Annotated in this window: 54 protein-coding genes (2 of these 54 cut by a window edge); 24 read left to right on the top strand and 30 right to left on the bottom strand. The window is 41.4% G+C overall.

Features of this window, described 5'->3' with window-relative positions; genetic code table 11:
- Positions 1 to 261: the 3' portion of a transcriptional regulator gene (locus OQX61_RS05345; RefSeq protein ID WP_265840639.1), read on the top strand. The gene continues 42 nt to the left of window position 1, outside the view; 261 of the gene's 303 nt are visible here — the last part of the coding sequence; the start codon falls outside the window, past its left edge; it ends in the stop codon at positions 259 to 261.
- 51 nt (positions 262 to 312) lie between these two features.
- Entirely contained in the window at positions 313 to 1,686 is a 1,374-nt protein-coding gene (gene creD, locus OQX61_RS05340; RefSeq protein WP_265840638.1) for a cell envelope integrity protein CreD, read from the top strand.
- Positions 1,687 to 1,772: 86 nt separating this feature from the next.
- On the opposite strand, the gene OQX61_RS05335 is transcribed toward creD, so the two are convergent.
- Together OQX61_RS05335 and OQX61_RS05330 are read right to left on the bottom strand one after the other, a co-directional pair.
- Complete coding sequence (locus OQX61_RS05335) at positions 1,773 to 3,260, bottom strand: M28 family peptidase (protein ID WP_265840637.1); 1,488 nt, start codon at positions 3,258 to 3,260, stop codon at positions 1,773 to 1,775.
- 88 nt (positions 3,261 to 3,348) lie between these two features.
- Positions 3,349 to 4,320, bottom strand: a complete 972-nt coding sequence (locus OQX61_RS05330) for a polyprenyl synthetase family protein (RefSeq protein WP_265840636.1) — start codon at positions 4,318 to 4,320, stop codon at positions 3,349 to 3,351.
- A gap of 72 nt (positions 4,321 to 4,392) precedes the next feature.
- On the opposite strand from OQX61_RS05330, the gene OQX61_RS05325 reads away from it, so the two are divergent.
- On the top strand, positions 4,393 to 5,412 hold the full coding sequence (locus tag OQX61_RS05325) for an alpha/beta hydrolase (protein ID WP_265840635.1): 1,020 nt from the start codon (positions 4,393 to 4,395) through the stop codon (positions 5,410 to 5,412).
- Positions 5,413 to 5,450: 38 nt separating this feature from the next.
- Here the strand turns inward: OQX61_RS05325 and OQX61_RS05320 are convergent, their stop codons facing one another.
- The 6 genes from OQX61_RS05320 to OQX61_RS05295 form a co-directional block, all read right to left on the bottom strand.
- On the bottom strand, positions 5,451 to 6,413 hold the full coding sequence (locus tag OQX61_RS05320) for a YpdA family putative bacillithiol disulfide reductase (protein ID WP_265840634.1): 963 nt from the start codon (positions 6,411 to 6,413) through the stop codon (positions 5,451 to 5,453).
- A 21-nt stretch (positions 6,414 to 6,434) separates the two neighbouring features.
- Positions 6,435 to 7,850 (bottom strand): MBL fold metallo-hydrolase, encoded by a 1,416-nt coding sequence (locus tag OQX61_RS05315; protein WP_265840633.1) that lies wholly within the window; start codon positions 7,848 to 7,850, stop codon positions 6,435 to 6,437.
- 87 nt (positions 7,851 to 7,937) lie between these two features.
- Positions 7,938 to 8,954 (bottom strand): type I asparaginase, encoded by a 1,017-nt coding sequence (locus OQX61_RS05310; RefSeq protein ID WP_265840632.1) that lies wholly within the window; start codon positions 8,952 to 8,954, stop codon positions 7,938 to 7,940.
- 3 nt (positions 8,955 to 8,957) lie between these two features.
- Positions 8,958 to 9,725, bottom strand: coding sequence for a TatD family hydrolase (locus OQX61_RS05305; protein WP_265840631.1), 768 nt, complete (start codon positions 9,723 to 9,725; stop codon positions 8,958 to 8,960).
- A 70-nt stretch (positions 9,726 to 9,795) separates the two neighbouring features.
- Positions 9,796 to 10,791 (bottom strand): FKBP-type peptidyl-prolyl cis-trans isomerase, encoded by a 996-nt coding sequence (locus OQX61_RS05300; RefSeq protein ID WP_265840630.1) that lies wholly within the window; start codon positions 10,789 to 10,791, stop codon positions 9,796 to 9,798.
- Positions 10,792 to 10,848: 57 nt separating this feature from the next.
- The gene (locus tag OQX61_RS05295; protein ID WP_265840959.1) at positions 10,849 to 11,859 is read right to left on the bottom strand and encodes a DHH family phosphoesterase; all 1,011 of its coding nucleotides are present in this window, start codon (positions 11,857 to 11,859) and stop codon (positions 10,849 to 10,851) included.
- A gap of 107 nt (positions 11,860 to 11,966) precedes the next feature.
- Here OQX61_RS05295 and OQX61_RS05290 point away from each other — a divergent pair, with 107 nt between their 5' ends.
- The 3 genes from OQX61_RS05290 (at position 11,967) to OQX61_RS05280 (ending at position 13,879) form a co-directional block, all read left to right on the top strand.
- Positions 11,967 to 12,386, top strand: coding sequence for a nucleoside-diphosphate kinase (locus tag OQX61_RS05290; protein WP_265840629.1), 420 nt, complete (start codon positions 11,967 to 11,969; stop codon positions 12,384 to 12,386).
- Positions 12,387 to 12,907: 521 nt separating this feature from the next.
- Positions 12,908 to 13,645 (top strand): FKBP-type peptidyl-prolyl cis-trans isomerase, encoded by a 738-nt coding sequence (locus tag OQX61_RS05285; protein WP_265840628.1) that lies wholly within the window; start codon positions 12,908 to 12,910, stop codon positions 13,643 to 13,645.
- 54 nt (positions 13,646 to 13,699) lie between these two features.
- Positions 13,700 to 13,879, top strand: coding sequence for a hypothetical protein (locus OQX61_RS05280; RefSeq protein WP_265840627.1), 180 nt, complete (start codon positions 13,700 to 13,702; stop codon positions 13,877 to 13,879).
- Between the two features lie 3 nt (positions 13,880 to 13,882).
- Here OQX61_RS05280 and OQX61_RS05275 read toward each other — a convergent pair whose 3' ends face one another.
- On the bottom strand, positions 13,883 to 14,173 hold the full coding sequence (locus OQX61_RS05275) for a DUF721 domain-containing protein (RefSeq protein WP_182957453.1): 291 nt from the start codon (positions 14,171 to 14,173) through the stop codon (positions 13,883 to 13,885).
- Positions 14,166 to 15,269, bottom strand: coding sequence for a DNA replication and repair protein RecF (recF, locus tag OQX61_RS05270; protein ID WP_265840958.1), 1,104 nt, complete (start codon positions 15,267 to 15,269; stop codon positions 14,166 to 14,168). The genes OQX61_RS05275 and recF overlap by 8 nt, the downstream gene beginning before the upstream one ends.
- Before the next feature lie 247 nt (positions 15,270 to 15,516).
- On the opposite strand from recF, the gene OQX61_RS05265 reads away from it, so the two are divergent.
- From OQX61_RS05265 to ytxJ, 3 genes are all read left to right on the top strand, one after another.
- Entirely contained in the window at positions 15,517 to 16,185 is a 669-nt protein-coding gene (locus OQX61_RS05265) for a tetratricopeptide repeat protein (protein ID WP_265840626.1), read from the top strand.
- A 76-nt stretch (positions 16,186 to 16,261) separates the two neighbouring features.
- On the top strand, positions 16,262 to 16,753 hold the full coding sequence (gene ribH, locus OQX61_RS05260; protein WP_265840625.1) for a 6,7-dimethyl-8-ribityllumazine synthase: 492 nt from the start codon (positions 16,262 to 16,264) through the stop codon (positions 16,751 to 16,753).
- Between the two features lie 209 nt (positions 16,754 to 16,962).
- On the top strand, positions 16,963 to 17,295 hold the full coding sequence (gene ytxJ, locus OQX61_RS05255; RefSeq protein ID WP_265840624.1) for a bacillithiol system redox-active protein YtxJ: 333 nt from the start codon (positions 16,963 to 16,965) through the stop codon (positions 17,293 to 17,295).
- Here ytxJ and OQX61_RS05250 read toward each other — a convergent pair.
- Complete coding sequence (locus OQX61_RS05250; RefSeq protein WP_265840623.1) at positions 17,285 to 17,689, bottom strand: OsmC family protein; 405 nt, start codon at positions 17,687 to 17,689, stop codon at positions 17,285 to 17,287. The two genes, ytxJ and OQX61_RS05250, sit on opposite strands and share 11 nt — an antisense overlap.
- A gap of 110 nt (positions 17,690 to 17,799) precedes the next feature.
- Between OQX61_RS05250 and lipA the strand changes: the two genes are divergently transcribed.
- From lipA to OQX61_RS05235, 3 genes are all read left to right on the top strand, one after another.
- On the top strand, positions 17,800 to 18,678 hold the full coding sequence (gene lipA / locus OQX61_RS05245) for a lipoyl synthase (protein WP_265840622.1): 879 nt from the start codon (positions 17,800 to 17,802) through the stop codon (positions 18,676 to 18,678).
- A 69-nt stretch (positions 18,679 to 18,747) separates the two neighbouring features.
- Positions 18,748 to 19,299, top strand: a complete 552-nt coding sequence (locus OQX61_RS05240; RefSeq protein WP_265840621.1) for a sigma-70 family RNA polymerase sigma factor — start codon at positions 18,748 to 18,750, stop codon at positions 19,297 to 19,299.
- A 1-nt stretch (position 19,300) separates the two neighbouring features.
- Entirely contained in the window at positions 19,301 to 20,152 is an 852-nt protein-coding gene (locus tag OQX61_RS05235) for an anti-sigma factor (RefSeq protein WP_265840620.1), read from the top strand.
- 2 nt (positions 20,153 to 20,154) lie between these two features.
- On the opposite strand, the gene OQX61_RS05230 is transcribed toward OQX61_RS05235, so the two are convergent.
- From OQX61_RS05230 to OQX61_RS05215, 4 genes are all read right to left on the bottom strand, one after another.
- Complete coding sequence (locus tag OQX61_RS05230; protein ID WP_265840619.1) at positions 20,155 to 21,096, bottom strand: NAD(P)H-hydrate dehydratase; 942 nt, start codon at positions 21,094 to 21,096, stop codon at positions 20,155 to 20,157.
- Positions 21,097 to 21,107: 11 nt separating this feature from the next.
- Positions 21,108 to 23,951 (bottom strand): excinuclease ABC subunit UvrA, encoded by a 2,844-nt coding sequence (gene uvrA, locus OQX61_RS05225; RefSeq protein WP_265840618.1) that lies wholly within the window; start codon positions 23,949 to 23,951, stop codon positions 21,108 to 21,110.
- A gap of 114 nt (positions 23,952 to 24,065) precedes the next feature.
- Positions 24,066 to 25,118 (bottom strand): 2Fe-2S iron-sulfur cluster-binding protein, encoded by a 1,053-nt coding sequence (locus OQX61_RS05220; RefSeq protein ID WP_265840617.1) that lies wholly within the window; start codon positions 25,116 to 25,118, stop codon positions 24,066 to 24,068.
- 86 nt (positions 25,119 to 25,204) lie between these two features.
- Positions 25,205 to 26,062: a lytic transglycosylase domain-containing protein gene (locus OQX61_RS05215; RefSeq protein ID WP_265840957.1), complete on the bottom strand. Its 858-nt coding sequence runs from the start codon at positions 26,060 to 26,062 to the stop codon at positions 25,205 to 25,207.
- Positions 26,063 to 26,238: 176 nt separating this feature from the next.
- On the opposite strand from OQX61_RS05215, the gene OQX61_RS05210 reads away from it, so the two are divergent.
- Together OQX61_RS05210 and OQX61_RS05205 are read left to right on the top strand one after the other, a co-directional pair.
- Positions 26,239 to 27,885 (top strand): pseudouridine synthase, encoded by a 1,647-nt coding sequence (locus OQX61_RS05210; RefSeq protein WP_265840616.1) that lies wholly within the window; start codon positions 26,239 to 26,241, stop codon positions 27,883 to 27,885.
- A gap of 102 nt (positions 27,886 to 27,987) precedes the next feature.
- On the top strand, positions 27,988 to 29,100 hold the full coding sequence (locus tag OQX61_RS05205) for a lactonase family protein (protein WP_265840615.1): 1,113 nt from the start codon (positions 27,988 to 27,990) through the stop codon (positions 29,098 to 29,100).
- A 126-nt stretch (positions 29,101 to 29,226) separates the two neighbouring features.
- Here the strand turns inward: OQX61_RS05205 and bshA are convergent, their stop codons facing one another.
- The 3 genes from bshA to tilS form a co-directional block, all read right to left on the bottom strand.
- Positions 29,227 to 30,399, bottom strand: a complete 1,173-nt coding sequence (bshA, locus tag OQX61_RS05200; protein ID WP_265840614.1) for an N-acetyl-alpha-D-glucosaminyl L-malate synthase BshA — start codon at positions 30,397 to 30,399, stop codon at positions 29,227 to 29,229.
- A gap of 197 nt (positions 30,400 to 30,596) precedes the next feature.
- Complete coding sequence (locus OQX61_RS05195) at positions 30,597 to 31,079, bottom strand: hypothetical protein (RefSeq protein WP_182957471.1); 483 nt, start codon at positions 31,077 to 31,079, stop codon at positions 30,597 to 30,599.
- A 57-nt stretch (positions 31,080 to 31,136) separates the two neighbouring features.
- Complete coding sequence (gene tilS, locus OQX61_RS05190; RefSeq protein WP_265840613.1) at positions 31,137 to 32,513, bottom strand: tRNA lysidine(34) synthetase TilS; 1,377 nt, start codon at positions 32,511 to 32,513, stop codon at positions 31,137 to 31,139.
- Positions 32,514 to 32,815: 302 nt separating this feature from the next.
- Here tilS and OQX61_RS05185 point away from each other — a divergent pair, with 302 nt between their 5' ends.
- Positions 32,816 to 35,350 carry an OstA-like protein gene (locus tag OQX61_RS05185; protein WP_265840612.1) on the top strand — a complete coding sequence of 845 codons (2,535 nt, stop codon included), beginning with the start codon at positions 32,816 to 32,818 and terminating at the stop codon, positions 35,348 to 35,350.
- 14 nt (positions 35,351 to 35,364) lie between these two features.
- On the opposite strand, the gene OQX61_RS05180 is transcribed toward OQX61_RS05185, so the two are convergent.
- Positions 35,365 to 35,946, bottom strand: a complete 582-nt coding sequence (locus OQX61_RS05180) for a non-canonical purine NTP diphosphatase (RefSeq protein WP_265840956.1) — start codon at positions 35,944 to 35,946, stop codon at positions 35,365 to 35,367.
- Positions 35,946 to 36,632: a hypothetical protein gene (locus OQX61_RS05175; protein ID WP_265840611.1), complete on the bottom strand. Its 687-nt coding sequence runs from the start codon at positions 36,630 to 36,632 to the stop codon at positions 35,946 to 35,948. The genes OQX61_RS05180 and OQX61_RS05175 overlap by 1 nt, the downstream gene beginning before the upstream one ends.
- 145 nt (positions 36,633 to 36,777) lie before the next feature.
- On the opposite strand from OQX61_RS05175, the gene OQX61_RS05170 reads away from it, so the two are divergent.
- The 3 genes from OQX61_RS05170 (at position 36,778) to OQX61_RS05160 (ending at position 39,723) form a co-directional block, all read left to right on the top strand.
- Positions 36,778 to 37,335: a hypothetical protein gene (locus OQX61_RS05170; protein WP_265840610.1), complete on the top strand. Its 558-nt coding sequence runs from the start codon at positions 36,778 to 36,780 to the stop codon at positions 37,333 to 37,335.
- Positions 37,336 to 37,397: 62 nt separating this feature from the next.
- Entirely contained in the window at positions 37,398 to 38,756 is a 1,359-nt protein-coding gene (locus OQX61_RS05165; RefSeq protein ID WP_265840609.1) for a peptidylprolyl isomerase, read from the top strand.
- Between the two features lie 4 nt (positions 38,757 to 38,760).
- The gene (locus OQX61_RS05160; protein WP_265840608.1) at positions 38,761 to 39,723 is read left to right on the top strand and encodes a MoxR family ATPase; all 963 of its coding nucleotides are present in this window, start codon (positions 38,761 to 38,763) and stop codon (positions 39,721 to 39,723) included.
- A 133-nt stretch (positions 39,724 to 39,856) separates the two neighbouring features.
- Here OQX61_RS05160 and OQX61_RS05155 read toward each other — a convergent pair whose 3' ends face one another.
- From OQX61_RS05155 to mutL, 7 genes are all read right to left on the bottom strand, one after another.
- Complete coding sequence (locus OQX61_RS05155) at positions 39,857 to 40,744, bottom strand: glycerophosphodiester phosphodiesterase family protein (RefSeq protein ID WP_265840607.1); 888 nt, start codon at positions 40,742 to 40,744, stop codon at positions 39,857 to 39,859.
- A gap of 200 nt (positions 40,745 to 40,944) precedes the next feature.
- A complete protein-coding gene (locus OQX61_RS05150; protein WP_265840606.1) occupies positions 40,945 to 41,802 on the bottom strand; it encodes a nuclear transport factor 2 family protein in 858 nt (285 codons plus the stop codon).
- 154 nt (positions 41,803 to 41,956) lie between these two features.
- Positions 41,957 to 43,417 (bottom strand): cysteine--tRNA ligase, encoded by a 1,461-nt coding sequence (gene cysS, locus OQX61_RS05145; RefSeq protein ID WP_265840605.1) that lies wholly within the window; start codon positions 43,415 to 43,417, stop codon positions 41,957 to 41,959.
- Positions 43,418 to 43,435: 18 nt separating this feature from the next.
- On the bottom strand, positions 43,436 to 44,548 hold the full coding sequence (locus OQX61_RS05140; protein ID WP_265840604.1) for an endonuclease/exonuclease/phosphatase family protein: 1,113 nt from the start codon (positions 44,546 to 44,548) through the stop codon (positions 43,436 to 43,438).
- Positions 44,548 to 45,411, bottom strand: a complete 864-nt coding sequence (locus tag OQX61_RS05135) for a rhomboid family intramembrane serine protease (RefSeq protein ID WP_265840603.1) — start codon at positions 45,409 to 45,411, stop codon at positions 44,548 to 44,550. Before OQX61_RS05135 ends, OQX61_RS05140 begins: the two co-directional genes overlap by 1 nt.
- Positions 45,404 to 46,144, bottom strand: a complete 741-nt coding sequence (locus tag OQX61_RS05130) for a rhomboid family intramembrane serine protease (protein WP_265840602.1) — start codon at positions 46,142 to 46,144, stop codon at positions 45,404 to 45,406. The genes OQX61_RS05135 and OQX61_RS05130 overlap by 8 nt, the downstream gene beginning before the upstream one ends.
- A gap of 6 nt (positions 46,145 to 46,150) precedes the next feature.
- Positions 46,151 to 48,037, bottom strand: coding sequence for a DNA mismatch repair endonuclease MutL (gene mutL, locus OQX61_RS05125; RefSeq protein WP_265840601.1), 1,887 nt, complete (start codon positions 48,035 to 48,037; stop codon positions 46,151 to 46,153).
- 305 nt (positions 48,038 to 48,342) lie between these two features.
- Between mutL and OQX61_RS05120 the strand changes: the two genes are divergently transcribed.
- Complete coding sequence (locus OQX61_RS05120; RefSeq protein WP_265840600.1) at positions 48,343 to 50,175, top strand: serine hydrolase; 1,833 nt, start codon at positions 48,343 to 48,345, stop codon at positions 50,173 to 50,175.
- 48 nt (positions 50,176 to 50,223) lie between these two features.
- Complete coding sequence (locus OQX61_RS05115; protein WP_265840599.1) at positions 50,224 to 50,796, top strand: DUF1579 domain-containing protein; 573 nt, start codon at positions 50,224 to 50,226, stop codon at positions 50,794 to 50,796.
- A 90-nt stretch (positions 50,797 to 50,886) separates the two neighbouring features.
- Here the strand turns inward: OQX61_RS05115 and OQX61_RS05110 are convergent, their stop codons facing one another.
- Positions 50,887 to 51,849 (bottom strand): 2-oxoglutarate and iron-dependent oxygenase domain-containing protein, encoded by a 963-nt coding sequence (locus tag OQX61_RS05110; protein WP_265840598.1) that lies wholly within the window; start codon positions 51,847 to 51,849, stop codon positions 50,887 to 50,889.
- A gap of 265 nt (positions 51,850 to 52,114) precedes the next feature.
- Here OQX61_RS05110 and msrA point away from each other — a divergent pair, with 265 nt between their 5' ends.
- Together msrA and OQX61_RS05100 are read left to right on the top strand one after the other, a co-directional pair.
- Entirely contained in the window at positions 52,115 to 52,699 is a 585-nt protein-coding gene (gene msrA / locus OQX61_RS05105; protein WP_265840597.1) for a peptide-methionine (S)-S-oxide reductase MsrA, read from the top strand.
- 66 nt (positions 52,700 to 52,765) lie between these two features.
- Positions 52,766 to 53,215 carry a copper resistance protein NlpE gene (locus OQX61_RS05100; protein ID WP_265840596.1) on the top strand — a complete coding sequence of 150 codons (450 nt, stop codon included), beginning with the start codon at positions 52,766 to 52,768 and terminating at the stop codon, positions 53,213 to 53,215.
- Between the two features lie 56 nt (positions 53,216 to 53,271).
- Here OQX61_RS05100 and OQX61_RS05095 read toward each other — a convergent pair whose 3' ends face one another.
- Both OQX61_RS05095 and OQX61_RS05090 read right to left on the bottom strand, forming a co-directional pair.
- On the bottom strand, positions 53,272 to 54,555 hold the full coding sequence (locus tag OQX61_RS05095; protein WP_265840595.1) for an SGNH/GDSL hydrolase family protein: 1,284 nt from the start codon (positions 54,553 to 54,555) through the stop codon (positions 53,272 to 53,274).
- A gap of 23 nt (positions 54,556 to 54,578) precedes the next feature.
- Positions 54,579 to 55,787, bottom strand: coding sequence for an outer membrane protein transport protein (locus OQX61_RS05090; protein WP_265840594.1), 1,209 nt, complete (start codon positions 55,785 to 55,787; stop codon positions 54,579 to 54,581).
- Between the two features lie 310 nt (positions 55,788 to 56,097).
- On the opposite strand from OQX61_RS05090, the gene OQX61_RS05085 reads away from it, so the two are divergent.
- Together OQX61_RS05085 and OQX61_RS05080 are read left to right on the top strand one after the other, a co-directional pair.
- Positions 56,098 to 56,739, top strand: a complete 642-nt coding sequence (locus OQX61_RS05085; protein WP_265840593.1) for an NAD(P)H-dependent oxidoreductase — start codon at positions 56,098 to 56,100, stop codon at positions 56,737 to 56,739.
- A 591-nt stretch (positions 56,740 to 57,330) separates the two neighbouring features.
- A protein-coding gene (locus OQX61_RS05080) for a carboxypeptidase-like regulatory domain-containing protein (protein ID WP_265840592.1) crosses the window boundary here: on the top strand, positions 57,331 to 57,671 show its 5' end (the start). 2,377 nt of this gene lie beyond the right edge of the window; 341 of the gene's 2,718 nt are visible here — the first part of the coding sequence; the start codon lies at positions 57,331 to 57,333; the stop codon falls past the right edge of the window.

Below are 57,671 nucleotides of genomic sequence, written 5' to 3'. Positions count from 1 at the left end.
CGGGTTCGCTTACAGATCATGAGCATTCTGGTGGCCAATGATAGTTACGACTTCAATTCCCTGAAAGAATTGCTGGAGGTGACTGATGGCAACCTGGCCTCCCACCTTAAAGCCCTGGAAAAAGAAGCCTATATAAACGTCTATAAATCTTTCCTCGGGAGGAAACCAAACACCAGTTACGCCGCTTCGGAACAAGGAAGAACCGCATTCCTGAAACACCTGGAATCCCTCGAAAATTTAATCAAACTACAGAAAGCTTAATTTTTTTTACCTATCTACTTTGGAACACAAAGTACTTTTAAATACAAAACCATGGAAACAATTCAATCCCCAAAAGAAAAACCACTGTTCCAACAACTTCAGGAATCCGTGGGCGCTAAATTATTTCTAATCGCGGTGCTGACACTGCTCCTGCTCATCCCCTCCACCTGGATACAATTCCTGATAGAGGAACGCCAGGGCCGGCAAGATGATGCCATCAAGGAAATCTCCGAGAAATGGTCAGGTCCGCAGCTGATAGAGAGTCCGATTCTGCAACTTCCTTACAAAACATGGATCAAGGCCACAGATGTTAACGGCAAACAAATGATGAAAGAAAGTCTTTCTACCATATACCTGCTTCCTGAAACCCTGGACATACAAAGTGAAGTGAAACCCGAAATTCTACACCGTGGAATATTTGATGCCGTAGTGTATCATGCAAAAATTCGTTTAAACGGTAAATTCAGTGCCTTGGAATTGAAAAAATCGGGTATTAATCCAGCGCTTATCCTTTGGGACAAAGCAAAAATAGTGGCCGGAATCAGTGATTTTAAAGGCTTAAAAAATACCCCTATCATTAAAATTGAAGGACAACCGTATACTGCAGAGCCGGATTTTGCAGCAGAAAACCTATTCGCCAATAACCTGGGCGTACAAGTCGATCTTGCAGTGCTAAAAAATTCCGCCATCCAATTCAATTATGAGTTAGAACTAAGGGGCAGTGAGGCCTTGAATTTCCTTCATCTCGGTAAGAACAGCACCATCAAAGTAAACGGCGACTGGAACAATCCAAGTTTCACGGGTGCCTTTCTTCCGGAAAACAGAACCATTACCGAAAAAAAATTCGGAAGTACCTGGAAGATGTCTAATTTCAACAGACCCTTTCCACAGCAATGGATAAGCGGACAGCAAGTACTGACGCCACAAAATAAAGTCAAAGCTACATTTGGAGTTAAATTTCTGCTACCGGTAGATCAGTATCAGAAAACGATGCGCTCAGCAAAATATGCCATCCTCATCATTTTACTGAGCTTTATCTCTCTTTTCTTTATCGAGTTACTGAATAAAGTAAAAGTAAACCTGCTTCAATATGTGCTGATTGGCGCAGCCATGATCATTTACTATACCCTGCTGCTGTCCTTTACCGAGCAGGTTGGATTTGCCATTGCCTATTTTATAGCCTCTGTCGCTACAGTGATCCTGGTGAGTACCTTTATCGGTGCCTTTCTACGGAATAAAAAAGCGGCAATGGTTTTCGCCATTATCCTGAGTATATTTTATAGTTTCATTTATGTGATTATCCAGCTGCAAGACCTTGCATTACTGTTCGGCAGCATTGGCCTGTTCATTACTGTGGCCTGTCTGATGTATTTCTCTGTAAAAATCAACTGGAATAAACCAGCAGAACCGATCTCTACACCATAAAAACAGGAAAACAACCTGTTTTCAAAATCAAGCTAATCACATCAAAGCGCTGGACTCCCAATTCAAGGAATTCAGCGCTTTGAATTTTACCACCTCCATTCGCCGGCAAGCTTCAAAGGTAATTCCAGATCATTGTCTTGCAGGAACTTTTTCAATACCTCGTCCGATTGCTTACTGACCGGAATAATTGGAGTATTCGCTAAAGCATAGGCCAGCATGGCGCTAAACCTTACTGTATTTCTCAATTCCTGATCATCAACTAGTGCAAATACATCCCCGTCAGAATGGTAAAAAGGACCAGAATTATTTGGTAATTCCTCCCCTGCGCCCCCACCTGTTGGAATCCCTTCCAATAAGAAAGGCTGGTGATCACTGTGCAAGCCAGCTCCTGAAGAAAATATATTTTTGAAACCGGTATCCAGCTGATTGATCTGACCACCCCAGGCGGTAAATAAATCTTTCATTTCCTTCCTGCTGCTAGAAAAACCCTTAGGATTATTGGCCATATCATAGTTCAGCATAAAGCGGACTCTATCCAGTGTACTTCTCATTTGTTCTACAGCAACATAAGCTTTTGAACCCAGTAGACCCTGTTCTTCGCCCATAAACAAGACAAATTCCAGGGTACGCGCTGTTTTTAAGTTTAGCTTTTTGAACGTACGCGCCATATCGATGATGGCAAAAGAACCGATCCCATTGTCGATGGCACCCGTTGCCAGATCCCAGCTATCCAGGTGGCCACCCACAACAATTTTCTCTTCCGGTAAGGTTGTGCCCTTAAGCGTTGCAATCACATTTCTCGCTTTAATCGGTCCCGAGAAATTGGTCATATTTAAACTTGCGTATTGTTTTTTATCTTTAAGGCGCTCCTTCAAGGCCATTCCATCCTCCAGACCGATACAAAGTGCCGGGATGCTAATCAGTTTTCCCGTTACCGAGGCAGTTCCGGTGAGCAGTACGCCGCCTTTTACCCCATTGATAAGGATTATCCCACTGGCACCATGCTGAATCGCAATTGCTGCCTTTTCTGAACGGTGTAAATAAGGTGTTTTGTCCGGAGAACCCGGAAGGATGCCCAGATAGACCAATGCGATTTTCCCTTTCACCTTTCCTCCGTCCTTTATGTAATCTGCTTCTAAACCGTTCCCTAAATCTACCAGCTCAGCCATTACACTTGCTTTTACCGGCGAATGCGCCAGGGTAACCGAGTTTACCTTTTTCAATTGACTTTCCGAATCCCCGATTTTAGTCTCATTAGTCAGCCGGCTCCAGCTTTCCACCTCAAAAGGCAGATACTTTACGTCATAACCGTAAGACTTCAGCAATTGATAGGCATAAGCTTCTGCCTTCGCTCCATTTTCAGAACCTGTTAACCGGTGACCAATATTTTCGGTTGCAAATTTCAGGTTATCATAGGCTTTGGAATTGGCTTGCACTTCCGCATTGATTTTCTTAAAAACAGGAGCAAAATCATCCTGAACCGGTCTTTGCGACTGTATCTGCGTTTGTACGGTGGTCTGTGCTACCGCAGAAAGGGAGATACCACAAATCAATAAACTAAAAAAAGCTTTCATAAAAGGGAATTTTTATTGAAAATAAGGATTTTGCCCCTACAGTTCTACCTGTGGGCCATTTTATTGTGCAACAAATCTATGATGGTAATTATTTCTTACGTTCTGTTGTATAGCGTACCAATTGTTCCAGGCCTGTTCTGGCTTCACCAGGTTCGAAAGTATAGAGAATATCGAAAGCTTCCTGCTGATACTGCACCATCTTTTCATGCGCATAGCGAACCCCTTCTTTGGCATTCACAAAATCGATGATTTGCTGGATTTTAGCGGGATCATCCTGATGATTTTTCACCAGACTGATCATTTTCTTTTTCTCTGCTTTCTCGGAACGGTTCAGGGCATAGATCAAAGGAAGGGTCACTTTTTTCTCTTTAATATCGATGCCTAATGGTTTCCCAACGTCATCAGTACCAAAGTCAAAAGTATCATCTTTAATCTGGAAGGCGATGCCTACCTTTTCGCCGAATAACCTCATTTTCTCAACGGTTTCTTCATCGGCACCTGCCGAAGCAGCACCGCAGGCGCAGCAGGAAGCAATTAAAGAAGCAGTTTTCTGACGGATCACATCGAAGTATAGTTCTTCAGAGATATCCATCTTACGTACCTTTTCAATTTGCAGCAACTCTCCTTCACTCATTTGCTTTACCGCTTCAGAAACGATTTGCAACAAGCGGAATTCGCCGTTATTGACAGAAAGCAACAATCCTTTGGCCAGCAGGTAATCCCCTACTAAAACCGCAATCTTGTTTTTCCATAACGCATTGATAGAAAAGAAACCTCTGCGTTCGTAAGCATTGTCTACCACATCATCATGAACCAGGGTTGCAGTATGTAGCAGTTCCACTAAAGCGGCACCTCTATGTGTAGATTCAATGATTCCACCGCAAAGTTTTGCAGCAAAGAAGACGAACATCGGACGGATTTGTTTACCCTTTCTTTTAACAATATAATGGGTAATCCTATCGAGTAATGGTGCGTCACTGTGCATTGAGGCCTTGAACTTCTCTTCAAAGGCAGCAATATCGGCGGCTATGGGTAGTTTTATCTGATTTATTCCCGGCATTCAGGTGAAAAAATATGTGTGCAAACATAAATTAAATATCTTTAAAAGCGTACTTTTAGTAAAAAGTTTAAAGTGAAAAATACATTCAAAGTACTTATCGCCGTTATTTTAGTCGCTCTCGTGGTATATTTTATGGGTCCCAGACCTACACAGCCACAATATAGTGCTCAGCTTCCCGTTGTTCCGCAACTACCTCAGCTTGAAAATTATGTGAAATCTATTGAGGCGAAACACAAGATTAAGCCCGGTAACGAGGCCGAAATTGTATGGGCAGACTCTGCTTTAAAGCAGCAATCGGAATATTCAGTCGTATATCTTCATGGTTATACCGCTTCTAAAGAAGAAGGAAACCCTATTCATACGCATCTGGCGAAAGAGATTCATGCGAATTTATACCTGGCCAGACTTGCTGATCATGGTATAGACACGGTTTCTGCAATGGAGTATTATACGCCGGACAGAGCCTGGGAAAGCGCCAAACAAGCTTTAGAAATCGGAAAAAGATTAGGGAAGAAAGTGATTCTGGTAGGTACCTCTACCGGTGGTACTTTAGCTTTAAAACTGGCTGCTACCTATCCTAAAGATGTATATAGCCTGATGCTGATCTCGCCGAATATAAAGATCAAGGATAAATTCGCCTTTTTGCTGAACAACCCCTGGGGCTTACAGATTGCGCGTTTAACCTTTGGTGGTAAAGAAAGAGTCGTTTCCGGTGATGGTCCAAAATATGATAAATTCTGGTACACGAAATACCGTCTGGAATCTGCAGTGGAGCTACAGGAACTGGTAGAAACCACGATGACCAAACAGACTTTTGAAAAAGTAACGCAGCCAACCTTGCTGTTATACTATTATAAAAATGAAAAGGAGCAGGATCAGACCGTAAGAGTCTCTGCTGAATTGAAAATGTTTGACGAGTTAGGAACTCCGGCTGCTATGAAAGTTAAAAAGGCGATTCCTAATGGTGGAGACCATGTTTTAGGTTCTTACATCACCTCTAAAGATATCCCCTCTGTATTAGGGGCGATCGATGATTTTGTAAAACAGGTCTTAAAGATTCCGGTACAGGAAAAAGCCGCTGTACAACCTTAAAGGGTTGGGCAGCGGAATCCTAAAAAGCTGTACCTGCCTTAACCTGTTAGGGCAATGTGTGCAAAGATTTGTTCGGCATGCACCCTGCTGTTTTCGATATACCATTTATGGGTGTCCATCCCACCACATACTACTCCTGCCAGGTATAAGCCTGGCAGATTGCTTTCCATGGTTTCTTCATTATAGAAAGGCTGTGTGCCATCCCCCATTTCAACGCCTAAGTTTTTCAGCATGGTAAAATCAGGATGGTAACCGGTCATGGCAATCACAAAATCATTGTCTATGGTGTGCTCCCCTTCAGGGGTTTTTATTTTCACTTTTCCTTCGCTAATCGCTGTCACTTCAGAATGGAAATGAGCGGTGATTGCTCCTTCTTTGATCCTGTTTTCAATATCCGGGCGTACCCAGTATTTCACATAAGAACCAATTTCTCCACTACGGATTACCAGCGTTACATTTGCCCCTTTACGGTAAGTTTCCAATGCCGCATCGATGCCCGAATTATTTGCTCCGATCACCACCACATTTTGAAAAGCATACAAATGCGGATCTTTATAGTAATGGGTTACTTTTGGCAGCGCTTCTCCCGGGATATCCATCATTAGTGGAATGTCATAGAATCCCGTAGCGACGATCACTTTTCTCGCTTGATAATTTGTTTTAGAAGTGCCGACCTGAAAAATACCATCTGCTCCTTTCTCTACCTTCTGTACCTCTTCAAAAAGACGGATATTTAAAGAAAACTTTTCTTTGACTCTCCTGTAATATTCTACGGCTTCATTACGGTTGGGTTTAGGATTAATGCTCACAAAAGGAACATCCCCTATTTCTAATCGCTGGGAAGTAGAAAAGAAAGTCATGAACACCGGATAATTGAACAGGCTATTCACCAATGCCCCTTTTTCTACGATGACATAAGTCAGTCCGGCTTTTTTAGCTTCAATCGCACAGGCCATCCCAATCGGGCCGGCACCAATAATCAGTACATCGTAATTGTTCATTTTATCCTTTTAGGTTAATGATTAAGCTTTCATCCCTTTGGAAGGACAGGCAAAATCAGTACGCTTCAATCCAGTATTTTTGATGGCTCCATAACCACCGGCAATGTCAATCACATTTTCTACCCCACGGGCTTTAAGAATGGATGCGGCCACCATAGAGCGGTAACCACCGGCACAATGAATATAATAAGTTTCTTTGTGGTCGATCTCATTGGTCCATTCGTTGATATAATCCAAAGGACGTGTTAAGGTTTGTTCCAGGTGTTCGGCTTCATACTCTCCCGGTTTTCTGACATCCAGGGCAAGCACATTTTCATTGTTATTCAATACTGTTTCAAATTCCGCAGCAGAAATGGAAGTAATGGTATCCAGTTCTTTTCCGGCGGCTGCCCAGAGGCTGATGCCATCCATTAAGAAACCGATGGTATTGTCGTAACCCACTCTGGAAAGACGGGTAATGGCTTCTTCTTCTTTTCCCTGTTCACATACCAATAGCAAAGGTTGTTTCAGATCGGTGATTAAAGCGCCGACCCAAGGGGCAAACTGACCATTTAACCCGATGTTCACGGAAGAAGGAATAAAGCCTTTAGCGAAGACCTGAGGATCTCTGGTATCCAGGATCAAAGCGCCGGTGCTGTTTGCCATCGCTTCAAATTCGTCAGGAGATAAAGGTGTCAATCCTTTCTCACAAACTTCTTCAAAACTTTCATAACCATGTTTGTTCATGGCGGCATTTTTAGCAAAATATTGAGGTGGAGGTAAAATACCCTCCGTTACTTCTTTTACAAATTGTTCTTTTGACTTCGCCTTAAGCGCATAGTTTACTTCTTTCTGATGCCCTAAAGTATCGAAAGTCTCCTTGCTCATGTTCTTTCCGCAGGCAGAACCGGCACCATGTGCAGGGTAAACCAACACGTCATCAGGAAGTGTTAAAATTTTATGATGGAGAGAATCGTAAAGTGTGGCTGCCATATCTTCCATGGTCAGGTCTCCTTTTTGCGCCAGATCCGGGCGACCTACATCACCAATGAATAAAGTATCACCGGAAAAAATGCAATGTGCTTTCCCCTGCTCATCTGTTAAGAGATAAGTGGTAGATTCCGGTGTATGACCGGGCGTATGCAAGGTAGTGATGGTTAATGCGCCAATTTTGAATTGCTGACCATCTTCAGCAATCAGCGATTTGAAAGTCGTCTGAGCCGTTGGCCCGTAAACGATTTCCGCGCCTGATTTCTCTGCCAGGTCTACGTGACCTGATACAAAATCCGCATGGAAATGAGTTTCAAAAATATATTTTATGGTTGCATTGTCTTTCTCCGCACGTTTAAGATAGGGATCTATCTCGCGTAGGGGATCAATAATTGCCGCTTCACCATTACTTTCTATGTAATAGGCTGCCTCTGCTAAACAACCTGTATATATCTGCTCTATCTTCATTCCAATTTGCTATTGAGCTGCAAAATTAAGGTTATAATTGAATAGACCAAGATTTTGGTTTTTAATTACATTGGCAGGATAACCTATTTACGCAGTCAGCTCTCCGCGAAGGGATTGCTCCATCAAAGCGCCGATTTCTGCCTGACTATAATCCTGTCCCATTAAATACATCAGTTTGGTGATGGTGGCTTCAAAAGTCGTGTCATAACCACATATAACGCCCATTTGCTGCAATTTCTTACTGGTTTCATATTTCCCCAATTCTACTGATCCTCTTTTACACTGGGTAATGTCGATGATTAGCTTGCCGCTATGGATGGCTTCCTGTAAACTGGAGATGAACCATTCGGCAGTGTTGGTATTTCCGGAGCCGAAGGTTTCCAGCACGATAGCATCCACACCTGATTTGGTGATGGCATGTACGGCCTGGGGAGAAATTCCCGGGTATAATTTAAGCACACCAATATTGGAATTGAACTTGGTATGCACCTTTAAAGGTTCTGTAGGCTGTTTAGCGATGTAGTTTTTATAGAAAGAAAGGTGTACTCCTGCCTCTGCCAGAATCGGATAATTTGGCGAGCGGAAGGCTTCAAACTTTTCTGAATTGTATTTTATGGAGCGGTTGCCGCGAAACAGCTGATAATCGAAATAAACACAGACTTCAGGTACCATTGCCTTGCCTTGTTTTTTGGTGGCGGCAATTTCCAATGCGGTAATCAGATTTTCCTTCGCATCTGTCCTGATCTCTCCTATCGGCAGCTGCGATCCTGTTAAGATCACTGGTTTAGACAGGTTTTCTAACATAAAGCTCAATGCGGAGGCTGTAAAAGACATCGTATCGGAGCCATGAAGAATCACAAAACCATCAAACTCCTCATATTTATCCCGTATTAAGTTGGCTAATTCTTCCCAGATCAAGGGGTCCATATTGGAGGAATCGATGATGGGATCAAAGGAATGTACGGAAAGGTCATAATTTAACCTGGCCAGTTCCGGAACATTTTGTTGAATTTGCTCAAAGTTAAACGGAATGAGGACACCGGTTTTGGGATCGTTTACCATCCCTATGGTTCCACCGGTGTAGATGATCAGTATTTTAGTCATTGCTTAGATGTTGAAGATTTTTTTAGAATTGGCAGTGGTTACCGCAGCGATTTCTTCGACATCCGTATGGTAGATTTCTGCTAATTTCTCTGCAATATGAATCAGGTAACTGCTTTCGTTTGGTTTGCCGCGGAAAGGAACGGGAGCAAGATAAGGAGAATCCGTTTCCAGCACCAGATTTGCTAATGGAATTTCTTTCAACACCTCATCCAGTCCGGCTTTTTTATAGGTGACTACCCCGCCGATACCCAGGTAAAAACCAAGGTCGATGGCTTGTTTTGCCTGTTCCACATTACCGGTAAAGCAATGTAAAATCCCTCTTAGCTTCTCGTCTCTTTCCTTTTCAAGAATTTCGAAGATCTCATCGAAAGCTTCCCTGCAATGGATCACGATAGGCAGATTCAGGTCTTTAGCCCATTTGATTTGTTCAGAGAACGCGATTTTCTGGATGTCTAAAGTAGTTTTATCCCAATGAAGGTCGATACCGATCTCTCCGATAGCGTAGATCTCTCTACCTACAATACTTTCGCAGATTTCGTCCAGCACCAGTTCATAATCCTCTTTCACATCGCATGGATGTAAGCCGGCCATGGCAAAACAATGGTCAGGATATTTCTGCACCATCGCATCAATTTTGGCAATAGAGGCAACATCTACATTAGGCAGGAACAATCGTTCTACGTTATTATCGAGGGATCTTTGTATCAGTATATCTAATTTCTCAGGGTCTGTCTCGTAATAAAGGTGGGTATGGGTATCCGTCAAAAGCATAGACAAAGTTAATAAAAAAACCCCGTCCGCTATATGCGGACGGGGTTTTCTATTTTATGCTTTTTCAGTATTATTTTACTTTCGGTGCAGGTGTTGCAGGAGTTAAAGTTGCAGCAGGCTGAGATTTTGGTTTTTTGATGTCTACTAATTCTACATCAAATACTAAAGGAGAGAAAGGGCTGATACCGCCTTGTTGCATTCCACCTTCGCCATAAGCTAAAGCTGAAGGAATGATCATGGTGATTTTTCCGCCTTTACCGATCAATTGTAAACCTTCGTCAAATCCTGGAATTGCTCTGCCTAAAGTGATCGCACGTGGACCATAAGTAGCCATAGGATTATGTTTACCTGATTCCTTAGCGATTTTAGCATCACTGGTATCGAAGATATTATCTTTACCGTCAGATTTTTTAGTCGTTAATTTACCAGTATAGTTTACCATCATGGTATCACCTAAAACTGGTTTCTCATTGCTACCTGGTTTAACGATTACATATTGTAATCCTGAAGCCGAAGTGGTAGTTTTAAGGTTGTTATCAGCAACATATTTTTTGATTTTACCAGCTTCCGAAGTTTTCATTTTTTCGATGCTTGCTTTGTAATCATTTTCAAAAAACTCTCTTGCTTTTTTCTGGAAAGTTGAGTCAGCCTCATCTTTACCTTTTTGCAATACTTTCTCTACTTTAATCGTAAAGATCATGTATTTATCTTTTTGACCAGCTGGTTTAGGTTGACCAGAATATTTAGCAACTGTATCTAAGTCTAATTTGAAGGTTGCACTATCGCCTTCTCCAAACATCGTCAATACGTCATTCATATCACCTGCGAATACTTTTTTCTGAACAGGGAACACTTGTGGTGCTTCCATATCCCATGTATTTGCGGTTACTGAGTCTTTTTCAGTTTTTTGAATAAAGTTCAATTTTACAATATCACCTTCTTTAATTTTATCTTTTCCACCATCTTTGTGAATAGTGTACATCAGGCCACCCGGACCTTTTTTGTATTGGTTACAAGCAGCTAATCCAAGTGTTGCTGCGAAAAGAATTACGATACCTTTCTTCATGTGGTTTATTAAGTTTTTGTTTTCTATTTATTTTTATACCTCGATCAGCAATAGCCTTTACTGTATCAATTGTGCTTTATAGTCTGCTAATAACGCTTTAAACGTCGTTACGGTATCTGCCAGATTCTCATCTGAATAGCCACCTGCTGCATTTCTATGCCCGCCACCGTTGAAATACTTCTTACAAATTTCATTTGCAGGAAAATCTCCGGTTGAGCGCAAAGATAATTTAACTTTATCAGTTCTTTCAATAATAAATGCAGCTAATTTTATCCCGTTTACGGAAAGTGCGTAGTTCACAATACCTTCTGTATCACCCGTCTGAATATTAAAAGACTTCAGTTCTTCTTTGGTCACCGTAATGATGGCCGTATGAAAATCAGGAAGAATTTCCAGCTTGTTACTCAGGCAATGCCCAAGGAAACGCAGGCGGTTTTCCGTCGCATTGTCATACACCAACTGGTGGATTTTCCAATGTTCTGCACCCAGATCAATTAATTCTGCTCCGATGCGGTAAACCGTAGAATTGGCGGAAGGAAAGCGGAAAGAACCAGAATCAGTCATGATTCCTGTATATAAACAGGTTGCAATGTCTTTATTCATGAATTCGCCGTCTTCCAGTTCATTTACAATAAAATCATAAACCAGTTGTGCTGCTGCACAGGCATTGATACTCCAATGACGGTAATCATCAAAATCCTCCGGGTCCAAATGGTGGTCGATCATCAGTTTAAGCGCATTTGATGCCCTTACCAGTTCTCCCAACTCATTGATCCTGCTCAGGTTGTTAAAATCCAGGCAAAAGATCATGGCAGCATCTGCTACTAACTGCGCAGATTTCTCCTGTTGTTCGGTGTAAATGATCACCTCGCCATTGTTTGGAAGCCAGTGTAAAAAGTAGGGATAATCCGTAGGGGTAATCACGGTTACGTGATGTCCTTTCTGGATCAGATAAGCGTATAAGCCTAAAGATGAGCCCATCGCATCGCCATCAGGCTTATGGTGGGTAGTGATTACAATTTTTTGCGGCGTTGCCAGCAATGATTTTAATTCGGGAACAGATAGCATAATTTTCACTGCAAAGCTAGTGATTAAATGATTAATTGGAGCCTATTATATTTGATGCTATAATATTAACAGTATAAAACGTAATTTTGCAAAAAAATTGAAATAAGATGACTACAAACAGAACATTTACCATGATTAAGCCTGATGCTGTTGCAAACGGACATATCGGCGCAATCATCAATGACATTACTGCAGCAGGCTTTAAAATCGTTGCTTTAAAATATACTAAACTGACTGAAGAAACTGCTGGTCAGTTCTATGCTGTTCATGCTGCACGTCCTTTCTACAAGGATTTAGTGTCTTTCATGTCTTCAGGTCCTATCGTTGCAATGATCTTAGAAAAAGACAATGCAATTGAAGATTTCAGAACTTTAATCGGTGCTACTAACCCGGCTGATGCAGCTGAAGGTACTATCCGTAACAAATATGCAGTATCTATTGATGCTAATGCTGTTCACGGTTCTGACTCAGACGAAAATGCACAAATCGAAGGAGATTTCTTCTTTACAGCTGCTGAACGTTTCTAGTCTTCCCTAACCGGAAAACACATTCCGGTCATTTTTAGGGCCAGCATTTATCGCGATCCCCGGAATGACCTTTAAAAATAAGCATCCTCAACAGGGTGCTTATTTTTTTGCCCGGTTTTTAAAAGGGTCCTTACCACAACCCCGGGATCAAGGTCATTTTTACCGGATAAAAACTGACAAAATCGAGTTGAAACTGCTTTGATACTGGTCGGAAAGAGCCCTTACCTGCCGTACCTTTGGTAAACCTAAGGGAAAGGGTTCAGTTACACTTGACTTAGGTAAACCTACGGCAACCGTTTCTATACCCATACCAATACCTTATCCAACCCAAACGTCTTCCCGACTACAACCCGACCAGTTCCTGAACACAACATTTCGGGATCTGTTAATCTCTTTTGAGGGGGCTTAACCGGATAAAAAACCAGATGGAAAATTTAAGGATACTTTGTACCTTTCCCCGGCAAATAAACCAACAGCACCTGCATGAGGATGCAGCAGCATTTACAAAAATTATAGAATTGATGAAAAAAATTTTGATCACCTTATTACTTCCATGTTGCAGTTTAGTAGCTTTGGCACAGACAGGAAAGAAGGCGGGTACCGTTAAAAAAGCTACGGTGACAAAAACACAAGCTAAAGCCCCGGTAAAGCCGGTTTTCAAGAACAACCTGGATTCCGCCAGTTATGCATTAGGCGCTAATATGGCCGGCAGCATGAAAAAAGACGGACTGAGTACCTTAAACTACGATCTGATGATCAGAGGAATGAAGGATGCACTGGAAGGAAAAACATTACTAATCAGCAAAGAACAATCACAAACACCCATCAGCAACCTATTTAACGGCCTGAGCAAAAAGAAATTTTTACCTATGATCAACGAAGGACAAGCATTTTTAGAAAAGAATAAAAACCAACCGGGCGTACATGTTACCCCTAGTGGATTACAGTACATCGTGCTTCAGGAAGGAACCGGCATTAAGCCAACCGCTACGGATACGGTTTTAGCACATTACAAAGGAACTTTGTTAAACGGAAAACAGTTTGACAGCTCTTACGACAGAAATGAGCCACTTTCATTGCCTTTAAACAGGGTGATTCAAGGATGGACAGAAGGTATTCAACTGATGTCTACGGGTTCAAAATACAGGTTCTTCATCCCTTATAACCTGGCTTATGGTGAACGTGGTGCAGGAGCGGATATCCCACCTTACAGCACTTTAATTTTCGAAGTAGAACTTTTGAAAGTTAACGGTAAATAAAACAATACAAAAACCATTGGGAAATAGCTTTGTTGTAGGAGTAAACACAAGCTTATGATCGCAAAAAGATATTTCCCACTGGCGCTTGTTGCGCTACTTTCCAGCACGCTCATGAGCTGCGAGCTGATTACCGGTATTTTCAAAGCTGGCGTATGGACCGGCATCATCGCTATTGTAGTGGTACTTGCATTGGTCATCTGGCTGATTAGCCGGATATTTGGCAGTAAAGATTAAGCCTTACAGAAATACGATTTCGGTGATTACTTCAGAACCGGCACGTTCATTTAATTTATCAATGATTCCGGTTCTGACCATCATCAGTTCATTTTTAATCACTGAAGATTCTATTCTCACAAAAAGTTTCTTTTGAAAAATATAAATCTGCGTGGTTCGGTTTCCAATGGCTACGCCCATCAGCTCCGGCCATAGTGCAATGATGGTGGTCTCATCGAACTTGCCTTTCAGCTTATAGACATTGAGCAATTTGCCAATCCCTTCTTTTAACGTGATGTCATTAGGTTTACGCATTTTCTACTGCTCCATTGTTTACTTCGAACATGGTCACTGCCACATCGATCTTATTGAATACTGCCAGCACCCGTTCTTTACCGGTGTCTGTAATAAATATCTGTCCGAAATCCTGATGTGATACCATTTCCATCAGTTTGTGCATCCTGCTGTCGTCCAGTTTATCAAAAATATCATCGAGTAAAAGCAAAGGCTTAAACCCTTTAAACTTCTGAAGATAAGCATATTGAGCCAACTTCAACGCAATTAAAAAAGATTTTTGCTGCCCCTGTGAGCCAAACTTCTTTAAAGGCATGGCCGTGATGGTAAAGATCAGGTCGTCTTTGTGAATTCCGGTCGTGGTGCGCTCCAGAATTTTATCTTTTTCTATAGACTGGCTCAGTAGTTTCAGAAAAGGAGTCTCTTTCAGCTGACTTAAATAAGTGAGACTGACCTCCTCTTTATCATCCGTCAGGTACTGATAATACTTATTAAACAGCGGAATAAAATCGGTCATAAACTGCTCGCGTTTCGCAAAAATTTTATCGCCCGAATGTACCAGCTGTTCATTGTAAATTTCCAGTAAGGTAGGATCATAACTTCTGGTCACCGCAATCTGTTTCAACAGCGCATTCCGGTTTAGCATATGCTTGTTGTACAGGATCAGTTCATCCAGGTAATGTGCATCCGTTTGGGAAATCACATTGTCCATGAATCTTCTCCGCTCCTCGCTACCTTCCATAATGATCGTGGTATCATAAGGAGAGATCATCACGAGCGGAAATAAACCAATGTGACTGGCCAGTTTATCGTATTCTTTTTTGTTGCGCTTGAATTGTTTCTTTTGATTTCTTTTTACGCCACAGGTAATCTTTTCATTCTTCTGTTCGCGTTCAAAATCCCCCTGGATCAGGAATAGATCTTCGGAAGTTTTAATCTGCTGACTGTCGATTGGATTGAAATATCCCTTACACAGGCATAGATAATGAATTGCATCTAATAAATTGGTCTTTCCTGCACCATTATTCCCTACAAACGCATTTACAGTTTTAGAAAAACTAAGGCTTGCGTCAGCATAATTTTTAAAGTTGAGGAGTGTAATGTTTTTTAACCACATAGTTGTATGGAGCAAAGTTACCTTTTAGCTTTGTTATATAGTAAAATGCCCGTATCATTTATTTATCCTTTTAATTTTCGCTTATATTGCGCAGCCAGAGCGGGTTTTAGCCACTATGCAGTAGATTATTAACCATCAGGTAGTTCGGTTTAACCATTTAGGCAACAAAGTTTAAGAAATCCGTCGAAAGGGGTTGATACTTTCCCATAAAAATGTATTTTTGCAATCCTTAATTTTTTTAAATAAAATGTCTACAACAGAAAAAGAAACGAGTCACCCGGTAAGAAAGGGTTCCTTTTTAGAAGAAAATTCAAAAAGCCTTTTGTTCATTGCAGGCGCTGTAGTGCTATTAATTGGAATCTACTTTTGGTATCAAAATGTATATTTAAAAGACAGAGCACAGGAAGCATCAGCTAAAATGTATAAAGCAGAACAGTTTCTAGGTGTAGATTCTCTTGCCAATAAAGCAATTAATGGCGATGGTGGTTACCCGGGTTTAGAAAAAATTGCGGAAGAGTACGACAATACCAAATCGGCAAACTTAGCGAACCTTTATTTAGGTGGTATCTATTTGCGTAAAGGTGAGTACAAAAAAGCAACAGAAGCATTGGGTAAATATGCTGAAACAGGAAGTCCTGTAGCAGATCCATTGGCTTTAGGTTTATTAGGTGATGCTTACAGTGAGTTGAAAGACTTCAAACAAGCGGCTACTTATTACAAGAAAGCTGCTGATAAAGCAAGCAACAAATTTACTTCTCCGATGTTCCTTAAAAAACTAGGATTGGTTTATGAGCATCTGAAAGATTTCAAATCTGCAGAAGATGCTTACACGAAAATTAAAACTCAATATCCGGAAAGCCAGGAAGCAACAATGATCGATGAATACATCGCCCGCACTTCCGTACAGGTAAAGTAGGATTAAAAAAAATATTATGACAAAGGTTAGCTATTACGGCTAGCCTTTTTTTGTACCCTTTCCTTATATTTGCACTATGGCATCACAACTTAAAAACCTATCTGACTTTTCACATACTACCGTTCCTGACGGGGCTGCGTTTAAAATCGCAATCGCTGTTGCGGAGTGGAATGCAGAGATCACTGGCAGCCTGTATAACGGCGCTTTAAAAACTTTACTAGACCATGGCGTTGCGGAAGAGAACATTCTTTCTATTGCAGTTCCAGGTAGCTTTGAGCTGACTTCAGCTGCAGATATCCTGTTAAAGAAACATGCGGATCTGGATGCAGTGATTTGCTTAGGCTGTGTGATTCAGGGCGACACAAAACATTTCGACTTCATTTGCGATGCTGTAGCACATGGTGTGACTCAGGTGAGCGTAAAATATAGTAAGCCGGTAATTTTTGGCGTACTGACTACCAATGATTTACAACAGGCGATTGACCGTGCTGGTGGCAAACATGGTAATAAAGGCGATGAGGCTGCAATTACGGCACTGAAAATGGCTGAACTGGCAGTTACTGCTTAGCAAAGCTTTGTTTCTTCATATTAAAATTGGTATTTTAGTGGAAGAAACTTTTTAAATCAGTTGAAAATGAAAAAATTAGTCATTTTATTGCTTTGTGTGGGTTGTTCGGTTATGCTGTTACAGTCCTGTTCAAACAAACTTTGTCCGGCTTACAGCTCTTATCCGCAGAGACGATAAAGGCTAAATACAATACTATTAAAAGAATCTCAATGCAGTGGAAACAGATAACTGATCTGACACAGATCAGTGAAATAAAAAATAATGAGGGTTACAGTTTAATTTTCAAACACAGTACCCGTTGTTCAGTGAGTAGTATGGCAAAGAGACGCTTTGAATTGGATTGGGAAGCGATTCCTGAAACGACCAAACTATACTTCCTGGATTTAGTGAGCTTCAGAGAGATCTCTGCAAACATCGCAGACACCTTTCAGGTGCATCATGAATCTCCGCAGATCTTATTGATCAAAAACGGAGATTGCATTCTTGATGCGTCACATAGCGACATCTCCGCGGAGGAGGTTGCCGAAATGATTAATAATTAAAAGATATCGTTTGTTTAATATCAGGGTGTAAACTCATGGCTACCGGACAAGTACGTGCCGAACGCTCAATGATCGTTTTATCCTTATCAGCATAACCATTAGCAGGGAATTGGAAATTGACCACAATTTCCGAAACCCTCCTTGGATTTTCGGCCATGATCTTTCTGATCTCACAGGTGGTCCCATCAATGTTAAAACCATGCGATGCGGAAGCAATACCCACAATCGTCAGCATACAGTTTCCTAAAGAAGTAGCCAGCAAATCTGTCGGTGAAAACGCCTCCCCTTTGCCCTGATTGTCTACCGGTGCATCAGTTATGATTTCATTCCCGGAACGTAAATGAACAGAAGTTGTCCGTAAACCTCCGTTATAAGTTATTTTTGAAGTTGTCATCGCCTGTTTTTTAGGCTGCAAGATTAACATATTTTTTTTAAACTGTCAGATTAGCGTTGTTAAACCCTCCATTTTTATAACTATTCAAACCTATTGCTTAACTTTGTCCCATGATCGAACTTCCGGTTGTTTCCGCAAACACAGTACAACGTAAACCTGATTGGCTTAGAGTTAAGCTTCCGGTTGGTAAAGAATATGCACAAGTACGTAGTCTGGTAGACACACATAAACTGCATACGATTTGCGAAAGTGGCAATTGCCCGAATATGGGCGAATGCTGGGGTGCCGGTACTGCAACCTTTATGATTCTTGGAAATATCTGTACGCGTTCCTGCTCTTTCTGTGCAGTAGCAACCGGCAGACCCTTAGCCGTAGATACGGATGAGCCGAATCGTGTGGCGAACTCGGTGAAACTAATGATGGTAAAACATTGTGTGATTACTTCTGTAGATAGAGATGACCTGAAAGATGGTGGTTCTATCATCTGGGCGGAAACGTTACAGGCAATCAGAAGAGAAAGTCCGGAGACTACTTTAGAAACTTTAATCCCTGATTTCAGAGGGATCTGGGACAATTTATACCGCGTACTGGAGGAAAGACCACAGGTGATGTCTCATAATATTGAAACGGTAAGACGTTTAACCAAACAAGTGCGCATCCAGGCAAAATACGACAGAAGTTTAGAATGTCTTAAACGCATTTCAGAATTCGGATTGAGAACCAAAACCGGTATTATGCTTGGTTTAGGGGAAACGGAAGAAGATGTTTATGAAGCAATGGACGATTTAGTAGCCAATGGCGTGCACATCCTGACTTTAGGTCAATACCTACAGCCGACCCGCAACCACCATCCGGTGCTGGACTGGATTCATCCGGATCAGTTTGCTAAATATAAAGAAGTAGGTATGGCTAAAGGATTCAAATATGTAGAAAGCGGACCACTGGTACGTTCTTCATATCATGCTGAAAAACACCTTTTTGATCTATAATCTTTACGAATCAAACAATATTTAACTTTTCTTGTTAAGGTTTACTGTATATCTGTATATTAGTAAACCTTGACAACGACAAAGAAAATCTCCCGATCTGAAGAACAGCTCGTTCTGGCCCTAAAAGCTCAGGACACCAATGCTATGAAAGCATTGTACGACATGTATTCAGCCTCTTTGTTTGGTGTCATCTCCCGAATTGTTGTTCATACTGAGGTCGCCGAAGATATTTTACAAGAAACTTTTTTAAAAATCTGGAATTCAGCAGATACTTACGACGCGTCAAAGGGTCGTCTGTTTACCTGGATGATGAATATTGCCCGGAATTTAGCTATCGATAAGCTCCGTTCAAAAGATTTTAAGAATGCCAGCAAAAACCATGACATCGAAAAAAACGTAGATTTCATTGACGCACAGAAAGAAACAACTTTCAATGCCGACGTGATTGGTTTAAAAGACATGGTGACCGCCCTTAAACCAGAGTTCACCAATGTACTGGATATGGTTTATTTTAAAGGCTATACACACGTCGAAGCAGCAGAAGAATTGGATTTACCATTAGGTACGGTTAAAACCCGCATCCGTATGGCTATTATGGAATTAAGAAAGCATTTTAATTAAAGTGAAAGAGGGAAAAGCATATATCGAATCAGGCATACTTGAACTTTACGTTCTCGGCGAACTTAACGCAGCAGAACAACGTGAAGTCGAAGCAATGGCAGCAAAATATCCGGAGGTAAAAAAGGAAATTACTGCGATTGAGCTTGCTATGGAACAATATGCTATGGAAAACGCAATTGCACCATCTGCGGAGCTGGAAAGTATTATTCTGGGTAAAATCACACCAAAGGTTACAGGACCGTCTCTTGCTCCTTTAACAGCCCCTCAGGAACCAGCCGCTGTATCTTTAGCTCCTGATCGATATGAATCAAAAATCAGAACCTTAAAGTATGCATTGGCGGCTTGTGCTACCTTGCTGCTGGTAACCGGCGTTGCTCTTTATTCTGCACATACAGAATTAGATACGGCAAAAAACCAGATTATCGCTTTAAATCAGGATAAACAAAGATTTGCCGCTACGGTGAATTACATGACAGAAACCAATAAAGAACTGCAAACCATTGCAGATATGCCTGCCGATCCGGATTGGAAAATAATACGTTTGGCAGGAACAAAAATGGACCCTGAGGCAAAAATGACGGTTTATTGGCATACTTCGGGTCGCCATGTCATGCTGGACAATTCCAAAATGGCGCTTCCTAAAAATGATGATGCACACCAATATCAACTCTGGGCACTCGTCAAAGGGAAACCTGTAGACCTTGGTGTATTTGATGTGAAAACGGATAGCAGTCATATCCTCTTAAAAATGAAGGAAATTGCAGGTGCTGATGCCTTTGCGGTGACTTTAGAAAAAAGAGGTGGCGCAGCTGGCCCGACAATGGATCAGATGATTGCCATGGGTGGCGTTTAGGATTAGTCCTCTTTATTAAATAAACTCTTTACGCTTATCGGAATTTGCAGGGCTACCTGTGAGGCCGTTACGTTGAAATGCGTCATGCTGAGTTCATCGCCGGCCTTGCCATGAAAATAGCAGGACAGTACTGCCGCAGCTTTCGCACTATATCCCTGGGCGAGATAAGCGGCCAGCATACCCGTCAGCACATCCCCCATTCCACCCTGTGACATCGCCGGATTTCCCGTTTGATTGATGCACACATCGCCTTCATGATCGATAATGAAAGTATATTGATTTTTTAGCAGGATAACGATCCCTCGTTTTTTAGCCTCGGTTCTGGCAGTTTGTAAGCGTTCCCACCAGTTTTTATGGGGACCAAATAGCCCGTCGAATTCTTTTACATGCGGACTGAGTACGGAATCTTTTGGCAAGAGGTGGAACAAATCCGGATGCATGCTCAATATGGCAAAGGCATCGGCATCCAATACCACCGGTTGTTTCAGCGCGAAAATCTCCGCCATAATTGCATGACTCCCTGACATCCGGCCAATTCCCGGTCCAATGGCAATCGCATCATAGTTGTCCAGAATTCTTGACCTGAGTAATTGAGAACGTTCCAGATACATGGCTTCTGGTAACGCACAATTCAACGCCGTTAACCCCTGGGCTGGAATAGAGAGGCTAACCAGGCCTGCTCCGGCATACAAAGCCCCTTTAGCACAGAGCAAAGCTGCGCCCATGGTGTTTTCTGCTCCGGCAATGAGCAAGGCATGGCCATAAGTTCCTTTATGAGAAAAAGGCATTCTGGTTTTGACCATGCCACGTATGTCGGCCAGCTCTATTAATTTATAAGGAGAAGCTGCCGCTTCTGCACTTTGTTTAGTTAATCCACGATCTACTACCTGTTTTTTACTCGATGGATCTGTATCGGGCAAATAGGCGTTCAGGAAAACTGACATATGATAGATTTTTATAAACCCATTTCTTTCTTCAAAAACTTACCGGTTAAACTGATCGGGTTTTGAACCAATCCTTCAGGAGTTCCTTCAAAGATGATCCTGCCACCGCCGGCACCACCTTCTTCTCCTAAATCGATTACCCAATCCGCTACTTTTACAACATCCAGGTTGTGCTCAATCACCAATACGGTATTTCCTTTTTCCACCAGTTCATTCAGCACCCCAAGGAGCACATTAATATCCTCAAAATGTAAGCCAGTTGTTGGCTCATCCAGAATATAAAATGTTTTTCCGGTATCTTTTTTAGAGAGTTCAGTCGCCAGTTTTACCCTTTGCGCTTCTCCACCGGAAAGTGTAGTAGAAGACTGACCTAAAGTAATATAACCTAAACCTACGTCTTTAAGCGTTTTGATTTTACGATAGATGACCGGCATATTTTCAAAGAAATCACAAGCTTCCTCGATACTCATATCGAGTACATCGCTGATGGATTTACTGCGGTAGCGCACTTCCAGGGTTTCCCTGTTGTATCTTTTTCCACCACATTCCTCACAAGGTACCTGTACATCAGGAAGGAAGTTCATTTCGATAACTTTCATTCCTCCCCCCTGACAAGTTTCACACCTTCCTCCTTTTACATTGAAGGAGAAACGACCTGGTTTATAGCCCCTGATCTTTGCTTCCGGTAACTGCACAAACAGGTTTCTGATGTCAGAAAACACACCTGTATAGGTGGAGGGATTAGATCTTGGCGTACGCCCGATCGGTGCCTGATCGATTTCAATTACTTTATCAATTTCTTTGATGCCATTGATCTTTTCATAAGGCAAAGGATGTTTTTTGGCCCTGAAAAAATGATGGTTTAATATCGGGTATAAAGTTTCGGTGATCAGACTGGATTTACCACTTCCGGATACACCGGTTACCGCGATAAATTTACCCAGTGGGAATTCTACCGAAACATCTTTTAAGTTATGTCCGCTGGCTTTAATGATGGACAATTTATGTCCGGTTCCTTTTCTACGTTTTTTAGGAACTTCAATTCCTTTTTTACCATTCAGGTAAGCCGCAGTCAGGGTATCTGATTTTAAAATCTCTGCCGGAGTTCCCTGTGCAACGATTTGCCCGCCGCGAACACCTGCCGCCGGGCCCACATCAATCACGTGATCTGCTTCCAGAATCATGTCTTTATCGTGTTCTACTACCAATACGGTATTGCCCAGATCGCGTAGGTTCTTTAAAGCACCGATTAAGCGCTCATTGTCGCGCTGGTGTAAACCGATACTCGGCTCATCCAGAATGTACATCACATTCATCAGCTGTGAGCCGATTTGCGTAGCCAGACGTATTCTTTGCGCCTCTCCACCAGACAAGGTCCTTGCAGTACGGTCCAGCGAAAGGTAGTTCAGTCCTACGTCCGTCAGGAAGCCCAGTCTGGTTCTGATTTCTTTAAGAATTTCTTTGGCAATGGTATTCTGACGTTCCGATAAGCGGTCTTCTATGCCCACATACCAGTTTTTCAGGCTGTTGATGTCCATTTCTGCCAGTTCGAAAATATTTTTGCCGTCGATTTTAAAATGCAGACTTTCCTTCTTTAACCTTGCACCATTACATACCGGGCAGGTTTTCAGTTTGCGGAAAGTTTCCATATCCTCGATTGCTCCTTCTCCCTTTTTCTCCTGTTGTTCTTCCAGGAGTTTAATGATCCCGTCAAAAGTGATCTGGTAGTTTTGAACATTCCACTTATTATATTCTACGGCTACACTTAACAATTCCGGAGAACCATTCAGGATGATCCCGATTTGTTCTTCGGTCAGTTTTTCCAGTGGGGTAGATAAAGAGAAGGTGTATTTTTTAGCAAGGGCTTTCAATACCTGGAATACCCAGATATCACGATACTCCCCCAGTGGTGCCAAACCACCGTTCATAATGCTCAGTTTAGGATTCGGCATCACCGATTCCTTATCAATTACGAAAATATAACCCAGGCCGTCGCAGCTTTCACAGGCTCCGTAAGGAGAGTTAAAAGAGAAACTATTTGGTTGCGGTTCATCATAAGAGATTCCGGTGGTCGGGCACATCAGGAAGCGACTAAAATGAGATACATTATTGTCTTTATCGCTGATTTTAATGATGCCTTTACCCATCTTCATCGCCGATTGAATAGAGTCATTCAAGCGTTTCTGATCTTCTCTGTCGATAATCAGGCGGTCGATGACCACTTCAATATCATGGATTTTATAACGATCTACCTGCATTTTAGGGCTCATGTCCTGGATTTCTCCATCAATGCGCACTTTAATATACCCTTGTTTACGAATTTGTTCGAATAATTCCCTGTAATGTCCTTTACGACCTTTGACAACGGGCGCCAGGATATTCACAGGCATCCCTTCAAATTTCTTATAGATATTTCCAAGAATCTGATCTTCGCTCATGCGCTCCATTTTCTCTCCGGTATTGTAAGAGAAGGCATCCGCAGTACGCGCATACAGTAACCTCATGAAATCGTAGATTTCAGTAATGGTTCCTACGGTAGACCTTGGGTTTTTGCTGGTTGTTTTTTGTTCAATGGCAATCACCGGACTTAATCCTGATATTTTATCCACATCAGGACGCTCCATTCCACCCATAAACTGGCGGGAATAAGCACTGAAAGTCTCCATATACCTACGCTGCCCCTCCGCATAAATGGTGTCAAATGCCAAAGAAGACTTTCCACTTCCACTCAATCCGGTAATCACTACCAGCTGGTTGCGGGGAAAGGAGATGTCTATATTTTTAAGGTTATGTACCCTGGCACCATATACTTCTACATCCTTTTGCTCGCCCAGGTCAACGGTATTTTTGCTCATATTTTTATTAAAACAATACTGATATCTATATATTTAAGACAACAAATTTTCAGCCACAAAAATGCTAAAAATTTTATCAAAAGAAAAGTTTCCAGGCCTTGTGGCTGATAATGTTTACCAAACTAGTGTGGTGCCATTTTCAGTGGGGTGGCCGGTACAAACCAGCACCCTTCCTGCTGCAATTTCGTTGTCCATTAAAACTTCATTATAATCCATTCTTACCGCTCCTTTGGTGCAGTTGGCAGTGCAGGTGCTGCAGATGCCAGCATGACAGCTGTATGGCAGGTTGATTCCCTGTTCTAAAGCTGCATCCAGAATACTCTGGTGGTATGGGACCTTGATTTCCCTGATTTCGCCTTTAAAGTCGAGGATCACGGAATAGGTATTGGTATCTTTTACGGTCTTTTCAGTAGTATCATCTTCATCGGCCTCATCTTCAGGAAGTACAAAAGTTTCCTTTTTGATTTGTGTCTGACCAAATCCCAGATTCAATAGCGTGATTCTACAGACATCCATATAATCCACCGGGCCGCAAGTATATAATAAGGTATCCTCTTTTTCGAATTCCTGATTCTCCGCTACGATTCTTTCTATGAGTTGTCCGTTTAACCGGGCCATCATCAGATTTTTCGCCGTGCTGAATAAGTAAATGATTTTTAAACGCTCCGGATATTTCTGTTGCCATTCTTGTAATGCTTCATAGAACAGGCTTCCTTCCGCCGACTTGTTGCTATACGCTAAAATGACTTTGGTATGTTTTTCACGCAGCAATGCGGTCTTTAATATCGAGAACAATGGGGTGATACCTACGCCTGCGCCGAATAAAAACACAGTTCTTTTGATGTCTTCCTGTGGCAGATAGCTGAATTGTCCGTTAGGTTCCAACGCAGTAAGCACATCCCCTACGGCAGTTTTATGGTGCAGGAGTCTGGAAATCTCACCATTTTCTACTCGTTTGATCGCAATAGCGAGTGGTTCGTCCAGGTCCGGAGAACTGCAAAGGGAATACGACCTTCTCAATTCTTTTCCATTCAGCTCAAATACAAGCGTTAAGAATTGTCCGGCCAGATAGTTTGGCTTTGGCGCTCCTATCGGTTCAAAACTGATGAGGAGTGTTTCGCCCGGGCTATAGGTCATTCCGGTAATGCGCAGTTTTAACAGTTTCATAGTCGGGTAAAATAGTGATTTTCCGAGAAAACAAAAAGCCGGAATAAATTCCGGCTCCCCCCTTTGTCTGTCTTAATATATTTTTATTATTCTGCCTGCTCTGCTTTATTAGCTTCGTTGGCAGCGGCCTTCTCCGCATTATAAGCTAAAAACGCTCTTGGCGCTTTATAACCATACTGATTCGGATATTCCATGATCTGTTTCATAGAAATCAATTTGTAAACATAACTAGCGGTTTCGCTGTTCAGTTTCATCTTGAAATAATTGTCTTGTTTTTGCCTGTTAATTTGCTTTCTCATGTGGTTATCACCAACATTGTAAGCAGCTGCGACTAGTGCCCAATTGTCAAAAATTCCGTAGAGTTCTTTGATGTATTTGGCGGCAGCGACAGTGGACTTGCGTAAGTTGTTGCGCTCGTCTACTTTCGAATTAACTTTCAAACCATAACCTCGTGCAGTTGCCGGCATAAACTGCCAGAATCCTGCTGCTCCTTTTGGAGACACGCCCGACTTTAATCCTGATTCAACTAAAGGCATATACTTAAAGTCTTCAGGAATGCCGTAGGCGGCAAGTATTGGTTCTATTACAGGAAACCATTCTGCTGCTTTATTGTGCAAGCGATTGGTTTGTAGATTACTGTAACTAAATTTAGCAAGGGCCTTTTCCATTTTCCGCTCCACTATAGCATCCCCTAATGGTAGTCCTTCCTCTGCAAATTTTAGATCAGCCATTGTTTGAGCTGGCTCCTCGATCTCTGACACTAAAGTGTCGTTATTTCTTGTTGTTTTTTCTTCTTTTAAAAGACTTTCTGCTGCTTGGGGCATGTTGTAAGCAAACACTTTTGCGATTACCAGTAATGTAATTATTACAGTTAATGTTATTATGTGTTTCTTTATCATTTTCCTCCTTTTTTTGGTTAACAATTTTAAAACGTTTGCAAAGATAACGTATATTATCTTAATTATCAAGCTTTTACAGAAACTGCCTCCAAAATCCACGTTTAAACACCCATAGACCGCGATTTTTTACAACTCTTACAACTTCGGAAAAAAGTAGCAAAAAAGTGCCCGATTTTTACTAAATTTGCATCCGCATAAATTATGCGGAATAATAGCGTATCATGATGAAAGACAACAACAGGAACAGTCGGGATGACAAGTCCAAATCGGGCAACAGAAGTTCAACAGGCCAAAATCGTAGCGGAGGAGACTCTTCTTACAGAGATAAAGGCAAGTCTGACGATAAAGATTGGAAAGAGAAAAAGTTTGGTGGCCCGAAAGATTTTAACCCAAGAGAAGGGGGATCAAGAGACTTCAAACCTCGTGAAGGCGGATCAAGGGATTTCAAACCTCGTGAAGGTGGTTCAAGAGATTTCAAACCTCGTGAAGGTGGTTCAAGAGATTTCAAACCACGTGAAGGCGGTTCAAGAGATTTCAAACCTCGTGAAGGCGGTTCAAGAGATTTCAAACCTCGTGAAGGCGGTTCAAGAGATTTCAAACCACGTGAAGGCGGTTCAAGAGATTTCAAACCACGTGAAGGCGGTTCAAGAGATTTCAAACCACGTGAAGGCGGTTCAAGAGATTTCAAACCACGTGAAGGTGGTTCAAGAGATTTCAAACCACGTGAAGGTGGTTCAAGAGATTTCAAACCACGTGAAGGCGGTTCAAGAGATTTCAAACCACGTGAAGGTGGTTCAAGAGATTTCAAACCACGTGAAGGCGGTTCAAGAGATTTCAAACCACGTGAAGGTGGTTCAAGAGACTTCAATGCGAGACCTCATAGTGCAGGTAGTTCAAGAGATTTACCTCCTTCTGACAAAACGCGTAGTTATATAAAGAAAGACCATTTCGGAAAAGGGGATCAACCTTTCAGGAAATTTGATGATAATAAAGGTGGTGGTACTTCAAGAAGTACTGACAGCAGACCTTTTAGAAAAAGAGAAGACGAAGGTGGCTCAAGAGATTTCAAACCTCGTGATGCACGTCCTGACCGCGAAGAGGGTAGCAATACTACAATGCGTAGCAGAAAAGCACCTATCGTTAAAGATGACGGCTTAATTCGTTTAAACCGTTATATCGCCAATTCAGGAATTTGTTCCCGTCGTAAAGCGGATGAACTGATTGCGGCTGGTGTAGTATCTGTTAATGGTGAAGCAATTTCTGAACTAGGTCACAAAATTGACCCTGCGAAAGATGAGATCCGTTACAATGGTGAATTATTGAAACGTGAAAAGAAAATTTACGTGTTATTGAACAAGCCTAAAGATTACATCACAACTACTGAGGATCCTCAGGAACGTCGTACTGTAATGCAATTGGTAGAGAAAGCAAGCAGAGAACGCATTTATCCGGTAGGAAGATTAGACCGTAATACTACAGGTTTATTATTGATGACCAATGATGGCGATCTTGCTGATAAATTATCTCACCCAAGAAATGGCATCACTAAAATCTATCATGTAGAATTAAGTAAGACTTTAAGTCAGGGTGATTTTAACAAAATTCAGTTCGGTTTAGAATTGGAAGATGGTATTATCAAACCTGATAACATTTCTTATGTTGCTGGTGGTAGTAAAAAAGAGATCGGCATTCAGATCCACAGTGGTAAAAATAGAATCGTAAGAAGAATATTTGAACACTTAGGTTATGATGTTGTGAAACTGGACCGTGTAGTTTACGGTAACCTGACTAAAAAAGACCTTCCACGTGGAAGATGGAGATATTTAGAAGAGCATGAATTGATTCAGATCAAACATCTGATCAAGTAATCTTTTCTATAAGATCCAATAAAATAACCTTAGCCTGTTCTTTACAAATCGTAAGGAACAGGCTTTTGTTTTTTTAAGATTATTTTAAATAAATTAGCCCTCATGAAGAAACTCTTATTTTTCCCGGTTATTATGCTCGCATTCCAAAGTTGTGCACAGAAAAAAGATTATAATTTAATTGTAGGTACGTATACCAATACAGGGAAAAGTGAGGGGATTTATGTGTACGACTTCGACACCAATACCGCTGCTTTCAAAGCAAAAAGCGTGACCAAAAATGTAGAGAACCCTAGTTACCTGGCTTTAGGTGAAGGGAATAAAACGATCTATGCGGTCAACGAGACTTCAGAAACCAGTGCAGCCAGTGCATTTAATTTCGATGCGGCCTCAGGCAAACTGACTTTCTTAAATAAACAAGCCACCAATGGTGCGGATCCTTGCTATATCATCGCAGATCAAAAAAATGTGATTACCGCAAATTATTCGGGCGGAAGTATCTCCGTATTTGGGATTGAAAAGGACGGCTCCTTATCCGCCATTAAACAATTGGTAAACCATAGTGGAAAAAGCATAGATAAAGCCCGTCAGGGAAGTTCCCATGTACACATGGCACAATTCACACCAGACCACAAGTATGTGGTGGTAGACGACCTGGGTACAGATAAGGTGTATATATATACGTATAACCCTGATGGTGGTAACAAAGTATTAACCATTAAAGATAGTGTAGCCATTAATCCCGGATCTGGTCCCAGACACCTTGTTTTCAGTAAAGATGCTAAATATGCTTACCTGATTCATGAAATCGACGGCGGGATCACCGTGTTCAGCTACAGCGATGGCAGTCTGACCGAAATTCAGGAGACCAAAATTACTGAGGATGGTTTCAAAGGAGAAAATGGCGCTGCCGATATTCAGCTTTCTCCGGATGGTAAGTTTTTATACGCGAGCAACAGGGGTTCTGAAAATAAGATCACCATTTTTGCGATTGAAAAAGGTGGCTTATTAAGTGTAAGAGCTTATGTACCGACTTTAGGAAAAGGCCCGCGAAACTTTGCCATTGATCCAACAGGAAAGTATTTGTTAGTGGCACACCAGTATACCAACGATATCGTGATTTTTGAACGTAACATGGAAACAGGTGCATTAACTGATACCGGTAAAAGAATCGAAGTAGGCGCTCCGGTATGCCTGGTATTTGCGCCTGCTCAATAAGCAACAATCTTTTATCCTCAGGATAGATGCTTATTTCTGATCAACAAAACAGGCCTTCGGAATATCCGAAGGCCTGTTTTGTTGATCATTGAATTGTATAAATTCAGATTTATTGGATCTAATCCTCTATTTACTGGCTGCTTTTAATACAACTTTCACAGGATTATTCTGTTTTGCTTCTTCAATAATCTGGCTGTAATAATCCACATATATTGGAAGGATTTTCTTCAGGTCAAAGTCCTGAGCTCTGATAAAAGCGTTCTCTTTAAACTGTTGTAACACCTCATCATTTTCCAGAATCTGGATTCCTTTAGCAGCCATATCTTCTACGTCGCCAACATTGCTCATGAAACCACAAAAGCCATCAACGTTTAGTTCAGGTAATCCACCTGCATTAGAGGTAATCGCCGGCACTTTACAGGCCATTGCTTCCAATGCGGCTAGTCCAAAGCTTTCAGATTCCGAAGGCATCAGGAATAAATCGGATACCGAAAGAATCTCTTCTATCGCATCTTGTTTTCCAAGGAAGCGAACATGTTCGCAAATACCCAGGTCTCTGCACAATTGCTCGCAATAAACACGCTCAGGTCCATCTCCGACCATCAATAACTTAGAAGGGATTTTTTTCTGAATCTTGTCAAATGTCAGGACGACATCCTGAGTACGTTTCACTTTTCTAAAATTGGACGTATGGATTAAGATACGTTCGTTATTTGGTGCAATTGCTTTTTTAAAATGATCTTTTGGCTTTAAGCTAAAGCGGTTGAAATCTATAAAATTGGGGATCACTTTGATCTCATTGGTGATCTCAAAATGAGCTTCGGTATCTTCTTTCAAATTTTGTGATACCGTGGTTACGCCATCAGATTTATTGATTGAGAAGGTAACGACAGGTTTATAAGTAGGATCTTTACCTACCAGGGTGATGTCAGTTCCGTGAAGTGTGGTTACAAAAGGAATGTATATCCCGTAAGTTTCCAGAATCTGCTTGGCCATAAATGCGGCTGAGGCATGAGGAATGGCGTAATGAACGTGGAGGATATCCAGTTTCTCAAAACGAACTACGTCTACGAGTTTACTCGCCAGTGCCGATTCATAAGGTGCATAATCAAACAAGGGATAATCCCTTACAGATACTTCATGATAGAATAAGTTGGCAGAGAAAAAGTCGAGGCGTGCTGGCTGACTATAAGTAATAAAATGTACCTGATGTCCTTCATCAGCGAGCGCTTTACCTAATTCAGTAGCAACTACGCCACTACCTCCAAAAGTTGGGTAACAAACAATACCTATTTTCATTCTAGCGAATTTGTTTTTTTGTGATATTCTTATCTCAAATACACGAGGCTCTCCCTTGGGATGTTACTCTTACACAGGCGCTTACTTAACGTGCTGTAAAGACAACACCAATCCAGAAAAACGGTTTGATTTCTTTTGTTTTTACAATGCAAAGAACACTACTTAAACTGAACTTTGTGTTAAACAAATGCAATTATTTAAGATTTCATCTGGTCTTTTATTACCAGATACATCTCGTTGGGACGTTGGGTGCCAATGAAGTATTCGAAACCATCACGATCAGTTAGTACAACGGCATCTTTTCCGGAAGAATAGAAGCGTACACTCCCTTTTCGGTGGAGGTTATAAACAGGGTTGTTGAACAGGTAATTACTATAGGTATCTTTTCTTACGCTTTTAATCGTATTCAAATCGATTTCTACTTTTCTGGCGGACCATAATCCGTCTATCAGGATCTTTTTGTCTTCAATGATGGTTTTGTATTGAATCATGAAAAGCAAAATAATAGAAACAGCAATGATTCCGAAACCTACTACTAAAAATAAGTCCTGGGTATTGTCGCGGTCACGTTCATAAACATAAGCTGCAAAACAAAATGCTGCCATTACCAAACGAATACAGATTCGGATATAATCGCGGCCTATATATTGTTTCTCCAAAAAAGCGTATCGGTTCCCCATCTATATAATTTTCAATAAAGTTACTTGTTTTTTCCTTTGCATAGTAAAACAACCGGATTAAGATTGTTTAGAATTTGTAATATGTGGCGCTGTATAGGTTAATATCGTGATATTACTTGTCGCAGGGCCGATCTTATACCGGTTGTCCTGGCGCATTCCAGCTACCCAAATCACCTCTCCATTTCCATTCAGCAAAATTGGTACCGTATCTTTCCTCGTAACCGGAACTTTTTCATCAATAAAAAAATCACTGAGCTTTTTATAATGTTTCATACCGAAGGGTTTGAACTTATCTCCGGGCTGTCTGCTCCTCAAAATCAATGGATATATCAATTGATCGGTATCAAGATAGGCTTTGTTTGGGTCTCTATCGATCTGGTAATCTTTATCAAAAGCTGCTTTGCTTAGCCTGGTACTATTCAGCGTCCCGTTTGGCGTTTCGATCTCAGGTTCTGTTGGGTGCCATAGCAAATGTTGTCCGCTTTCCTCCGTTTTCAGGGCACTAATGATCAGCTCTTCTCTGTTTAAAGTGAGTTGATGGCTATTGCTGAAAAAAGCTATCCCACTTTGTTTGTCCAGCGCCTGGATCAGATCGCCAATCACCGCCTCAGAAAAATGGTAGGGTTTCAACAGTTCGAACATCAGCAATTTCTGCGGATTCAGGCTTTTCACTTTTTCAATTGAGACGTAAAGGCCGTCATACTCCGTTCTAAACATGGAGCTGCGCAGTCCCGTCACCACTTGCTGTAACACCTGCTCGGTATCTGCAAATCGCTGTATGTTGTGCTGAAAAGTAAGTTCCAGGCTTGCATTGATCTCTTTTAACTGTGGGATCACCTTTAACCGGATTTTGTTTCTCGCATAATTGGCGCTCAGGTTAGAGCTGTCTTCCACATAATCAATGTTTTCTAAATCGATCAGATCGTTGATTGCGGTACGCGTTAAAAACAACAAGGGCCTGATCAGCTTCCCTCTTTTCGGTAGGATGCCATGTAAACCGGCAATACCTGTTCCTCGTGTCAGGTTTAACAATACGGTTTCAATGGCATCATCCTGATGTTGTGCCAGAGCGATATAGGCGTAACCTTCCGCATTGCTTAACGCATCAAACCATTGGTAACGCAGGTCCCGGGCTGCCATCTGGATAGAGATTTTATGGCTGTTGGCATATGCTTTGGTGTCGAAATGCCTGACATAGACAGGAACCTCTAAGGTAGCCGCCAACATTTTTACGAAATGCTCATCGCGGAGAGATTCCTCTCCTCTTAAGTTAAAGTTGCAATGTGCGATTCCGAAGTTATAACCCGCCTGTTTAAACAGCCGGGCCATTAAAACAGAATCCCTACCCCCGCTAACGGCCAGAAGAATCTGATCTTCGTTAGAAAAAAGGGTGTTTTGCTGGATAAAAGCCTTAAAAGTATGAAGAGGTAGCATCTTTCAAAAATATCTATTTTTTCTGAGCAATCCTTATCAGCAGCTGCCGATCCGGCCTATTTGGCTAAATTTTAGGGCAATTACCTCCCTGCGATTTTCAACAGCCTTTTTGTTCCTGTTAATTTAACAATCGATCATTTTAATTGTTTAGTGTAGTAATCATTGTGTTTTATACGTTTAGCCTATAGGATATCTACAGATATCCGCTAAATTTTTACCGATCTTGAAAGAAAGCTTAAAATAGCCAAATTGAACAACATTTATTCTGATGAAAATGGTAAGCAAAAAACTAACTTTGTAACGTGCAGAAACTATCTATTTTTTTTATTTTATTCCTTCTATCGTTTTCGCTACTAGCTCAGCAGAAGACTAAAATCATTCTGAAAAGCTCCCAACGAGCCCGGGTAGAAAAGAATATCAATACCACGTTCCTGAGAAATCCGGTATTCCAACAAGACAATGCCACACTGGCTTGCGATAGCGCTGTATTTTATGAATCGAAAAATATGTTTGATGCCTTTGGCAATGTGCACATCAACCAGGCAGATACGATCAATATTTATTCTGACCGCCTGACTTATGATGGGAATACGAAAAATGCGCACTTAACCAGTAATGTGAAAATGATCGACAAAGAGTCGATTCTAACCACTAATGTCCTGGATTATAACCTGGGGAGTAAAGTGGGCACCTATGTTACCGGTGGTAAGATCGTAAATAAAGATGTGACCCTGACCAGTAAAAACGGGTACTATTTTTCCAATAGCCGCGATGCTTATTTCCGCTATAATGTAGTGGTAGTGACTCCGGAAACCACGATTAATTCTGATACACTAAGATATAACACCCTAACCAACTGGACCTATTTCTATGGCCCAACCAATATCAAGGGCAAAGATGACAACCTGTATACCGAAAACGGGGCCTATAATACCAAAACCCAATACGCTTATTTTGGGAAGAAAAACCTGTATACCACGGATTCAAAATCACTGAAAGGAGATAGTCTATATTATGATGGTATCGCCGGATATGGTAAGGCGGTCAGGAACATTGTTTTTAGAGATACGGCAGACAAAACAGTGATGTATGGCCAGCTGGGTTATTATTACAAAATCGACCAGCGTACTATAGTCACCAAAAACCCTTATGTAGGTTTGGGGACTTCCGATTCTGTCATGGTGGGCAAAAAACTACAGGCGGACAGCTTATGGATGGGTGCTGACACGTTGGAGACTCAAATGGTGCTCCTTAAATCATTAAAACTGATCTCCTCTCCTGTCCTGAAAAAGGACAATGAAATGGGAGAGGTAGAAGAGCCGCAGGAAGAGAAAGTGGGCGCGCAAAAACCTGCCGCTGCTACAGCTAAAAAAGAAGGAAAGGCGAAGGATAAAACTCCGGTCGCCGCGCTTCCGGTTAACCCCGGGGATTCCAGTAAAACCAAACTTTCCGGAACACCCGATTCGCTTTCTAAACAGAACATGCCGCTGAAGAACGACTCTATTCCAATCAGAAAAAAAGAGGTTCCTTTAAGTAAGCAGGCTATAAAACCAGGTCTTGCCGACAGCACAATACTTACGGTATTAGCGGCGGCCGAGGTGATTCAGCCGGAAATCACCGGCAAAGACGCATTGATAAACTCCTTAAAAGATTCCCTGAAAGCGGGGGGCGCTCTGGAAAATGGCAAAGTAAATGCATTGAAAAAGGGCATCGCTAATGCGAAAAATAATACTGGCGCTTTAGCCGGAAACAAAGCGGGAAATAAAGCAATAGCCGGAGCGAAAGCAGTAGTTGGGAACAAAGCAGAGGCAGTAGCTGCTGCAGGTAATAAAGCGGTAGCAGGAAACAAAAATACCGCAGGAAAAGTGTTGAACACGGTAATCGCTCAGGATTCCATTCCTTTTAACCCTGCAGATACGATAAAAACAAGAATCATTAAGGCTTACCACAATGTGAGGGTCTATAAATCGAATATGCAGGCCAGGGCTGATTCCCTGTTTTACACCAGTTCAGATTCTACACTTCGCTGGTATGGGAAACCAGTCCTTTGGGCAGAAGGTTCTCAACAAACAGGTGATACCATTTATCTGAAGCTAAAAGACAAACAGCTGAACACTTCACAGGTGCTCAGCAATGCGTTTATGGTGAATGTAAACCTGGACTCCGCCAGATTCAACCAAATCAAAGGAAAACAAATTACCGGATTTTTCATTGATGGCAAGCTGAACAGAATGTTTGTAGATGGAAATGCAGAAAGCATCTATTACAACAGAGAAAAAGACAGTATTTACACCGAAATGAACCAGACGGTGAGTAGCCGGATAAAGATCATTTTTAAGGATAAAGAGATTTCCGAGATCATCACAATTAAAGATACGGAAGGGCAAAGAACACCGATTAAGGAGCTCAAAGAGGATGTTTTCCTAACCGGTTTCGTCTGGAAACCAGAGCTGAGGCCTTTGTCTAAAAAAGAGGTGATCAATGGTAAACCGAAACTTAAACCCGGTGCAAAGAAACCTGCCGGTCCTAAAGGTCCAAAGCCACAGCCGAAAAAGAAGGATAAGGATGGCAATGATTTGCCTGAGGAAGGACCTGAAGGGAAACCCATTACAGGCAAAGAGGAAATACCTGTTAAAGACATAAAAAAAGCCGTAAAAGGCATTAATATTCCTACTGTAGATTCACTGAAAGCATTGCCTTTAAAAACACCCGTTATAAAACCTGATAGCGCACAGATAGAAAAGATTAAAAAAGAAGCACAAAAAAAAGCGGCTCCAATTAAAGCCGCTATTCTTTCGCCGGTAGTTATACCTGCTGTTCCTTCGAAAAAGCAATAAAGCTTTCTCCGGTTTTATACCTGGTGTTCCTTTAAAAAAGCAATAAGTTTGCGCATGGCAATTGCCCGGTGACTGATTTCATTTTTCTGCTCCATGCTCATCTGAGCGAAGCTGATGTCATAGCCCTCAGGAATAAAAATGGGATCATAACCAAAACCCTGGTTTCCCATTGGTTTTTCAGCGATCTTTCCGTTAATTATCCCTTCGAAAAGGTAGTTCTTATGGTCTTTAAACAGGGAAACAACCGTTCTGAAACGGGCTTTCCTGTTGGCCTGCCCTTCCATTTTCTGAAGGACCAGATTTAAATTTGCAGCATCATCCTTAACACCCGAATACCTGGCCGAATAGATTCCCGGCTCCTGGTTTAGTGCTTCAATCTCCAAGCCACTATCGTCTGCAAAGCAATCCAGCTGGTAGTTTTCTACGACGTAACTACTTTTTAAAGTCGCATTTTCAGCGAATGTGCTGCCTGTTTCCGGAATATCAACCGTACATCCTATATCCGTTAGGTTCAATACTTTATACTGGCCGCGCAATAAATTGCCAACCTCTTCTGTTTTATGTTTATTATTTGTGGCAAATACTAATTCTGTGATCATAATCCCAATTGTTGAAGGCTTCCCCATAATTCTTTCTTTCCAGCTGGACTTTGTTCCAGTTTCCTCAATTCTGCGGAGAATATCAGACGGACCTCTCCCTCCATCACGATTTTATTTTCCGGCTTCGCCGGCAGTTGTAAATCGGCAGGAGAAACACCAAAAGCAAAAATCAAACCGCTCGAAAAATACTGCTGCAATTCTGTAAAATTCGCTTTCGGGTATTTTGCATAATTTAATAAGGCAAAATCACTGGCCGTTAAGTTTATTGATTTCACAATTTTCCGCAACAGCTCCCTTCCCGGCTCATCGCTCACCTCATGCTCCGCATCATTTACCAGAATTAAAATCTTCTTTTTGTTTTTCCCCAGAAAAGTAAAAGACAAAGCCGCTGGTTTTTCAACCGGAATTTTCAATACAGGAATAGCCGGAACTTGCGGAACCCTTGCCGTTACCGGAGTAACTGCAGGCGCTGAGACCCCTGGCTGAGGAATTCCCGCTTCATTTTCTTCAGAAACTGAGCCAGCTGATTCAGCTTCCGAAACTGCATAAACAGCGCTATCTTCCTGAACAACAGACACCAATACTTCTTCAGTTGAATATCCTTCCTCCCCCTTAATCAAATAAATATCCTCTGTAAAAAATAAACGTAAAGCTTCTCCGTTCGTTGTTAGTTCACTGCCCATTAATGCTGATTTTGTTAGAAATCTTTTTTCTGTTAAAATTAGTTAAATATCCTATTATAGTGCCTTTATTTATTACTTTTATGCCTTAAAATATATATAGCATATATCTTTTGTGAGAAAAACTTGTTGCATTATCTTCTTCAGTATGACCTTTGCCAGCGCATTTGCACAAAATGTAGCCAGCATTAACGGGAAACCTGTAAGTAGTAAAGAATTTATGTGGGTTTATAAGAAAACCCATGCGGGGACTGCAAATATTGCATTTAAAGACCTGGAAGACTATTTAAACCTCTACCTGGATTTCAAACTTAAAGTACTGGATGCTATAGAAATGGGTTTTGACAGGGATACGGCCTATCTTTCAGAAATAAAAGATTATGAAACTGCTCTACGTGCTCAAAAAAAGACATCCATTCCAAAGGCTACCTATTCCATGGTGATCAATGAGTACAAAAATGCCGTACTCATGTTTAATGTATCTGAGTTAAAAGTTTGGGATAGAGCTCAAAATGACGAACATCAACTCCGCAACTTTTATGAAAGAAACCAGCCGCTTTATGGGGATGGCTCTTTCGAGGAACAAAAAGGAATAGTGATTGCTGATTATCAAAATGCACTGGAAAAAGATTGGGTAGTGAAATTAAGACAACGATATCCAGTGAAAGTAAATGAAGCTGAATTGAGAAAACTGGCGAAATTTTAAGAATACCGCCTCAAGAATATTAATGTTAAATTTGCAAAAGAATATAATTGAACGTACATAGAATGAAGAAACTTTTAGTGATTACAGGCGGATTGATCTGTTTGTTTTTAAACACACAAGCGCAAAAGAAAAATATAGATAAAGTTGTTGCTGTATTAGGGAATAATATCATTTTATTATCTGATTTGAACCAACAATATGCGCAATACCTGAATTCTGGTAATCCAGCAGATGAAAAGGTAAAATGCTATATCTTACAACAAATGCTTGCGCAAAAATTGCTAAAGCAACAGGCAGAAATCGATTCAATTACGGTGGATGAATCTCAGGTAGATAATGAAGTCGAAAAAAGAATGCGTATGCAAATCCAACGTGCAGGTGGAGAAGAGCGTTTAGAGCAATTCTTAAACCGTTCGGTTTTGCAATACAAAGATGAAATCAGACCAGACATTAAAGAACAGTTGATTTCTGACAATATGCAACAACACATCACCAAAGATGTGAGCATCACTCCTCTTGAGGTTAAAAAATACTTTGATTCTTACAAAAAAGACAGCTTACCTGATATTCCTACAGAATTTGAGGTTGGAGAAATCGTACTTCACCCAAAGCTGACTAAAGTAGAAAAACAGAAATTCCATGATAAAATCGATGCCTTAAGGTTAAGGGTTAAAAGTGGTGAAGACTTTGCTTTCCTTGCAAAATCATACTCGGAAGATCCGGGATCAGCAGCTGATGGTGGTGATTTAGGTTTCTTTGACCGTACCAGAATGGTAAAAGAATTTACAGCATGGGCTTTCAAATTGAAAGCCGGTGAAGTTTCTCCGGTTTTCGAAACAGAACATGGTTTCCATATCTTACAAGTAATTGAACGTCGTGGAGAGCAGGTTCAAGCTCGTCACATTCTTGTTCGCCCACAGATTACACCAGCAAGTTTAGAACGTGTAAAACTTCAGGCAGACAGTATTTACAATAACATCATTAACAAAAAAATCACTTTTTCTACCGCTGCCTCTTTATACTCAGACAATAAAGAATCACAATACAATGGTGGAATGATCCTTTACGCAGATAACGTAACCGCAAGAACTACATTCATTCCCGCAGACAAACTTGATCCTAAGGTATTCTTAGTAGTAGATACCATGAAAGTTGGTGATCTGTCTAAACCTGTTCGTTTCACGGGGCAGGATGGTAAAGAAGGTTATAAATTATTGTACCTGAAATCTAAAATTCCACCGCACAAAGGAAATCTGGAGCAAGATTATGCGAAGTTCAAAGAAAGAGCACAACAGGCTAAAGTTGACCGTACGTTAAGCGAGTGGTTTGAGAAAAGAAGAGAAAATACTTACATCAGAATCGGAGAAGACTATGATCAGTGTGATGAGTTAAAAATCTGGGCTCAAACCTCTAAGAAATAATTCTATGCAGTTTGAAAACGATATCAAAGCAGTAGACGCCTTACATCAGGTATACAAAGACATTAAGGCCGAGATTGGCAAAGTGGTTATTGGGCAGGATGAAGTGGTCAAATCGGTTTTAATATCCATTTTCAGCAATGGTCACTGTCTGCTGGTCGGCGTTCCCGGCCTGGCAAAAACCCTGCTGGTTCAAACGGTATCGAATGTACTGGATCTTAATTTCAACAGGATCCAGTTCACTCCGGACCTCATGCCCAGTGACATCATTGGCGCAGAAATCCTTGGTGAAGACCGCAACTTTAAATTCATTCCCGGGCCGATATTTTCAAATATCATCCTTGCAGATGAGATCAACAGAACACCGCCTAAAACGCAAGCCGCCCTATTAGAGGCCATGCAGGAAAAAGCGGTTACTGCTGCCGGACAAAGACATGTATTGCCAAATCCTTTCTTTGTATTGGCTACGCAGAATCCAATTGAACAGGAAGGAACTTACCCCCTTCCGGAAGCTCAACTGGATCGTTTTATGTTTCATGTGCATTTGGGCTATCCTTCTTTTGAAGAAGAATTGACGATTGTTAAAAACACAACCAATAATGAGGTGGTTCTGCTGAAAAAGATCATCAATGCCCAGCAGATCCAATATTTCCAAAAACTGGTTAGAAATATCCCTATCGCCGACAATGTGGTTGAATATGCCGTTAAACTGGCCAGTAAAACCCGTCCGCATACTGCACACGCCACAGAAGAGGTAAACAAGTACATCAGCTGGGGTGCAGGTCCGAGGGCCTCTCAGTTCCTGGTTATCGGCGCGAAGTGCCATGCAGCGATATCCGGTAAATATTCTCCGGATATTGAAGATGTACAAGCTGTAGCGGCAGCCATTTTAAGACACCGGATTGTCAGGAATTACCGCGCAGAAGCAGAAGGTCTTTCGATGGAGCAAATCATTAAAAACCTATTTTAAACTTAAGTTATAAAGCATCGCTAATGGCCAGAACTGTTCTGTTCAAGGTAGCCAGATGTTAATTGATATAAAAAGAGCGGCCTTGAAAATTTCAAGGCCGCTCTTTTTATATCCTGATTTTTATACTTTGCTTTTATTCCCCTTTCAGCAATTCTGCTTTAAACAGGTTTGGATAATCTGTCACCAGACCATCTACACCAAGCCCAATCAGGTATTTCATTTCTTTAGTAGAATTGATCGTCCATGGAATGATTTTAATCCCCGCTTCATGACACCTGTCTACCAGGCTTTTCCCCACCAACACCGAGTATGGGCTGTACACTGTCGGTTTGAACCCTAATTCCTGAATGTTATTCTCAAAGTCTTCCTTCTCATCAATCAGCAATCCCGTTTTTACCTTAGGATAGTTTTCATGAAGATACTGAAGTGTGCGGATATCAAAAGACTGAATCGTCACTCTTTTCTCCAGTTTCTTTCTTTTGACAATCTCCATGATCAGATCCACAAATTCTGCCGGTTCCGGCTGAAACTCACCGTCACCTTTAGGGATCAGTTTAGTTTCAATGCTATAATTAGGTTTCGGCAACCTGTTTTCCTTTACATAAGCCTCTACAGAATCCAGTGTTTCTTCCAGCAAAGGCTTAGACACTTTAAATTTCTGCTGACCAGGAAAACGATTATGGATTTTACTCCCCACGTCGAATTTCTTAATCTCCTCATAGTTCATCTTGTAGATGTTGTATTTCTTTTGATCTTTTAAGCTGATGGCTTTGCCATCTGGTTTAAGGCTGATCTCTGCATTGAAATAAGGCTCCTGAGAAAGGACAACCTGTTTATCTTTTGAGATCACCGCATTCATCACTAAGGTGTTTACGCCGAGATCTAAGGCTTTAATCATTCCTTGAATAGTATTTTCCGGCATAATGCCTCTGGCGCCTCTCTGGCCCTGTAAATCAAATTTCTGAGCCTGACTCTGAGCGGCAATCAACATTGCCGCAAGGATTAGTATTTGTTTCTTCATTAAGTGTGGTTATTCATTAATTATGGTTACTCCTCATCCATAACGCAGATAAAGTACGATCCTTATCTAAATAGTATAGGAAAACTCCATGTATCATGAAAAGGATAAACATTATTAAAATAAAGGATTAAAATATAGCGCATAAAAAAAGGGTTTTTAAGTTAAACCTTTAAAAACCCTTTTTTTATCTTTTCATTTGATTAACGTTCTGCTGGTGTGAAAACCTGCATAATCAAGTTCCAGTTATGATCAGCCTGACGCTCATAAATAAACACGTAGTTGAAACTTTCTCTCAGGTCTGCTTTATAATCGATAGTTGCGATACCATAAGTATAAGCCATATCACCACCCAATGCCTTATCAGCTTTAGTTGTTTTAAGTGTCATGTTTTTCACCATTCCATTGTAAAAAGCCATTGCTTTATCTTTTCCAATGATCGGCTCATAGCCAGGGAACAATACTCTGACATCAGGGTTTAAGAAACTTGCAAAAGCAACAACGCCATAAGACTTCAATGTCGTATTTAACGTTTTTTCTGTAGTCCCGATGATATCATTTCCGGCTGCTCTATGTTTCTCTGTAGCAAACTTAGGCGTATAGAATTCCTTAGGCTCAATAAATGAATCCTGTACTTTGTTCAATGGTTTGTTGTGTGTAACGCCAAGATCCATTGCCAATTCCCATTTACCATCTTTAGCTTTCCATACCGACAGGTACTGTCCGTAAGCTTTCTCCGCACCGTTATCCGTAAATGGACCAGTTGTAAAACCCCAGTCGCCACTCTTAGCTACTCTTGCATAAGTTGGTGTCCAGCTCAAATCTTTGGTATCCCCTTGTGTCGCGTAATAAGTTTTTGCATTCACCGGATTCGGTCTGAATACCAGGGCATCATTTGCCGAAAAAGTAGTAAAAGCATTTTTAGCGCCATGTTTTGCAAGGCTTTCCGCAAATTCTTTTTCTGCTTTAACAAGAGATTTAGTGGTTCCGTCCGACTTTTGTGCATAAGCACTAACAGTCATAGAAAGGGCAACCATAGTATAAAGGACTTTATTGATCATGATTTGAAATAGTTTGAATACTTAATTTTGTTTTAGTACGAATAAATCTGGTAAAATATATTTAGCGCCAATAGCATTGGCGCACAAATGTTTAATACGAATATAATAGTTCTGAGAATTCTGAATGATAAAAGTAATTAACAAATGAACATTGTTAAGCTTTATTCCAGGTTGTTCCGTCTTTACTGTCTTTTAACTGGATTCCCATACTTTGAAGTCCCAGTCGGATTTTATCTGAAGTCGCATAATCTTTGTTCTCTTTTGCAGCCTGGCGCAAGTCGATCACCATATCTAACACAGAATTCAGGGCGATATTAGAAGTCTCCTCATCTTTTAATCCGAAGATGTCATAGACGAAATCCTGCATCAGTTGCTTTAGTTTAGCTAACTCTGCTGCCGAAATCTTTCCTTTACCGTCATACACCGTATTGATGATTCTGCTGGCTTCGAACAATTCGGCAATCACTACCGGACTATTGAAATCATCGTTCATTGCTTTTACGCAATTGTCTGCGATTGGCGTAATTTCGAAATCACTGCTTTCTGAAGGCGTTAATTTAACCAGTAAACTCAAGGCGTTCATCAATCTTTTGAAACCTTTTTCCGAAGCATCTAAAGCCTCATTTGAAAAGTCTAAGGTACTGCGGTAATGTGCCTGTAACATGAAAAACTTCACAGTCATCGGACTGAATCCTTTTTCCAGTAAATCATGATCACCGGCAAACAGCTGCTCCGGTAAAAATCCGTTACCTGCGCTTTTTGACATCCTTGTTCCATTTACCGTTAGCATATTGGTATGCATCCAGTATTTGGCGGGTTGTTTATGGCTGCAGGCCTCAGACTGGGCAATTTCATTGGTATGGTGTGTTGCAGCAAGGTCCATTCCACCACCATGAATATCAAATTCTGCACCCAGATATTTTGCACTCATTGCGGAACATTCGATATGCCATCCCGGAAAACCTTCACCCCATGGAGAGGCCCAGCGCATCAGTGTTTCAGGCTTTGCTTTAATCCAAAGCGCAAAATCTAATCTGCCACGCTTTTCATTCTGTCCACCCAGTTCTCTGGTATTGGCCAGCATATCTTCCAGGTTTCTGTTGGTAAGAATGGTATAGTTATAAGTTTCACTGTATTTTTCTACATCAAAATAGATGGTCCCGTTAGACTCGTAGGCATAACCGTTGTTCATGATCTCTTTGATCATTTCGATCTGTTCGATGATGTGTCCGGTAGCGGTAGGCTCGATGCTTGGCGGCAGGGTATTGAACATTCTCAATACATCATGGAAACCCAAAGTATACTTTTGTACAATTTCCATTGGCTCCAGTTCCTCCAGCTTTGCTCTTTTCGCAAATTTATCATCCCCTTCATCACGATCCCCTTCCAAATGGCCGGCATCGGTAATATTACGCACATAACGGACTTTATAACCGCTATACTTCAAATACCTGAAGATCAAATCAAAAGATATGAACGTACGACAATTCCCCAGGTGAACATCACTGTAAACAGTAGGTCCGCACACATACATACCTACATGAGGTGCGTTTAGCGGTTCAAAAAGTTCTTTTTTACGTGTTAGGGTATTGTAGAGCTGTAAGCCTGTATTCATCTTGCAAAGGTAAAAATTTTAGGGTGTTAATATCAAATCACTGCGAACAGGAAAATGGTCTGACAATTTAGCGGGAATCACGAGATGATTCAACACTTTGATGTCTTTGGTAGTGGCAATATAATCAATCTGGAAGTTAGGAAACTTACCATTATAAGTTCTTCCCAGGCCGGTGCCTTCCTGCTGAAAAGTATTGTGTAAAGATTTTGTCAATTGGGTAACGGCATAAGAGGCGGGTGTATCATTAAAATCACCGGCGATCAGAAAAGGGGTCTGGCATTTGGCCATATGGGCCTTCATGATATCTACCTGCTCACTTCTCTTTAGAAAAGCATTTCTAAGCAGTACGAGGATTCTTTTGGAAGGTTTAATCTCTGCATCCATCTTTTTGGCCACCTTATCAATATAGCTATAATCCTGTTTATCAAAAGAAATAGATTGTAAATGAATATTGTACACGCGGAGTTTCTTTTGATCAACCTGAATGTCCACAAAAATGCTGGCATTGCCGCCGAAGTTTGGTCCGAAAGCAATCGTTCCTGTATCCTTAATCGGGTAACGGGAAAAGATGGCCAGGCCTGTCGCTTCGTAATCATTCTTACTGGAAGGCACGAAATAAAAGTGTTTGGTTTTCAGAATCCTTTTCAGGCTATCTGTTATATCAAAAGATCCTTTTTTACGGGTGAAATATTCCTGAAAACAAATGACATCAGGGTTTTCTTTTTCGATTAATTCCAGCATTTGCTGTTTCACCGATTCTACCTTCTCCAATCCGTAGGGTTTAAAGCTATGCACATTGTAAGTCATCATCCGCAACGCTTTTGGATCATATTTTGGACCTTTATCAGCTTGCCCAAAAACACCAAGCGTGGCGGTTAACGCTTGCCAGCCAAGCAGAATCAGAACTACCGTACCTATGGCAAATGTCCAGCGCCTGCGCAGGCACCACCAGATCACCATAAAAATATTCAGAAAGAGAATAAAAGGATAAGCCAGGCCGAAAAATGCGATCAATTGATATTTCCGCGGGTCAAAGCGACCTGCAAGGAAGCCCAGCACTAAAGTCAAGGCTAAAACAAACGCCAGTAAACGAACCAGTTTATCAATAAATGTAGTTTTTTTGCGCTTCATTAATGTTTGCTGGCCTTAAACAAAGTTTCCTTTTCCTCTTTACTTAATTTATCATATCCTGATTTAGAAATTTTGTCTAAAATCGCATCAACATCGTGTTGATTTACAGAAGCAGGTTTACTTTTCCCTGCCGATTTTGAATTTTCATTTCTAACCACTTTTAACTTAGGTTTTCTTTTGAAAAGCTTGCTCCAATCCTTACCTTTTTGCAATAGCGTGATGTAGGCAAAACCGAATAAGGCACCACCGACATGGGTAAAACTACCACCGGCATTGGCAGAAGCCAAACCAACAAGGTCCATCGCAACATAAGCCATAGCCAGATATTTCAGCTTTACATCACCCAATAACAGCATTCTGATGGTATAATCAGGCACTAAGGTTGCAGTAGCTACAATTATGGCCATTACTGAGGCAGAAGAACCAATTACGGTTGCCGTTGCCATAGTTCCGGCAAAAACCGGGAACACATTATAAGCCAGGGTGTACATGGCTGCACCGGCGATTCCTCCGGTCAGGTAAACAAAATGAAACTGTCTTACATTTAAGAAATCCAGGAAGATTTTACCCATCCAGAATAACCAGAGCATATTGAACACCAGGTGCATGAATCCGTCATGAAAAAACTGATAAGTGATGACGGTATAAAACCTTACCGGCAGTTTGGCTATGGATGCCGGATAGCCAAGATACTCCCTGATAAAGACAGGAAAATCAACAGATCCTATACCCGAAAGAAAGAAAGGAATGCCCATAAATGCGACGATCAAAAAGAGCAGCACATTGATTCCAATGTAAAAAAACACGGGGTTTCCCGATTGAAACACTTTGTATTTCAGTTCTTCAAAAAAAGACTTATTCATAGTATTTAAAAAATCTATTATTGTCCTTGTCTTTCCATAATTTCACCAATATAAAGCCTAATAATGCGCCACCAAGGTGTGCGTAATGGGCAATCGAGTCGCCGGGAACACGTGCAACTCCTAAGGATAATTCCATCAAAATATATACCGGAATAATGTATTTCGCTTTTACGGGGATTGGAATGAACATAATGTACATTTCCGTATTTGGATATAGCATCCCAAAGGCAACCAACAGTCCGAAAATAGCTCCGGAAGCACCTACCATAGGAAAACCATAAATCCCGATCAGGGTGTCTCTGGCCTCCGCTGAAATGCCCGGAACCCCTACCTGAGCCATACCTCTTGTTAAATCAACCATAACCGGATTGTGTAGAACCGATCCGGTAATCTGATAAACTTCATAGGCCTGTACCCCCATTTGCAGGGCTACGGCACCCAATCCGGTGATCAGGTAAAAATTAATAAAGCGTTTTGCTCCCCACCTGCTTTCAATGACGCCACCAAACATAAACAGGGCAAACATATTGAAGAAAATGTGCATGAAATCGCCATGCATAAACATGTAGCTAACCGGTTGCCAGATTCTAAAAAACTGGGAGTCGAAGTAAAAAGCACCCAGCATATAGTCCAGGTCGATCCCTGTATTTTTCATCACAAACTTCGCAGCAAAAAAAAGCGCATTAATAATGAGCAGGTTTTTGACTACCGGTGGGATATGGATATTATTCATCGTAGCTTATTTATCAAATTTTTTATCTAGTTCAGTCAGCCCGATGGTTTGAATAACCGGCTTCCCGCTAATGCTAAAGTTAGGCGTCTGACAAGCAAAAAGCTGCTCAATCAGTGTATTCATTTCTTGTTGTCCTAAAACGGCACCACTCTTAATGGCACTGTTTTTCGCCATACTTCTGGCCAGGGCATCTCTTTTACTCAGTTTAAGTTCTTGTTGAGAATTTTTAAACCCTTCAATCAGGTGTTCAAACAACTGCGTTTCATTGCCATTGTTGTTTCCTAAATCTACAGGAATCCCCTCAATAATCAAGGTGTTTTTTCCGAACTCACGAACCTCAAAGCCCAGGTTCTTTATATCTTCCAGTAAACTCTTTGCCAATTCAAAATCATTAGGACTTAGGGTCACCGTTTGCGGGAATAAGCTCTGTTGCGAAGCACCTTTCCGGTCGTCCAGATTCTTGCTGAAACGCTCATAAAGAATTCTTTCATGAGCAGCCTGCTGGTCGATCAGCATCAATCCCGATTTAATCTGGGAAATGATGTATCGGTTATGCAATTGCATCAGTTGTTTCTGAACGGGTACTAAAGAATCATCCGGTAAAATTACTTCCCCCGGCAATTCAATCGCAGTTTGCTGCTGTGCAGTTTCCGCATGGTTGGCAACCTCATACAAAGCTCCCCAGCCTTTCGTACTCGGTACAATGGCTGCACTGGCATCTCTGGAAGCACCGTTTCCGGTTCTTGGAAAAGTTGGAGCGGGATCTCTGCTCGGTTTATCCGCAGCAAAAGGGTTAAAATCCGGGTTAAAACTGATGCTTGGTGGCACAATTTCTTCCGGCGCTTTATGGGTAATCATTCCGCTAAATCCGGTTTCCTGATCAAAATCAATCGTCGGACTGATGTTAAACCTACCGATAGAGCGCTTAACCGCAGAATGGAGAATCGCATAGATCGATTTCTCATCCAGGTATTTGATTTCCGTTTTTGTAGGATGCACATTCACATCAATCTTTGCGGGATCAATATCAATGAACAACACATACATCGGGAAGTGATCATCAGGCAATAAATCTTCATAAGATTTACTCACTGCATGGTTCAGATAAGCGTCTTTAATGTACCTGTTGTTGACAAAAAAGAACTGCTCACCCCTTGTTTTTTTAGCAAATTCCGGCTTTCCGATAAAGCCTTTGATATTGATGATACTGGTTTCCTCTTCTACAGGAATCAGTCGCTGATTGTAATTATTTCCGAACAGGTGAACGATTCTTTGTTTCATGCCTGAGGCAGGCAAACGATGAATTTCTACCCCATCATGGTTTAAGCTGAAAGCAATTGCTGGATTGGCAAGAGAAATACGTTGAAATTCTTCCAGTATATGACGCATTTCTGCGGAAGTACTTTTCAGAAAGTTTCTTCTTGCAGGCGTATTATAAAATAGATTTTTAACTGAAATACTGGTCCCCACAGCAGTCGCCACCGGCTCCTGACTGGTCACCGCAGAACCTTCAATCTGCACCATCGTTCCCAGCTCATCTTCATGTCTTCGGGTCTTCATTTCTATCTGCGCAATTGCCGCAATAGAAGCCATGGCTTCACCTCTGAACCCCATGGTACGAATGGCAAATAAATCTTCTGCTTTTCTGACTTTTGAAGTGGCATGGCGCTCAAAACACATACGTGCATCGGTTACACTCATTCCACAGCCATTGTCTATCACCTGAATCAATGCCTTACCGGCATCTTTTAAAATCAACTGTATCTTGTTTGCACCTGCATCTATCGCGTTCTCTAAAAGCTCTTTCACGGCTGATGCCGGGCGTTGCACCACCTCTCCGGCCGCGATTTGATTGGCTACACTATCCGGTAAAAGTTGTATTATATCTGACATTTATTTCTCTCTGGTAAAGGTTGCTAATTTAGGGAAAATAAGCCTCAATCCTCGGTTTTCATTTGTTAATAATTTGTCTTTTAATGCCTGTTCCTGTTTTCTTTGTTCCTTTTTCTATCTTTATCGACAGGAAATAACAGCTATTGGCCCGGGGATTTAAAGGCTGCTCTTTCTGAATGCAAATACATAACCAGCAGATCTGATGGTAAAGCCTGTTAAATTCAACATCGCTGATCCCATGTCCATAATTAAGGAGCCCATAGCAGGAGGAAAAAACAGTAACCCAATTTTAAAAACACAGCCTAATGCAGAAAGAATATAGCAGAAAAAACAACCTTGCAGGAGTCATTGCCATCAGTTTGATGGCCTTAATTACCTTCAATGCCTGTGCACAAAGTCACCAGCAAAACCAGCAAAGGGTAGATACTTTCAACAACATCAGCAGCAATACGGTATTACTCAACAATGAAGCACAGTTGATTCCAATAACGGCACTGGAGCAAAAAAACATCGCTGCGGTGAGTCTGGGTTTCAACTTCCATTCTACATTTGACAGCCTTTTAAACAAATACACGAAGGTCAGCAGTTTTTCTTCGGATGCCTATATGGCTTCCAGCACCCTCGACGAGCTCGAAGACGACCTCAAATATTTCAACCTCGTTATCTTAGCCATGCCGGTATCGGCGATGAACAACCCGAGAAATACGAACTTCATCAATAGCCTCGCCAAAAACAAAAAGATCATTGTATCTTTATTTGGGGCAACAGGTAGCTTATTGGCATTTGACAGCATCAGCGCCCCAATTGTCTGGTCCAGCGAAGACAATGAGGCAGCAGCCATAGCCGTTCCTCAAATGATTTTTGGCGGTATTCCATTTACGAAAAAACTAACTGCCAGCTACTCTTCAAAATATACCGCCGGACAAGGCGCGACCACCATCAAAACCAGATTAAAATATACCCTCCCTGAAGATGCAGGTGTCAACTCCGACAACCTTCGGGAAATCGACAACATTGCCAATGAAGCCATCCGTGAAAGAGCGGCTCCGGGAATCGTGGTACTGGTAGCGAAAGATGGAAAAGTCATTTTCAATAAAGCGTATGGCAACCACACGTATACCAATGGCCTTCCGGATAAGCTATCGGACATTTTCGATCTGGCCTCACTCACCAAAACTACTGCTACTACCCCAACGGTGATGCGCCTGGTTGAAACGCATAAATTAAATCTCGACACCAATATTGGCGCCTACATCCCCAGAGCGAGGTTATCACCAATGAATAACATCAAAGTGCGCGAAGTAATGCTACACCAGGCAGGCTTCATTCCTTTCATCCCCTTCCATGATTATGTAAAACCAGGCGACTACAGCAGAGATTCCAGCGCCGCTTTCCCTACTAAGGTGGCCGACAATTACTACATCAGGAAAGGATTTTTTAAGAATGTGATGTGGCCGAAAATGCTGAACTCTCCGATCAGAACACGCGGAAAATATGTATACAGTGACATCAGTATGTATGTGATGAAAGAAATCACAGAACGTCTGAGTGGAGTACCTTTAGACACCTATGTATGGGAGAATTTCTATAAGCCACTAGGCATGCAGACCGCTGGATTCTTACCTAGAAACCGCTTTTCAAAAGATCAGATCGTACCCACAGAGCAGGATAATTATTTCCGAAAAACACTGCTGGAAGGCTATGTTCATGATCAGGGCTCCGCATTATCAGGTGGTGTATCCGGTCATGCGGGATTATTTTCCAGCGCAAATGATCTGGCCATCATCTATCAGATGTTATTGAATAAAGGCAGCTACGGCGGAACACAATATTTCCAGCCACAAACGGTAGATATGTTCAGCCAAAAACAATCTGATGTCAGCAGAAGAGGACTTGGATTCGACAGGTGGGATCCTGATGCTACAAAAAAATACCCTTCAGAACTGGCTTCTCCCATGACCTATGGCCATACCGGTTATACCGGAACCGCAGTCTGGGTAGATCCTGCCAAAGGACTCGTTTACGTGTTTCTATCCAACAGAGTAAACCCCACAGTATCAGAGAAGTTAGGAACGTTAAAAATCAGACCAAGAATCCAGGACGCCATTTATAAAGCCTTTGAAAAAGGTGTTAATTAGTTCAATTTTTCGTAAATTAGGTTACGTACAAAACTTAATTCTATTCAAATGAAAAAGTTAACACTAACTGTTATGGCCTTGCTGATGCTGGCCATAACCAGCCGGGTCCGGGCACAGGATGACGCAATGATGAAAGCATGGCAAGCCTACATGACCCCTGGCGATGTACACAAAATGATTGCAAAGGATGACGGGAAGTGGGATGGAGAAGTAACCATGTGGATGGCACCAGATGCGCCGCCCACAAAAAGTAAAAGCAGCTGCACAAACACAATGATCATGGGGGGCCGTTATCAAAAGTCTATGCACGAAGGAAACATGATGGGAATGCCTTTTGAAGGAATGAGCCTGTTGGGCTATGACAATTCAAAAAAAGTCTTCGTTTCCAGTTGGATAGACAACATGGGCACAGGAATCATGAACATGGAAGGCACCTGGGATGATGCCAGCAAAACCATCAACTTTACCGGGAAATGTGTTGATCCGATGACCGGCAAAGACATGGACGTTCGTGAAGTTTTTAAATTTGTGGACAGCGATCATCAAATGATGGAAATGTATTGCAAAACGGATGGAAAAGAAATGAAAACTATGGAAATCCAGCTGACCAGAAGAAAATAAGCTGCAATTCATTTTTAAGCAACAATTCATTCAAATGAAAAAGGGATCAATAAACATTGATCCCTTTTTCATTATACTTCATTACAATGATTACATTTTCAAGCCAATTTCGCGTAAACGCTCATCAAGATACTCGCCTGCGGTCATATCTGAATAAACTTTAGGATGTTCTTCATCAATTGTAGAAGGCAGACTAGTCAGATCCATGTCTGCACGTGGGTGTAAAAAGAAAGGAACTGAAAAACGAGATGTTTTCATCAGTTCAACAGGAGGATTCACAACTCTATGTGTGGTAGAACGCAATTTATTGTTTGTTAAACGTTGCAACATATCACCTACATTCACTACAATATCCGTATGACCAGCTTTAATCGGCAACCATTCATTGCTACGGGTCAGCACTTCTAAACCGTCTGCACTTGCACCAATTAATAAAGTGATCAGGTTAATGTCTTCATGCGCACCTGCACGTACTGCATCAGGAGCCAATGACTCTGGATTTTCAATCGGGAAATAATGAATCCCTCTTAAAATAGAATTTCCGTTATGTACATGTTTATCAAAATAATCGATAGGTAAAGAAAGGTAAGTTGCAATTGCGCGCAACAAATGTTTACCATTATCTTCTAAACGCTTATAAATTTCACGTGTTACCGCATTAAATTCAGGAAGTTCTTCCAGTACTTCATTTTCCGGATATTCCGCTTTAATCGGATCATTATCTGTCACTTCCTGACCAATTTGCCAGAATTCTTTCAGGTCTGCGGTTTTAGCACCTTTAGCAGTCTCTTTACCCGGGCTGGTGTAACCACGCTGACCGGCAAGTTCTGCTCTTTCATATTTTTTCTTCTGCTCAGCAGTCAGGGCGAAAACACCCTTAATGTTGGCATACAGTTTATCAATCAATTCCTGATCTACACCATGGTTAGTGATGGTTACAAAACCAGAATCGTTAAAAGCTCTGCCCAATTCATCAGAGAATTTTTTACGCTGCGCATCATCGCCATTGATGTATGAGCCCAGGTCTAAACTAGGAATATAAGGTGTTGACATATCGATATTTTTATAGGTATTAACACTGCAAATTTAAGAAAGTATTGTTAATAAATGTTAAATATCAGGACAAATGAAAATCAAAACCCTGAAAAACAACTATATTAAGTTATGCACATTTAAAGAACCGCTCCTATAAATTATCAGTTCAATGTAATATCGGTTTAGCAGGCTGTATTTATGAAAACCATAATCACTACACTTACGTATTATAATTAGAAAGTGTTTTCAACTTGTCCTTACTACCATGAAGTATTTATCAATTATGATCTTAGTTCTCTTATCCGCAGGAAATGCCGGTGCACAGTCGAAAAAACTACAGAAAGCCACATTTGGCATGGGTTGTTTCTGGTGTTCAGAAGCACTTTTCCAGCGCTTGGATGGGGTAATTATCGTCAGATCAGGCTATGAAGGCGGATCGGTTGCCAATCCATCTTATGAAGACGTATGTACCGGAACAACCGGCCATGCAGAGGTCATTGAGGTAACTTATGATCCTGCGAAAATCAAATATGATGAGTTGCTGGAAGTATTCTGGAAAAGTCATGACCCGACCACACTAAACCGTCAGGGAGCAGATGTGGGCACACAATACCGCTCGGTTATTTTCTACCATGATGAGGAGCAAAAGCAAATCGCCGAAAAATATAAAAAGGAACTCAATGACACGCGAGCCTATGGGAAACCTGTGGTGACCGCAATAGATAAAGCCAGCAAATTTTATGTAGCAGAAGGCTACCATCAGGATTATTTCAACAAAAATGGCAATCAGCCTTATTGTAGAATGGTGATTCTTCCTAAGCTGGAAAAACTGGAAAAGGTTTTTAAAGCGAAGCTGAAAAAACATTAATCAGCAGAAACATTTAAAACATACCCGGTGTTATCAAGCATATTTACTACTCTAAATATGTTACCCATGAAAATAAAAATTTTAACACTGGCTTGCATTTCTTTGTTTTTTATCGCCTGCAAAAGCAATGAAAAGAACGCGACTGAAACGATAAAAGAAGCGGAAGAAATTGTTGCCGCAGATACCCACAATGCACAAAACTCCCTGGATTGGGCTGGCACTTATACTGGCGTCACTCCTTGTGCAGATTGTGAAGGCATCCAAACCGAGCTGACCTTAAACCCTGACCTGACCTATATATTGAAAACCAATTACATGGGAAAAGACACGCATTTCCCGGAAGACCGTGGTACCTTTAAATGGGACAGCACCGGATCCAAAGTAGAATTACTCGGATTAAAAGACCGTTCAAACCTATTTTTTGTCGGAGAGAATACCTTGAGACAATTAGATATGGAAGGAAAAGAAGTCACAGGACCTCTTGCAGAGAAATATGTGCTTAAGAAAGTAAAGTAAAAACATCAGCCAATAAAAACCCCCGGTAAGCTTAGCGCCTACCGGGGGTTTCCATATTAAGGGAATTTCACCCCTCTATATCTCGTAACATCTACAATTGGAATAGAAGAACCATACTTCGCATTGATGGATCTGATAAATTCATTTCCTATCATCGCATAGCCCATTTGCGTCAGGTGAATCCCATCCAGGGAGAAAAGATTACCGGTGATATAGGCCGCACTTATCGGCACCCCATTCACTACTTTACCTGCACCATATTCTTTTAACAATGCATAAGCATCGACTAAAGCCAGCCCTTTACTCGCGGCCACAGACCTGATCGTAGTGTTATAAGCAGCTACATAGTCCGTAACTATTGCTGCTTCGTCCTGATCCAACACCCACTGACTAGTAATCGGATTGGAAGGAAATAGTCCGTAAGGAATAGAACCTGTTCCAATAAGATTAGCTGATGCCAATGGTAATACAAAATAGTCTTTCGCTGTTGCAGCTCTGGTTGAATTAGTCCCTGTCTTGATGTAAAGCGTAGTTATGGTTGGCGCAGTAACGTGTACCGCAGCCAACAGAGAGGCTAAAGTAACCGTATTAAAGAACGGTGTTGCTAAAATATCAGGAACTGTTGCAACCACGCCCTTTGCGTTATTTTTTGTCATCACATCGGCGGCACCTGTATATAAACTGGCAAAAGCAGCTTTAGGTGTTGGCTGATCAGTAGGATCTGCTCCACCAGTAGTTGCATACCCCAGAATATCATTATTTCCCAGCCACATACTAAAGAAGGTAAAAGGCTTGGCAGTCACAAAATTCAGGTAAGTAGTGTTGTTGTTATTCGGGAAATCTGTTGGCAACAGACGCTCGTAATAATTGTTCAGATTGCCATATTGCGGGATGTTGATGTGTGCCAGCTTAATCCCCGGAACTCCGAAATTGTTAATTTCACCAACATATTTTGTGAACAACTTGATGGGTGTACTGGTACGATAAGCAGTATGCGCATTCTGATCACCAACAATCGGCAAGCCCGTTGCGGTAAATCCGGTCAGGATCTTATATCCGGAACCATCAGCTTCTGAATCCTTAAAAAAAGGCGTATAAAAAGCACCGCCGCCGACTGCTTTCATCTGACCGGCGATCAATTCAGGGAAAGAGTTTTTCTGTCCCTCCAGGTATAAACCATTATCGGCATAACCGGAAGTCAGGGAGTTACCCACAGCAATATATCGGGAAAAATCAGCGGTTCCTTTGGATGGGGTGATGCTGCTCAATTCGGGTTTGCAGGAAGCCATTCCAAGAATAGCGACCGCAATCATACTTTTAAAGATGTATTTTGAGTTCATTGTGATTGGTCTGAAAGGGTTGATTACCATTTATAAGAAAGAGAAATACCAGGGATGTAAGCCAGTGTTTTAAACTCGCCGCTCAATTGGGTTTCAATATTGGTTTCATTTCTTTTCTCTACGCTTTCAAACAGGAAAGAAAAATCAACATGAAACTTCTCTGAAGCTTTAAATCCGACACCTGCACTTAGCAAAAGACGGTTGGCATCCGGTACTTCCGGGGTCACATAACCTTCCCCTACCGGAGTAAAGGCATAGCCGATTCCGGCACGTAAAGCCAATCTATTTGTGGTTTGGTTTTGAATACCGAAGCGTAATGCCGCAGCATCATGGTAATTTCTTGGAGAAGGAGGTGACACAAAATTATTGTTGTAATCAAAAGCCAGCTCTTTGTATTTACTCCAGTGTACCCAGTTGACATCAAAGGCAAGGGTCGTTTTTTCCGAAGGATGGTAACCTAAGCCCAGTGTAGTAGTGGCAGGTAAAGGAAGCTCTGCACCGAATTTAGTAGGAACACGGGCTGTAAGTGCTTGCGGCACCTCAAAAATCGCATCACCATCTTTAACTGTTGCTGTTACCTGCGAGCGGTGAGTTACCCCGATAGAAACACCAGAGACCGTTTCCACGTAAATACCGGCATTCCAGCCAAAATCTTTAGTGTCTCCTTTTAGTTTCGCGGAAGCTTGCCGACCATCATTCAGCGTATAAGGTAAAGCTTTTCTCAGATCTACTTTTCCCATGGAATAAACCAGTCCGGCACCGATACCAATATGATCGGAAATCTTTAAACTTAAAGTCGGCTGGATATAAATGGCTTGTAAATCGAGTGAAGTCACAGAATACCTACCGGTCCAATCTTCTTTCCAGTGCATTGCACCTCCAAAAGGCGTATAAATACCCAGACCAAAGCGAAGCCTGTTTTCCGGATTTCCGAAAACCGCATAGCCCATAACAGGCGTCGCAATCTTATCTTTATTATATTCTGTAATATTAGAACCATTTTCACGGAAGGCCGTTTTCAGGTATAAAGGACTAATTCCGGCCTGAATGCCATTCTTTTTAAGGAAGGATACGGCACCGGGGTTGAAAAACACGGCAGCTTCATCTAAAGCAAGCCCTGTTCCCGCCCCACCCATTGCGGTTTGTTTTTGCCCTTGCAGGTTGACCTGGAACGACTGAGCATACCCGAGAACAGGCAAGCCCAGCAAGCAACTAAGTAAAATCTTTTTCATATATGGTTAGAATTATATTGGTAGTTATTAAACAAAAATAGTTAGTGAGAGTTTTAGCTATATAACTATGCTTGCATAATAATTAACGAGTTTAGGTAATAAACTAAAAGATTCCAAATGTTATCTCAAAATTCTGAGCACTACGCCAATGACCTCCATTCCGAAACGAGTATCATCTAAAAGTAAAAACCATGGAATTATTAAGATAGATCCCCGTAACATACTTACATTTGCTAACAGTGTTATTTATTTAGTTGCTATATAACTAACACCCAATAAAAAGAACCTGTTTATTTAAAATAATATTAATATGAGCTTAATTGAAGCATTAAACTGGCGTTATGCCACCAAAAAAATGAGTGGTGAAAAAGTTTCACAAGATAAAGTTGATCAGATCATTGCAGCGGCACACCTTGCCCCTACCTCTTCTGGTTTACAGCCATTCAAAGTAATTGTGGTAACTAACCCGGAATTAAAAGAAAAAATCAAAGCATTGGCTTTTGGCCAGGAGCAAATCACAGATTCATCACACCTGTTGATTTTTGCTGCATGGGATAACTATACAGAAGAGAATATTAGAAACGTTTTTGTTCAGGGAAACATAGAGCGTGGCTTGCCGGAAGATGCAAACGCTGACTATTTAAACAGACTGATTGCAACGTACACGGCAAAAACACCGGAAGAGAATTTCCATCATGCTGCAAAACAAGCTTACATCGGATTTGGTGTTGCCCTTGCGGAAGCTGCTTTATTAAAAGTTGATGCGACTCCAATGGAAGGTTTCGACCCTGCACAATTGGATGAATTGCTGGGATTAAGAGAAAAAGGATTGCGTAGCACAACTTTGTTACCTCTTGGATACAGAGCAGAAAGCGGCGACTGGTTGGTAAACCTTAAAAAGGTACGCACCCCAATGGCTGACTTCGTAATTGAAATAAACAAAAACATTTAAGGGCTTTATCCACAGGATAAGCCTTAATATCTGCCTTAAAATGCCCCTGCTTACATAAATTGTTTGCCGGGGCGTTTTTTTATGATCAAAAAATATGGTTAATCCACAAAACCGGAGGTTTTCCACAACACGATGTGAACAACCAAATGTGAATAACTTGCTAAACATTAATAAACCAATACTTTATACTACTGAACAATTCACATTCCTATCCACAATCTGCCAGATATCCCAACAATAACTAACATTCCGGTAGCCAGTATTCAGGAGATATTCCATTTTCCGGGTCTTTTCCACACAAAAAGCCCCGATTTCCCTACCTTATTCACATTAAACTGTGGATAACCTGATAACAACTTGTTAAGTCAACGCTAATCAATCGCTTAACAAAATCATTAATCCACATTAACAGCCCTTCAAGCGTGTTTCATCAGTTACCAACAACGAACAAGCATCTCCTCCAAAACCATGGTTCCCCGATCAACAACCCGTACTTTTTAAATGTCAAAATATGTTAAACATCGCTCAGCATAAGGCGATTCACTTCATAAATGAATATATTAGCCCTATTAACCGTCTTTAATTATTTTGATGAAACTGATAAACTTCGTTATTGCCTTTCTTTTGCTATCCACAACTTTGCACTTTTCTGCAAATGCACAACAGGACAGTGTTGTTTTAAACAACATCATTAGCAAAACCAAAAAACTCTCCGACGAGCAACCCATAGAAAAGGTCTACCTGCATTTCGACAAGCCCTATTATAGTGTTGCGGATACGATCTGGTTTAAAGCTTACCTGACCATGGAGCAAAACATTCCATCGCAGCTCAGCAAAATTGTCTACGTGGATGTCATCAATGAACGCGATTCATTGGTCGAAACGTTGAAAATACCGGCAGTGAACAGTGTAGCTGCTGGAAATATCCCATT

The sequence above is a fragment of the Pedobacter sp. PLR genome (assembly GCF_026239675.1).
In the GTDB taxonomy this organism is placed as follows: Bacteria; Bacteroidota; Bacteroidia; order Sphingobacteriales; family Sphingobacteriaceae; genus Pedobacter.
Note: the sequence above shows the minus strand (reverse complement) of the source record. Positions and strands in the feature narration are given on the sequence as shown.

Coding starts and splice junctions, on each gene's coding strand:
- creD (WP_265840638.1), top strand. CDS start 313: ATGGAAACAATTCAATCCCCAAAAGAAAAACCACTGTTCCAACAACTT.
- OQX61_RS05335 (WP_265840637.1), bottom strand. CDS start 3,260: ATGAAAGCTTTTTTTAGTTTATTGATTTGTGGTATCTCCCTTTCTGCG.
- OQX61_RS05330 (WP_265840636.1), bottom strand. CDS start 4,320: ATGCCGGGAATAAATCAGATAAAACTACCCATAGCCGCCGATATTGCT.
- OQX61_RS05320 (WP_265840634.1), bottom strand. CDS start 6,413: ATGAACAATTACGATGTACTGATTATTGGTGCCGGCCCGATTGGGATG.
- OQX61_RS05315 (WP_265840633.1), bottom strand. CDS start 7,850: ATGAAGATAGAGCAGATATATACAGGTTGTTTAGCAGAGGCAGCCTAT.
- OQX61_RS05310 (WP_265840632.1), bottom strand. CDS start 8,954: ATGACTAAAATACTGATCATCTACACCGGTGGAACCATAGGGATGGTA.
- OQX61_RS05305 (WP_265840631.1), bottom strand. CDS start 9,725: ATGCTTTTGACGGATACCCATACCCACCTTTATTACGAGACAGACCCT.
- OQX61_RS05300 (WP_265840630.1), bottom strand. CDS start 10,791: ATGAAGAAAGGTATCGTAATTCTTTTCGCAGCAACACTTGGATTAGCT.
- OQX61_RS05295 (WP_265840959.1), bottom strand. CDS start 11,859: ATGCTATCTGTTCCCGAATTAAAATCATTGCTGGCAACGCCGCAAAAA.
- OQX61_RS05290 (WP_265840629.1), top strand. CDS start 11,967: ATGACTACAAACAGAACATTTACCATGATTAAGCCTGATGCTGTTGCA.
- OQX61_RS05285 (WP_265840628.1), top strand. CDS start 12,908: ATGAAAAAAATTTTGATCACCTTATTACTTCCATGTTGCAGTTTAGTA.
- OQX61_RS05280 (WP_265840627.1), top strand. CDS start 13,700: ATGATCGCAAAAAGATATTTCCCACTGGCGCTTGTTGCGCTACTTTCC.
- OQX61_RS05275 (WP_182957453.1), bottom strand. CDS start 14,173: ATGCGTAAACCTAATGACATCACGTTAAAAGAAGGGATTGGCAAATTG.
- recF (WP_265840958.1), bottom strand. CDS start 15,269: ATGTGGTTAAAAAACATTACACTCCTCAACTTTAAAAATTATGCTGAC.
- OQX61_RS05265 (WP_265840626.1), top strand. CDS start 15,517: ATGTCTACAACAGAAAAAGAAACGAGTCACCCGGTAAGAAAGGGTTCC.
- ribH (WP_265840625.1), top strand. CDS start 16,262: ATGGCATCACAACTTAAAAACCTATCTGACTTTTCACATACTACCGTT.
- ytxJ (WP_265840624.1), top strand. CDS start 16,963: ATGCAGTGGAAACAGATAACTGATCTGACACAGATCAGTGAAATAAAA.
- OQX61_RS05250 (WP_265840623.1), bottom strand. CDS start 17,689: ATGACAACTTCAAAAATAACTTATAACGGAGGTTTACGGACAACTTCT.
- lipA (WP_265840622.1), top strand. CDS start 17,800: ATGATCGAACTTCCGGTTGTTTCCGCAAACACAGTACAACGTAAACCT.
- OQX61_RS05230 (WP_265840619.1), bottom strand. CDS start 21,096: ATGTCAGTTTTCCTGAACGCCTATTTGCCCGATACAGATCCATCGAGT.
- uvrA (WP_265840618.1), bottom strand. CDS start 23,951: ATGAGCAAAAATACCGTTGACCTGGGCGAGCAAAAGGATGTAGAAGTA.
- OQX61_RS05220 (WP_265840617.1), bottom strand. CDS start 25,118: ATGAAACTGTTAAAACTGCGCATTACCGGAATGACCTATAGCCCGGGC.
- OQX61_RS05210 (WP_265840616.1), top strand. CDS start 26,239: ATGATGAAAGACAACAACAGGAACAGTCGGGATGACAAGTCCAAATCG.
- OQX61_RS05205 (WP_265840615.1), top strand. CDS start 27,988: ATGAAGAAACTCTTATTTTTCCCGGTTATTATGCTCGCATTCCAAAGT.
- bshA (WP_265840614.1), bottom strand. CDS start 30,399: ATGAAAATAGGTATTGTTTGTTACCCAACTTTTGGAGGTAGTGGCGTA.
- OQX61_RS05195 (WP_182957471.1), bottom strand. CDS start 31,079: ATGGGGAACCGATACGCTTTTTTGGAGAAACAATATATAGGCCGCGAT.
- tilS (WP_265840613.1), bottom strand. CDS start 32,513: ATGCTACCTCTTCATACTTTTAAGGCTTTTATCCAGCAAAACACCCTT.
- OQX61_RS05175 (WP_265840611.1), bottom strand. CDS start 36,632: ATGGGCAGTGAACTAACAACGAACGGAGAAGCTTTACGTTTATTTTTT.
- OQX61_RS05170 (WP_265840610.1), top strand. CDS start 36,778: ATGACCTTTGCCAGCGCATTTGCACAAAATGTAGCCAGCATTAACGGG.
- OQX61_RS05165 (WP_265840609.1), top strand. CDS start 37,398: ATGAAGAAACTTTTAGTGATTACAGGCGGATTGATCTGTTTGTTTTTA.
- OQX61_RS05160 (WP_265840608.1), top strand. CDS start 38,761: ATGCAGTTTGAAAACGATATCAAAGCAGTAGACGCCTTACATCAGGTA.
- OQX61_RS05155 (WP_265840607.1), bottom strand. CDS start 40,744: ATGAAGAAACAAATACTAATCCTTGCGGCAATGTTGATTGCCGCTCAG.
- OQX61_RS05150 (WP_265840606.1), bottom strand. CDS start 41,802: ATGATCAATAAAGTCCTTTATACTATGGTTGCCCTTTCTATGACTGTT.
- cysS (WP_265840605.1), bottom strand. CDS start 43,417: ATGAATACAGGCTTACAGCTCTACAATACCCTAACACGTAAAAAAGAA.
- OQX61_RS05140 (WP_265840604.1), bottom strand. CDS start 44,548: ATGAAGCGCAAAAAAACTACATTTATTGATAAACTGGTTCGTTTACTG.
- OQX61_RS05135 (WP_265840603.1), bottom strand. CDS start 45,411: ATGAATAAGTCTTTTTTTGAAGAACTGAAATACAAAGTGTTTCAATCG.
- OQX61_RS05130 (WP_265840602.1), bottom strand. CDS start 46,144: ATGAATAATATCCATATCCCACCGGTAGTCAAAAACCTGCTCATTATT.
- mutL (WP_265840601.1), bottom strand. CDS start 48,037: ATGTCAGATATAATACAACTTTTACCGGATAGTGTAGCCAATCAAATC.
- OQX61_RS05120 (WP_265840600.1), top strand. CDS start 48,343: ATGCAGAAAGAATATAGCAGAAAAAACAACCTTGCAGGAGTCATTGCC.
- OQX61_RS05115 (WP_265840599.1), top strand. CDS start 50,224: ATGAAAAAGTTAACACTAACTGTTATGGCCTTGCTGATGCTGGCCATA.
- OQX61_RS05110 (WP_265840598.1), bottom strand. CDS start 51,849: ATGTCAACACCTTATATTCCTAGTTTAGACCTGGGCTCATACATCAAT.
- msrA (WP_265840597.1), top strand. CDS start 52,115: ATGATCTTAGTTCTCTTATCCGCAGGAAATGCCGGTGCACAGTCGAAA.
- OQX61_RS05100 (WP_265840596.1), top strand. CDS start 52,766: ATGAAAATAAAAATTTTAACACTGGCTTGCATTTCTTTGTTTTTTATC.
- OQX61_RS05095 (WP_265840595.1), bottom strand. CDS start 54,555: ATGAACTCAAAATACATCTTTAAAAGTATGATTGCGGTCGCTATTCTT.
- OQX61_RS05090 (WP_265840594.1), bottom strand. CDS start 55,787: ATGAAAAAGATTTTACTTAGTTGCTTGCTGGGCTTGCCTGTTCTCGGG.
- OQX61_RS05085 (WP_265840593.1), top strand. CDS start 56,098: ATGAGCTTAATTGAAGCATTAAACTGGCGTTATGCCACCAAAAAAATG.